Source organism: Streptomyces sp. NPDC016562 (assembly GCF_043076955.1).
Classification (GTDB): Bacteria; Actinomycetota; Actinomycetes; order Streptomycetales; family Streptomycetaceae; genus Streptomyces.
In genome coordinates, this window is sequence record NZ_JBIBRZ010000004.1 from 508,760 (window position 1) to 566,152 (window position 57,393).

The window sequence follows — 57,393 nt, forward strand, 5'->3', positions numbered from 1 at the left end:
TGGCGGGCTCCCGCCCCGACCTCCGGGTGCCGGTCCGCCAGGTCCACCTCACCAACGGCAAGGACGTGACGCTGTACGACACGTCCGGGCCGTACACCGACCCGCAGATCGAGACCGACGTGCGCCGCGGCCTCGCACCGCTGCGCGAGAACTGGATCATCGGCCGCGGTGACACCGAGGAGTACGCGGGCCGTCCCGTGCGCCCCGAGGACGACGGCATCAAGCACACCTCGCCGCGCGGCGGGCTGAAGAACCTCGACGCGGTCTTCCCGGGCCGCCCGCGCCAGCCCCGCCGCGGCCGTGGCGGCGCCGCCGTCACGCAGCTCGCGTACGCCCGCCGGGGTGAGATCACCCCGGAGATGGAGTACGTCGCGATCCGCGAGAACGTCTCCCCCGAGGTCGTGCGCGAGGAGATCGCCGCGGGCCGGGCCGTGCTTCCGGCGAACGTGAACCACCCCGAGATCGAGCCGATGATCATCGGCAAGCGGTTCCTGGTGAAGGTCAACGCCAACATCGGCAACTCGGCCGTCACCTCCTCCATCGAGGAGGAGGTCGACAAGATGACCTGGGCGACCAAGTGGGGCGCCGACACGGTCATGGACCTCTCGACGGGCCGCAACATCCACACCACCCGCGAGTGGGTCCTGCGCAACTCGCCCGTCCCCATCGGCACCGTGCCGCTGTACCAGGCGCTGGAGAAGGTCGACGGCCGCGCCGAGGACCTGACCTGGGATATCTACAAGGACACGGTCATCGAGCAGGCCGAGCAGGGCGTCGACTACATGACGGTCCACGCCGGCGTGCTGCTGCCCTACGTGCCGCTGACCGCCCGCCGCAAGACCGGCATCGTCTCGCGCGGTGGCTCGATCATGGCCGCCTGGTGCCTGGCGCACCACAAGGAGAACTTCCTTTACACGAACTTCGAGGAGCTCTGCGAGATCCTGGCGTCCTACGACGTCACGTACTCGCTCGGCGACGGCCTGCGCCCCGGCTCCATCGCGGACGCCAACGACGCGGCGCAGTTCGCGGAGCTCAAGACGCTCGGCGAGCTGAACACGATCGCCAAGCGCCACAACGTCCAGACCATGATCGAGGGCCCGGGCCACGTCCCGATGCACAAGATCAAGGAGAACATCGACCTCCAGCAGGAGATCTGCGAGGAGGCGCCGTTCTACACGCTCGGCCCGCTCACCACGGACGTCGCGCCCGCGTACGACCACATCACCTCGGGCATCGGCGCCGCGATGATCGCCTGGTGGGGCACCGCGATGCTCTGCTACGTCACGCCCAAGGAGCACCTGGGCCTGCCCAACCGGGACGACGTGAAGACCGGCGTGATCACCTACAAGATCGCCGCGCACGCCGCGGACCTGGCCAAGGGGCACCCCGGTGCCCAGGAGTGGGACGACGCGCTGTCGGACGCGCGGTTCGAGTTCCGCTGGGAGGACCAGTTCAACCTGGCCCTGGACCCGGACACGGCCCGCGAGTTCCACGACGAGACCCTGCCCGCCGAGCCGGCCAAGACCGCGCACTTCTGCTCCATGTGCGGTCCGAAGTTCTGCTCGATGAAGATCTCGCAGGACATCCGCCGTGAGCACGGCGGGGACCTGAGGGCCGACGAGATCCAGGCGGGCATGGCGGAGAAGTCCGCCGAGTTCGCGGCCTCCGGCAACCGGGTCTACCTGCCGCTGGCCGACTGAGCCACACGCGAACAGGACCGGCCCGCACCCGAGGGGGGAGGAGCGGGCCGGTCCGGCGTGGGCCGGCGGTCTGGTTCGCAGTACGCCGGCCGTCTGGTCTCCGTACGCCGGCGGTCGGGCTTTCGTACGCCGGTCAGGCGACGACCCGGTAGTCCGGGCCCAGCTTGGCCCGCGAGAACGCGAGGTTCTCGGCGATCCGTTCGCGCTGGGTCTCAGGAAGCGCGTCCGACTGGAGGAGGCGCTCGCAGCAGTCCAGGGACTCCTGGTAGGCGCCGACCCAGTAGGCGGCGACCGCGAGTTCGTCGAGCGCCCGCCACTCGTACCAGTCGAACTCGACGAACAGGATGTCGTCGGGGCGCGGGATCCGCACCGCCTGCCGGGCGAACATGTACGCGAGCGGCCAGCGGCCCTCGTTGCGGCAGAGGCGGGCGAGATCGCCCAGCGCCTCGGCGCGTGAGGGTCGGCTCTCGTGCGCGCGCAGGTAGCGGTCCATCACCTCGGCCGGCGGCCTCTTGAGACGGGCCGCGAGCCGTGCCGCGTAGAGCCGGGCGCAGAAGGCCTCCTCGGCGAAGCCGCCCATGCCGGCCCGGAGGTCGTAGGCGGTGAGGGACTTCTCCGGCTCTCCCGCGTCGCGCCAGCTCTGCGCCAGGTAGAACGCGTAACGGGCATTGTCGGGTTCCTTGATCAGCCCCTGCCGGAGGATCTCCGCGTCCCGCAGGTATTTCTCCCGCTCACCGCCTTCCCCGAGGCGCGATCCGCCGCCGACGACGAGGATATGGGCGCCTTCGAGGGTTCCCTGGCTGAACCGCTCCTCGCAGTCGAGGTACTCGTGGAGTACGCCGACGTATTTCCACGGCAATCGGGTGGAGACCAGAGCGGGCCGCCAATGGATGACGGGCCGGTGGTGCACGGCGACGCCATAGGCGTCGAGCGTCAGCTCCGGCATCTGAAAGCCGGGCGGTGCCTCCATCATGTCGTCGGCGTCGAGGAACAGCAGGTAGTCGGCGGTGGGGCGGGCGAGTTCGATCGCCTCGTTGCGGCTGCCGTCGAATCCCTTCCACGGCCGCTCGTGCAGAACACCGGGAAGATCGCTGAAGAATTCCCGGATGATCTCCTGGGTTCCGTCCGTCGAACCGGTGTCCACGATCACCCAGGTGTCGATCAATGGGCGTACCGATTCGAGGCAGCGCCGGATGACCGGGGCCTCATTCTTGACGATCATGTTCAGGCAGACCGTTGATTTCAAGGTTCCCATCCACTGTAGTGATGAAAATGACCTTGGGGCGACCGTAGGCATCCGGGTAATGCCGTGCAAGGAAGCTCGACCGCGGGGGCGGGGGACGGGCGGAGTCCGGCACGGTACGAGGGCCATTGGCGTGGCGCTACTCGTCCGATAAGTGGACTTATGAGTGAGGCCTTCCGTCACACGCGGCGGTGATCCACACGATGACCGAGGTGGTCCGGGAGGACCCGGACATCGTGCGATCCCGTTTCGAGAAGGAGTGGTATGAGCCCCGACAACAGGTCCAGGTCAACCCTCGGTCCGCTGCCACGGCGCAGCGGCTGGCTGGCCGGTGGCACGCTCGCCTCACTTGCCCTGGTGATGGTGGGCGTCGCCAGCCCGGTCTTCGCCACGGCTGAGTCGATCCAGTCGGCCGCGAGGGTCAACGCGGCGAGCCCCACCGGGGTGAACCACTGCCCCCCGCACCAGCACCACCACAACCCGGATGAGGATCCGGCCTACAACCCGGACGAGGATCCGGAGAACAACCCGGACTACAACCCGGACGAAGACCCGAGGGGCGAGGACATGCAGGCCGGCGCGCCGGTCGGGGACGACAGGTGCGAGCAGGGCGGCCCTGGCGCCACGGGTGCCACGGGTGCGACGGGTCCCAGGGGTGCGACGGGTGCCACGGGTGCCACGGGTGCGACGGGTGCGACGGGCGCTGACGGCGCCACGGGCGCCACGGGCGCGACAGGTGCCACGGGTGCGACCGGTGCGACCGGTGCGACCGGCGCCACGGGGGCCACGGGTACGGACGGTCTGCCCGGTGCGACCGGTGCGACCGGTGCGACCGGCGCGACCGGCGCGACCGGAGCCACGGGTGCCACCGGCGCTACGGGCGCCACCGGCGCGGACGGTCTGAACGGCCTGGACGGCGCCATCGGCGCGACGGGTGCCACGGGCGCCACCGGCGCCACCGGCCCGGGCTGCAACTCCGTCGACAGCATCGCCCGTTCGGCCACCGTGACGTTCAGCGCCGCCCTCACGAACGGCATCGCCTACGCCGGCCGCACGAGCACGGCCGGAGGTGCGCCCGTATGGCAGGACCTCACCGACGCGGACAATCCGGGATACCCCACTGGCACCGCCTGTGGCATCGCGATCGTCGACCAGGGGACCAACTCCTACATCCGGGTGCTGACCACCGACGGCCGCGTCTACCAGACGCACGGTGACACCAACGGCACCAGCTTCACCTGGGACGAGGGGTGGGTCGAGCTCCTTCCGCCCCCCACTCCCGCCACCCTGCGCGGCAAGGGCTTCAAGGAAGACCTGATGCGCGGAGCCGGCCGCAACCGCCTCCCCTAGAGGCAGGCACTGCAGCTCACGTGCGGGCCGGGCGTGTCTCCCACGGGGATGCGGCCGGCCCCCGGCGTGTGGGCCTGTCCTCACGCGCGGCCGTGGGGGCCGGACGGGCCGCCCCGTTGGTCCGATAAGTGGACTTCTCCGCGAGGCGTCGCGTCACGCGCGACAGCGATCCCCACGATGACCGAGGTGGCCCCCATGGCCCCATCACGCATCGTTCGATCCGGTTTCGAGAAGGAGCGGCGTTTATGAGCCCCGAGAACAACACCAGGTCAACCCTTGGTCCGCTGCCCCGGCGCAGCGGCTGGCTGGCTGGTGGCACCCTCGCATCGCTTGCCCTGGTCATGACGGGCATCTCCGGCCCCGCCTTCGCCAGCCCGCAGGGTGCGCAGGCGGCGCAGACGGTCACCACGGTGAGCACCGTGAACGGAGGCAAGTGCTCGGACGAGCGCGACGACTACGACCCGCGGAAGGCCGACCAGGCCGGTCCCCGCGGTGGTGGCGGCGACGAGGGCTGCCAGGGCCCGACGGGTCCGACCGGCCCGCGGGGTCCGAAGGGTGACCCCGGCCCGTGCAGCGACGTCGACGCCTACCGGCCGAACGCCGCCACGGACCTCAAGGCCGTCCTCAGCAACGGTGTCGCGTACGCCGGCATCCGGGACCTCACGGGTGCGAACGCCCCGACGCCCTTCCTCTGGTACGACCTGACGGACACCGAGACCGACTTCCCGAGGGACGCCTGCGCGATCTCCATCGCCGCGCAGACCAACGCCGCGGGGGGTGTCTCCATCCAGACGCTGACCCGCCGCGGCGAAGTCTGGGAGCTGACCTGCGACGTGGAGCAGGACCCGTCCCCCACCGTCGGCTTCGTCCTCGACTGCGCGACGGAGTGGAACGAGCTCACCACCCCGGTCCGCGGCGCGGACGGTCCGCCGCCGGTGCGCAACCGGAAGTAGTCACTCAGGCCCGCGTTCCGGGCCGCCGAAGTCCGGACTCGTGAAGTCCGGAGGTGTGTAGCCGGGTCGGGGTCCCTCGGAGGGGGATCCCGGACTGGTGAAATCGGGCCGGGAGTATCCCAGACTGGGGATGCGCCCGGCCCCCGGCGTGCGGGGGGTCGGATACGCCGTCCCCGCACTGGGATCGGCTAGCGCGTCCCGGAGGAACGGCATGATGCCGCGCTCCAGCAGTGCGTGCCGCCAGGCCTCGCGGGCCCGCGCCACGTCGTCGGGTATCGCCTCGGTCTCGTCCGCCGCCACCTCGGTCGCGCTGTTGCGCACCGCCGTCACCAGCAGCCCGATCACGGCGAAGATCAGGGCGGCCACCGTGAGACCGCCGAACAGCCAACCCGCCGTCAGCATCGTCTCGGCGAAAGCCGGTTCGGGCTCGATCATCTTCAGGCTGTAGCCCACGAGCAGGAAGATCAGCATGGCGGTGCCCGCCAGGACCGGCGCGAGGACCGCGACCACGGCGCTGACGCCCGCGCCACCGCCGCCGCCCTGCTCCCCGTACTCGTCCCCCGTCGCACCGGGTGCGGACAAGGCCCCGTCGCGCCGTTCCTCGCGGACCTTCACGTAGTGGTCGTACTCGGCCGCGGCGGCGGCCGCCAGCAGGGCGCTGGCGCCCTGGGCCATCGTGCGCAACTGTTCGGCGTTCAGCCGTTCGCCCAGGGTGGCGAGTTCGGGCCGGTCCTGCGCGGTGCGCAGCGCCTCGTCGAGGAGCCGGTCGAACTCCGGCCGGTCTTCGGTCAGCAGGTGCGGAGCGCTGGTCATGTGCATCCCCCGATGCTCCGTACAAGCCGGTATGCCCGCGTAGACCCGGGCGCCGGCACAAACGGAGGAGAGCCTGCTACGGATAGAGCGATGGTAGAGCGCCCACACCACGCCGTGACAGGGGCTTTCTGGAAATACCCCTCTGCGTAAGCTCTCAGTCGCTCAACGGCAGTTGTACGACAAGCAGTTTGCCGGCCATCGTCACTCCGCCGTCCATCGCGATGGCGAGCCCCTCCGCGTAGACGTGCGGGCCGTCCACGGCCGGGCCGCGCGTCTCGTCGCCGTCCTCGGTGCCCACTTCGCCGAGCAGGTACGGGATGGGGCTGTGGCCGTGTACGACACGGGTGCCGCCGTACGTGTCGAGCAGCTCGCGCACGGCCTGCGGGCCGCTGTCCTCGTCGCGGAAGGCGAACCGCTTGGTGAACTTGCGGAAGAGGTCCCAGGTGATGTCGGCGTCGCCCCGGTTGAGGAGCTCGTGGATGGTGTCGTTGACGTCCTCGATGGAGTCGCCGTAGTCGAGGTAGGCCGTGGTGTCGGAGTGCAGCAGCAGGTGGCCTTCCTCCAGGACGGCCGCGTCCAGGCGGGACATCCACTGGAGGTGGACGTCCTGCAGGCGCTCCATGTCGGTGCGCTGGCCGCCGTTCAGCAGCCAGGCGGCCTGGAAGGTGGCGGTGCCGGCGCCGGAGACGACCGGGGTGTCGCCGAACCGCTTCGCTCCGATCAGCAGCAGTTCGTGGTTGCCCATCAGGGCCTTGCAGTAGCCGCCTGCGGCGGCGGCCTCGGCGGACAGCCGCATGACGAGGTCGATGACGCCGATGCCGTCGGGGCCGCGGTCGGTGAAGTCGCCGAGGAACCAGAGCCGGGCGTTGCCGGCCGACCAGCGGCGTTCCGCGTCGATCAGGCCCTGGGCCTGGAGCTCGGCGACGAGCTCGTCCAGGTAGCCGTGGACGTCGCCGACGACGTAGAGCGGACCGGGACCGGCCGTCGCCGGGGCCTCCTGGGGGACGTACTGGACCTGCACGGTGTCGCCCGGGCCGCCGGCCGCGCCGCGTCCGATGACGGGCAGGTCGCGGTAGGTCGGGGTGTAGCCGTCGAGGCCGTCGTCCTCCGGGGCCTGGGCGGTGGCGGGCGCCGGCGGCGCGCCGTCGCCGTAGTACGCCGGGTACTCGCCGTACACGGGGACTTCGCCGGGATGTCCGGTGGATACGGCGTACGGGGCGGGTTCGGTGACTGGAACCCGGAAGTCCCGCAGCGTCTCCGTCCGCATCGCGGGTCCCTGACCGGCCCCCTGAGTCATCGACCCCTCCACCACCGTCGCGCTGCCGTACATCTGCGGACCCTCCTGACCTCTGGAGAGGAGGGCCTGTGATGTCGTGCGCCCATCATAGGAATGCGGCTCGCGCTCTGTGACGCACCAGGGGTGGTGAATCGTAGGCGGAGCCGATCGTTCCTACCGCTTTCTACCGATATCGGTGCTGCTGAAATCCTCGGCCGGGCCGTCGGCCAAGCCGACCGGACGGTCTGGCGGTCAGTCCTGGGCCGGTGAACGGGGGGGACTGACGGTCGTACGGGGCTGCCTGCGCTGGGACGAGGTGCGGATGATGAGCTCGGTCGGGACGACCTGTTCGACGGGGCGCCCGGTGTCCACTCCCTCGATCGCGTCGATCAGCAGCTGCACGACGGCGGTGCCGATGCGGCGCGGTTTGAGGGACAGGGTGGTGATCGGCGGTTCGGTGTTGGCGTAGACGGTGGACTCGCTGCAGCACACGAGCAGCAGGTCCTCGGGGACGCGCAGGCCGTAGCGCCGGGCGGCGGCGAGCAGGTCGGTGCCGTTGGGGTCGAAGAGCCCGTAGACGGCGTCGGGACGGTCGGGGCGGGCGAGGAGCCGGTCGGCGGCGACGGCGCCGGCGCACGGATCGTGGGCGGGGTAGGACTCGTAGACGGGGTCCTGGCCGACGCGCGCGCACCAGTCGAGGTAGGCGGTCGTGGAGAGGCGGGTGTAGGTGTCGGTGGTGGTGCCGGTGAGCAGCCCGATCCGGCGGGCGCCCGCGGCGGCGAGGTGGTCGAGCAGGCCCAGTACGGCGGCCTCGTGATCGTTGTCGACCCAGGCGGTGACGGGGAGGGTGCCTGCCGGGCGGCCGTCGGAGACCACGGGCAGGCCCTGGCGGACCAGTTCGGTGACGACGGGATCGTGGTCGGAGGGGTCGATGACGACGGTGCCGTCGAGGGCGACGTTGGACCACACGTCGTGTCGGGAGGTGGCGGGGAGGATGACGAGGGCGTAGCCGCGGGCGAGCGCGGCGGAGGTGGCCGCTCTGGCCATCTCGGCGAAGTAGGCGAATTCGGTGAAGGTGAAAGGTTCATCCCCGTACGTCGTCACGGTCAGGCCGATGAGGCCGGACTTGCCGGTACGGAGGGTGCGGGCGGCGGCCGACGGGCGGTAGCCCAGACGGTCGGCCACCTCGCGGACGTGGCGGCGGGTGGCGTCGGGCAGCCGTCCCTTGCCATTGAGCGCGTCGGAGACGGTTGTGATGGAGACGCCCGCCGCAGCGGCCACGTCCCTGATGCCTGCCCGGCTCTGTCGGCCGGCGGCCCGCCGGGTGGTCTCGGTCCGGCTCACCTGATGCTTCCCTGCTGCTGTCATGGCGAGCCGATAGTAGGGCTCGGGGGGCGGGGTGGTCCGGGTGCATATGCACCCGTTGACAGGCACGGTTCTGCATGGTCCGCCACCCCCAATGACCTTGGAAATAAAGGAATTTGGTCGCTTGAGGGGGTGGTGGAGCTTGTCGGCGGGTCCGGGCATGCCAAAACGGTGTGGTCTCGGACTGGTCTCAACTCACCTGCACGGGGGATGCGCGCCACGGCGCAGGCCACCGGCGCGCGCATATATGCGCGCGCTCCCCCGCATTCCAGGCGCCCCCATTCTCGGGAGAGCGGAATCCTCATAAGGTGAGCAGTATTGAGTCGACGGCGACGTCGTACGGGACGGTCGAGGAGGACCTGCGGTGAGCGAGAAGAGCCCGAAGCTGCGCGCCGAGCTGGACGGCATTCCGACATACAAGCCCGGCAAGCCGGCTGCCGCGGGAGGTCCCGTCGCGTACAAGCTGTCTTCGAACGAGAACCCGTACCCGCCCCTGCACGGGGTGCTGGAGAGCGCCGTCGCGGCCGCCGGCAGCTTCAACCGGTACCCCGACATGGCCTGCACCGGTCTCGTGAACGAGCTCGCGGAGCGGTTCGGCGTGCCGGCGGACCACGTGGCCACCGGCACCGGCTCGGTGGGTGTGGCCCAGTCGCTGATCCAGTCGACGGCCGGCCCGGGCGACGAGGTCATCTACGCCTGGCGGTCCTTCGAGGCGTACCCGATCATCGTGCAGATCTCGGGCGCCACGTCCGTGCAGGTGCCGCTGACCGAGGGGGACGTGCACGACCTGGACGCCATGCTCGCGGCGATCACCGAGCGGACCCGGCTGATCTTCGTCTGCAACCCGAACAACCCCACCGGCACCGCCGTGCGCCGCGCGGAGCTGGAGCGCTTCCTGGACCAGGTGCCCTCGGACATCCTGGTGGTCCTGGACGAGGCGTACCGCGAGTTCGTGCGCGACACGGACGTGCCGGACGGCATCGAGCTCTACCGCACCCGCCCCAACGTGGCGGTGCTGCGTACGTTCTCCAAGGCGTACGGGCTCGCGGGCCTGCGGGTCGGCTTCGCGGTGGCGCACGAGCCGGTGGCCGCGGCGCTGCGCAAGACGGCGGTTCCCTTCGGCGTCAGCCAGCTCGCGCAGGACGCGGCCGTGGCCTCGCTGCGTGCCGAGGACGAGCTGATGGGCCGGGTGGGGGCGCTGGTGTGCGAGCGCACGCGGGTCCACGAGACGCTGCTCGCGCAGGGCTGGAACGTGCCGGACACGCAGGCGAACTTCGTGTGGATGCGGCTGGGGGAGCGCACGGCCGACTTCGCGGCGGCCTGCGAGAAGGCCGGTGTGGTGGTCCGGCCCTTCGCGGGCGAGGGCCTGCGGGTCACGATCGGTGAGACCGAGGCGAACGACCTCTTCCTGCACACGGCGGAGGCGTTCTTCAAGGAGCTGTAGCTCTTCAAGGAGCTGTAGGCGAGCTGGAGCCGGGGCGCGGGGCCGCCCGCGGTGAGGGCGTTACAGGTGTTACGCCCGCTCCACGCGGACGGGGTCGCCGTCGCGGACGGTGGACAGCAGGCGGGGGTCGCCGTCGAGCGAGCCGAGCACGTTGCACGGGCTCGCCAGGCGGCTCTCGCCCCCGCGTGAGATGGGCGTGGGGCCGTAGGGCAGCGCGAGGGCGTCGCCCTCGGTCCAGAAGGCGACCGTGCCGGGCTCGACGACCTGCCGGGCGTCGTGTTCGAGGGCCACGCTGACGCCGGTGTCGAAGTAGACCTCCTCGCCCCAGGTGTGGGCGGAGGCGGAGATCGGCAGGGCCTCGGCCAGGGCCTTGCTGGTCGGGGTCTCGTCGAGGGTCGCGGTGAGGTGGCCCGCAGGCCAGGAGATTCGAATCTTCATGAGCCGTATTCAACAATCTGTTGAATTAATTGGCTAGAGGGGTACCCCGCCTGAAGGGCGGCGGAAGCGGTGCGCCATAATGCTTGTGAATGTGAACGCGTTCACAAGCGTGTCCTGCTTTCTCCCGGATTGAGTGGGACACACCAGGCACTTGCCGCTGTGACCACGGCGACGCGAAGGAGACGAGGACGTGGATCTAGCTTTGGCGCCGGAGACTCTGGCGCGCTGGCAGTTCGGCATCACCACCGTCTATCACTTCCTCTTCGTACCCCTGACGATCTCGCTCGCCGCCCTCACCGCGGGCCTCCAGACCGCATGGGTGCGCACCGGGAAGGAGAAGTACCTCGGAGCCACGAAGTTCTGGGGAAAGCTCTTCTTGATCAATATCGCGATGGGCGTCGTCACCGGCATCGTCCAGGAGTTCCAGTTCGGAATGAACTGGTCCGACTACTCGCGATTCGTCGGTGACATCTTCGGAGCCCCCCTGGCCTTCGAAGCGTTGATCGCGTTCTTCTTCGAGTCCACCTTCATCGGGCTGTGGATCTTCGGCTGGGACAAGCTGCCGAAGAGGATCCACCTGGCCTGCATATGGATGGTGTCGATCGGCACCATCCTGTCCGCGTACTTCATCCTGGCGGCCAATTCCTGGATGCAGCACCCGGTCGGATACCGCATCAACGAGGAGCGGGGCCGGGCCGAGCTCACCGACTTCTGGCTCGTGCTCACCCAGAACACCGCGCTCACCCAGTTCTTCCACACCATCACGGCCGCCTTCCTGGTCGGCGGCGCGTTCATGGTCGGCATCGCCGCCTTCCACCTCGCGCGCAAGAGGCACGTCCCCGTGATGCGCAGCTCCCTGCGGCTCGGCCTGGTCGTCATGATCATCGCCGGCATGGGCACCGCCATCAGCGGCGACCTGCTCGGCAAGGTCATGTTCAAGCAGCAGCCGATGAAGATGGCCGCCGCCGAGGCGCTCTGGGACGGCGAGGCGCCGGCCCCCTTCTCCGTCTTCGCCTACGGCGACGTCGAGAAGGGCCACAACAAGGTCGCCATCGAAATCCCGGGCGTTCTGTCCTTCCTGGCGAACGACGACTTCACCTCGTTCGTCCCGGGGATCAACGACGTCAACAAGGCCGAGCAGGAGAAGTTCGGGCCCGGGGACTACCGGCCCAACATCCCGGTCGCCTACTGGGGCTTCCGCTGGATGATCGGCTTCGGCATGGCCTCGCTCGGCATCGGCGTCCTGGGCCTCTGGCTGACCCGCAAGAAGTTCATGCTGCCGCCCGGCCTGCGCACCGGGGAGAGCGAGGTGCCGAACCTGGTCCTCTTCAAGAAGGCGCTGAGCCCGAAGTTCGCCACCCTGTACTGGATCGTCGCCCTGTGGACCATGGGCTTCCCGCTCATCGCCAACTCCTGGGGCTGGATCTTCACCGAGATGGGCCGCCAGCCGTGGGTGGTCTACGGAGTCCTGCGGACCCGGGACGCGGTCTCGCCGCACGTCTCTCAGGGCGAGGTGCTCACCTCGATGATCGGTTTCACCCTGCTCTACGCCGTACTCGCGGTCATCGAGGTCAAGCTCCTCGTCACGTACGTCAAGGCCGGACCGCCCGAGCTCACCGAGGCCGACCTCAACCCGCCCACCAAGATCGGCGGGGACGACAAGAATTCCGACCGGCCGATGGCCTTCTCGTACTGAGGCTGAGGAGACCACACCATGCAACTCCACGACGTCTGGTTCGTACTCATCGCCGTCCTGTGGACCGGCTACTTCTTCCTGGAGGGCTTCGACTTCGGGGTCGGCGTCCTGACCAAGCTGCTCGCCCGCGACCGCAAGGAGAAGCGGGTCCTGATCAACACGATCGGGCCCGTGTGGGACGGCAACGAGGTCTGGCTGCTCACCGCGGGCGGTGCCACCTTCGCCGCCTTCCCCGACTGGTACGCCACCCTCTTCTCCGGCTTCTACCTGCCGCTGCTGCTCATCCTGGTCTGCCTGATCATCCGCGGTGTCGCCTTCGAGTACCGGCACAAGCGGCCCGAGGACCGCTGGCAGACCAACTGGGAACACGCGATCTTCTGGACCTCGCTGATCCCCGCGTTCCTGTGGGGCGTGGCCTTCGGCAACATCGTGCGCGGCGTGAAGATCGACCAGAACAAGGAGTACGTCGGCTCCGTGCTCGACCTGCTCAACCCCTACGCGCTCCTCGGCGGCCTGGTCACCCTCACGCTGTTCACCTTCCACGGCGCGGTCTTCGTCTCGCTCAAGACCGTGGGTGACATCCGGGAGCGCTCGCGGAAGCTGGCCACCCGGCTGGGTGCGGCCGCCGCCGTGCTGGCCCTGGTCTTCCTGACCTGGACCCAGTTCACCCGCGGCGACGCCAAGAGCCTGGTCGCCATGGGCGTCGCCGTGCTCGCGCTGGTGGGGGCCCTCGGCTTCAACCTGGCGGGCCGCGAGGGCTGGTCGTTCGCCCTGTCCGGGGTCACCATCGCGGCGGCCGTCGCGATGCTCTTCCTGACGCTCTTCCCGAACGTCATGCCGTCCTCGCTGGACGACGCCTGGAACCTCACGGTCACCAACGCCTCGTCCAGCCCGTACACCCTGAAGATCATGACCTGGCTCGCGGCCGTGGCCACCCCGCTCGTCCTGCTCTACCAGGGCTGGACGTACTGGGTGTTCCGCAAGCGGATCGGTACGCAGCACATCGCGGACGCGCACTGAACCGGGCTCCCGGGCTCCGCTGTCCGGCCCCGCCGGATGCTGCCCGCCTGACCTGACCCGCCCGACCCCGCCTTGCCTGACCTGACTGACCCTGCCGAGGGGATGTTTCACGTGAAACCGATCGACCCGCGCCTGCTCCGATACGCCCGTTCCACCCGCCTCTTCCTGGCGGCGGTGGTGGCCCTGGGGCTGGCCGGGGCGGGGCTGGTCGTCGGTCAGGCGATGCTGATCGCCGAGATCGTGGTCGGTGCCTTCGAGGAGGGGCTGGGCGCCGAAGGGCTGCGGACGCCGCTGCTGCTGCTCGCGGCGGTGGCGCTGGGGCGCGGCCTGATCGCCTGGCTGACGGAACTGGCCGCGCACCGCGCCAGCGCGGCGGTCAAGTCGCAGCTGCGGAGCCGGCTGCTGGACCGGGCCGCGGACCTCGGGCCCGGGCGGCTCGACCGTCGGGGAACGGGCTCGCTGGTGGCACTGGCCACTCGGGGCGTGGACGCGCTCGACGACTACTTCTCCCGCTACCTGCCCCAGCTGGGGCTCGCGGTGGTCGTGCCGGTGGCGGTGCTCGCCCGTATCGTCACCGAGGACTGGGTGTCGGCGGCCATCATCGTGGTCACGCTGCCCCTCATCCCGGTGTTCATGATCCTGATCGGCATGGCCACCCAGTCCCGTATGGACCGCCAGTGGCGGCTGCTGTCGCGGCTGTCGGGGCACTTCCTCGACGTGGTGGCGGGGCTTCCCACCCTGAAGGTCTTCGGCCGGGCCAAGGCGCAGGCCGAATCGATCCGCAAGATCACCGACGACTACCGGCGCGCGACGATGCGGACCCTGCGCATCGCCTTCCTCTCCTCCTTCGCGCTGGAGCTGCTGGCGACCCTGTCGGTGGCGCTGGTGGCCGTGACCATCGGCATGCGACTGGTCCACGGCGAACTGGACCTCTACACCGGACTGGTCATCCTGATCCTGGCGCCCGAGGCCTACCTGCCGCTGCGGCAGGTGGGGGCGCAGTACCACGCGGCCGCGGAAGGACTGTCCGCCGCGGAGGAGATCTTCGAGGTCCTGGAGACCCCGGTCGCGGGGCCGGTCGGCGCCACCCGGCTGCCGGCGGGCGCTCCCCTGCGGATCGAGATCGACGGGGTCGCGGTCCGCCACGAGGGCCGCGGCGCGGAATCGCCGCGGCCCGTCTCCCTGACGGTCGGTCCGGGGGAGTGCGTGGCCCTCACCGGCCCGAGCGGGGCGGGCAAGTCCACCCTGCTCCAGGTCCTGCTGGGGTTCGTGACGCCCACCGCCGGCCGCGTACGGATCGCGGGGGTGGACCTGGCGGAGCTGTCGCCGGAGCAGTGGCGCGAGCAGATCGCGTGGGTGCCGCAGCGGCCGCACCTGTTCGCCGGGACCATCGCGGAGAACGTACGGCTGGCCCGCCCGGCGGCGTCCGACGCCGAGGTGGCCACGGCGTTGCAGGACGCCGGGGCGGGGGACTTCGTGGCGGCCCTGCCGCGCGGGGCGGACACCCTGCTGGGCGAGGGCGGCGCGGGACTGTCCGCCGGCCAGCGCCAGCGCCTGGCCTTGGCGCGGGCTTTCCTGGCGGACCGGCCCGTCCTGCTGCTGGACGAGCCGACGGCGGCCCTGGACGGCGAGACCGAGGCGGGCGTCGTGGACGCGGTCCGCCGGCTGGCCGTCGGGCGCACCGTGCTGCTGGTCGTGCACCGGCCGGCGCTGCTCGCCGTCGCCAGCCGGGTGGTCCCGCTGGCGGCGGGGGACGGCGCGGCGCAGACTCGCGCCGACCGCCCCCTCCCCGGCCCCGCGGCCACCCCCGGCCCGACGCGCACCGCCGGTGCCCCGGCCCACGGCGCCGGGGAGTGGATCCTCGGTACCGCACCGGAGCCGCTGCGGCCCGGTGGCGGGAGCGATGCGGGCGGCGCCGATCCGCTGCGGCGGGTGCGCGCCGTGGCCCGCGCGTGGCAGGGACGGTTCCGGCTCGGGCTGCTGCTCGGCGCGCTGGCCGTCGGGTGCAGCGTCGGCCTGATGGCCGTATCGGGCTGGCTGATCTCCAGGGCCTCCGAACAGCCGCCCGTGCTCTATCTGATGGTGGCCGTCACCGCCACCCGCGCCTTCGGGCTGGGCCGCGCCGTCTTCCGCTACGCCGAGCGGATCGTCTCGCACGACGCCGTGCTCCGGATGCTCGCCGACCTGCGGGTGTCCGTGTACCGGCGGCTGGAGCGCATCGCGCCCGCCGGGCTGCGCGAGCACCGGTGCGGGGACCTGCTGACCCGTCTGGTGGCCGACGCCGACGCGTTGCAGGACTACTGGCTGCGCTGGCTGCTGCCCGTCGCCACCGCGGTGCTCGTGGGCGCCGGCTCGGTCGCCTTCACCACCTGGCTGCTGCCCGGCGCCGGAGCCGTACTCGCCGTCGGGCTGCTCGCCGCCGGTGTCGGGGTGCCGCTGGTCAGCGGGGCCTGCGCCCGACGTGCCGAGCGAAGGCTGGCCCCCGCGCGGGGTGAACTCGCCACCCGGGTGGCCGATCTGCTCACCGGAACCGCGGAGCTGACCGTGGCCGGCGCCCTGGAGGACCGCAAGGGCCGGGCACGGGAGAGCGACGGCCTGCTGACGCGCATCGCCGCGCGGGGCGCCGCCGCGGCCGGGCTGGGCGGCGGCCTGTCCGCCCTCGTCTGCGGCCTCACCGTCGTGGCCGCCGCGGCCGTCGCCGCGACGGCCGTCCACGAGGGACGTCTGTCCGGGGTGGCCATGGCCGTCGCGGTCCTGACCCCGCTCGCAGCCTTCGAGGCGGTGAACGGACTCCCGCTCGCCGTCCAGTACCGCCAGCGGGTGCGCCGTAGCGCCGAGCGGGTCTACGAGGTCATCGACGCACCCGCCCCGGTCGACGAGCCGGAGCACCCCGCCGCGGCCCCCGCCTCGCCCTTCCCGCTGCGGCTGACGGGGCTCGCCGCCCGCCACCCCGGCCAGGAACGGGACGCCCTGCGCGGTCTCGACCTGACCCTGGAGGCCGGCCGCCGCGTCGCCGTCGTCGGCCCCTCGGGCTCCGGCAAGACCACCCTGGCCCAGGTCCTGCTCCGCTTCCTGGACCCGCGCGAAGGCGCGTACACCCTGGGTGGGACCGACGTACGCGCGCTCGACGGCGACGACGTCCGCGCGCAGGTGGGCCTGTGCGCCCAGGACGCGCACCTCTTCGACAGCTCGGTCCGGGAGAACCTGCGGCTCGCCAGGACCGGCGCGAGCGAGCAGGAGCTGCGGGAGGCACTGGCCGCGGCCCGGCTGCTGGAGTGGGCGGACGGCCTTCCCGACGGGCTGGACACCCTCGTCGGCGAACACGGGGAACGGATCTCCGGCGGCCAGCGCCAGCGGCTCGCCCTGGCCCGGGCGCTGCTCGCGGACTTCCCCGTACTGGTCCTCGACGAGCCGGCCGAGCACCTGGACCTGGCCACGGCGGACGCCCTGACGGCGGATCTGCTGGCCGCGACGGAGGGCCGTACCACCGTGCTGATCACGCACCGGCTCGCCGGGCTGGAGGCGGTGGACGAGGTGCTCGTGCTGGAGCGCGGCGAGGTCGTGCAGCGGGGCGCGTACGCGGAGCTGGCCGAGGCCGAGGGGCCGCTGCGACGGCTGCTGGAGCGGGAGCGGGAGACCGACGGTGCGGTGGCCGGCGTACCCGCCTAGAGGGTGGCCGGCTTTCCCGCCTGGACGGGGGCCGGCGCACCTCGCCTGGACGGTGGCCGGCTTTCCCGTCCAAAGGGGACTAACTAGGCTCAAGGCCATGTCAGCGCAGCGGTCTCAGCAAGTGCCGGATCCCGTCTCGGATCCCGTCTCGGGTCCCTCGACGGGGACGCCGGACCCCCTGGTGGCCGCCGCCCAGGCCACCAGGAGCCTGCAGGGACTGTCCACCGAGCTGACGGCCAGGGTGCCGCAGCTGCTGGAAGCCATGCGGTCGGTCGGTACCGGCCTCGAACTCCACTCCACCCTGGACCGCATCTGCGAGACCGCGGCCGAGCTCGCGGACGCCCGGTACGCGGCGATCGGCGTGGTCGACACCGAAGGCCGCGGGCTCACGGACTTCGTCACGTACGGGATGAGCACGGAGCTGGCCCACAAGATCGGGAGCCGTCCGGACGGGAAGCGCGGCCTGCTCGGCGCACTGATCTCGCACCCCGACACGGTCCGGCTCGCCGACCTGACGAAGGACCCGCGCGCGGAGGGCTTCCCGGCGCACCACCCGCCCATGAAGACCTTCCTCGGCGTCCCCATCCGGGTCCAGGGAGAGATCTTCGGCAACCTGTACCTCGCCGAGAAGAAGGGCGGCGGCGAGTTCAACGACTACGACGTCCACATGGTCCGGGTCCTGGCCACCGAAGCGGGCATCGCCATCGGCAACGCCCGGCTGTACGAGGCAGCCACCCAGCGCGAGCGCTGGATCGACGGCTCGGTGGCCGTCACCACCGCCCTCCTGTCGGGCGGTGACGCCGACGACGCCCTCGCGGTGGTGGCCGAGCAGGCCCGCCACCTCGCCGACTCCGCCGCCGGGATCGTCCTGCTGCCCGCCGAGGAGGGCGGCATGGAGATCGTCGCCGTCTCGGCCGAGAATCCGGCCACCTCGCTCGGCCTGGTGATCCCGGCCGAGAGCCCGGTGGTGGACCGCCTGCTGCGCGGCGAGCCGGTCTTCGTGGACGACGCGGCCCGCGACCCCCGCATGGCCAGCAAGCTGACCAGCCAGTACGGGCCGTGCATGATGCTGCCCCTGCACAGCGGCGGGCGGGTGCTGGGGGCGCTGGTCACCCCCCGGGCGCGCGGCGAGCGGCCGTTCAGCGAGGCCGAGCGGACCCTGGCCACGCAGTTCGCCTCGCAGGCCGCGCTCGCCCTGATGATGGCCGAGGCCCAGCGCGACCGGGAGCGGCTCGCCGTGTTCGAGGACCGTGACCGGATCGCCCGTGACCTGCACGACCTGGTCATCCAGCGGCTGTTCGCCACCGGGCTGATGCTGGAGGGAGCCCAGCGCCGCTCCATCGTCCCGGAGGTCCGCGACGGGGTGGGCAAGGCCGTGGAGGAGCTGGACGTGACCATCCAGGAGATCCGCACCGCGATCTTCGCCCTCCAGCAGGGCCCGGCGGAAGCCCCGTCGGGGCTGCGGACCCGGGTGCTGCGGGAGATCAACATGGCTGCCGTGCCGCTCGGCTTCAAGCCCGCGCACCGCTTCCTCGGCCCGATCGACGCGGCCGTCGGCGACCTCGTGGGCAAGAACCTGATCGCCGCGCTGCGGGAGGCCCTGTCCAATGCCTTCCGGCACGCCGACGCGTCCCGGATCGAGGTGGTCGTGGACTGCACCGTCACCCTCGCCGACGGCCGGCCGGGGGTGCGCCTGGAGGTCGCCGACGACGGGGTCGGCATCCCGGAGGGCGGCCGGCGCAGCGGGCTGCGGAACCTGCGCCGACGGGCCGAGGCACTGGGCGGCGCGAGCTCGTACGGCCCGGGCCTCGGCGAGGACGGCAGCGGGACCACCCTGGTGTGGGAGGCCCCGCTCTAGTCCCGGTCCCCGTGTCGCGTCGGGTGTGGCTCAGGCCTGCCGCTGGGCGATGCGTTCGGCCAGGATGCGCTCGATGACCAGGGCGACGCCGTCCTCGTTGTTGGCGACCGTGCAGCCGGACGCGGCCGCCAGCACATCGGGGTGCGCGTTGCCCATCGCGTACGAGGTGCCCGCCCAGGTCAGCATTTCCAGGTCGTTCGGCATGTCGCCGAAGGCGACGACCTCTTCGGGGGAGATGCCGCGCTCGGCGCAGCACAGTGCCAGGGTGCTGGCCTTGGAGACGCCCGGCCCGCTGATCTCCAGCAGGGCCGTCGGACTGGAGCGGGTGATCGACGCGTAGGCGCCGGCGGCGGAGCGGGCCAGGGCCAGGAACGCGTCCGGGGTGAGCTCGGCGTGGTGTGCCAGCAGCTTGAGTACCGGCGCTGCGTTGTCGTCCGTGTCCTCGGCGAGCAGCTTCTCGGCGGTGGCGACCCTGGCGCCCGGATCCTTGAAGAACGGCGGGTAGGCGGGCTCGTAGTTGATGCCGGTGGTCATCTCGACCGCGAAGGACGTCCCGGGCGCCGCAGCCCGCAGAGCCTCGACGACCGTGAGTGCGATGCCCCGCTGGAGGGCCCTGACCTGCACGAACTCCCGTCCGGCATGCAAGTCGACGACCGCCGCGCCGTTGGCGCAGATCGCGAGCCCGTGGCCGTGGACGTGGTCGCTGACCACGTCCATCCAGCGGGCCGGCCGGCCGGTGACGAAGAAGACCTCGATCCCGGCCTCCTCGGCGGCGGCGAGCGCGGCGATGGTGCGCGGCGAGACGGTCTTGTCGTCGCGCAGCAGGGTGCCGTCGAGATCGGTGGCGATGAGCCGGGTCGTGGGGATTGGCCCGTCCGGGCACTGGGGAGCCGAGGTCACTGCTCCATCTTCGCCCATGGCCGGGGAGGGCCCGACCAGGGGCGACGCTCCCTGGCCGCTCTTCGGCCGCTCCCCTGCTTCCCAGGGCTTGCTCCGCCCCCTGGGGAGACGATGTTTCACGTGAAACATCGCCTCCCCGTACGCTCGACGCATGAGTCTGCGTCTGAGCACGGTGATCCTCCCGGTCCGTCGATGGCACGAGGGAGGTCGCGACCAGTGGCTCCGCGCCGAGCAGCTGGGCTTCCACACCGCCTACACCTACGACCACCTGTCCTGGCGGTCCTTCCGTGACGGGCCCTGGTTCGGGGCGGTCCCCACGCTGACGGCGGCGGCCGCCGCCACCGAGCGACTGCGGCTGGGCACGCTCGTCACCTCGCCGAACTTCCGCCACCCGGTGACCCTGGCCAAGGACCTGATGAGCCTGGACGACATCTCCGGCGGGCGGTTCACGCTGGGCATCGGCGCGGGCGGCAACGGCTTCGACGCGACCGCGCTGGGCCAGGAGGCCTGGTCCCCCCGGGAGCGCGCCGACCGCTTCGCCGAATTCGTGCCGCTGCTGGACCGGTTGCTGACCGAGGGCTCGGTGAGCCACGAGGGCACCTTCTACTCCGCCGAGGAAGCCCGCAACATCCCCGGCTGTGTGCAGCGGCCGCGGCTGCCGTTCGCGATCGCGGCGACCGGCCCGCGGGGTCTGCGGCTCGCCGCCCGGCACGGCCAGGCCTGGGTGACCACCGGGGATCCGAAGCTCTTCGCCGAGGGCACGCCCGAGCAGTCGCGTGAGGCCCTGCGCGGACAGCTGGCACGGCTCGACAAGGCGTTCGAGGAGATCGGGCGCGAGCCCGGGCCCATGGAGAAGATCCTTCTGACGGGCTTCACGCCCGAGGCCAACTCCGTGCTGGAGTCGCTGGACGCGTTCGTCGACTTCGCCGGCCGCCACCGCGAGCTGGGCTTCACCGAGATCGTCATCCACGCGCCCATCCCGGACTCGGACTTCGCCGCCGACGAGGCCGTCTTCGAGAAGATCGCCACCGACGCCCTGGCCCAGCTCGACGGCTGAGCCCGCGGGCGGGCGTCAGGGGAAGCGCAGGAACTCCGGCGGTACGGCGTCCACCAGCCACACCCCGTTGGCGCTGATGCGAAAGACGTGCCCGGCCGCGCGCATCGCCCCGGCGTCCACGCTGAGCACCACCGGCCGGCCGCGTCGCGCACCGACCCGGGTCGCCGTCTCCCGGTCGGGGGACAGGTGCACATGGTGGCGGGCCATCGGACGCAGGCCCTCGGCGCGGATCGCGTCGAGGGCCGCGGCGACGGTGCCGTGGTAGAGGTACGAGGGCGGTTCGGCCTCGGGAAGGCCCAGATCCACGGCGACCGTGTGCCCCTGGCTGGCCCGGATCCGCGTTCCCTCGACGGCGAAGCGCTGCTTGTCGTTGGCGGCGACGACGTGGTCGAGATCGGCGCGGCTGAAGGGGAAGCCGTGCGCGGCGGCGGCGCGCAGAAGGTCGTCGATCTCCACCCAGCCCTGTGGATCGAGCACCAGTCCGATGCGTTCCGGCTGGTGCCGCAGGTGTTTCGAGACGTACTTCGACACCTTGACGGTGCGTCTTTCATCCATGACCCCCAGCGTGCCCGGTCGCGCGCTCCTCCGGCACGGATTTTCCGCCCGCCGACGGCGTGGACACCCCCTATCGCGCTTCCAAGATGCGGAATATATTTTCCGCTGCCACTTCTGTTCAGGGGGAGAAACCATGACAGCCCATACCTCTCTGCCGCGCCGTGCCGCTGCCGAGCTGATCGGTACCGCCGGCCTGCTCGCGGTCGTGATCGGCTCGGGCATCAAGGCCGCCGAGCTCAGCCCTGACACCGGTGTCGCGCTCCTGGCCAACTCGCTCGCCTCGGCCGTCGGCCTCGGGCTGGTCATCACCCTGTTCGGCCCGCTGTCGGGCGCCCACCTCAACCCGGTGGTCACCCTCACCTCCTGGTGGGCCCGCCGGACCGGCGGTGAGGGACTCCGCGGCCGGGAGGCTCTCGTCTACAGCGCCGCCCAGACCGCGGGAGCCGTCGTCGGCGCGCTCCTGGCGGACGCCATGTTCGGCCGCGCCCCGGGCACCTTCTCCACCCAGGTGCGCGAGGGCGGGCACCTGCTCGTCGGTGAAGTCGTCGCCACCACCGGTCTCGTCCTCCTGATCCAGGGCCTGCAGCGGATCGGGCGGCCGAAGCTCATCCCGGCGGCGGTGGCCGCGTACATCGCCGCCGCGATCTGGTTCACGTCCTCCGGCTCCTTCGCCAACCCGGCCGGCACCATCGGGCGCAGCTTCAGCGATTCCTTCACCGGCATCGCCCCGCAGTCGCTGCCGGGCTTCGTCGCCGCCCAGCTGCTCGGCGCGATCCTCGGCCTGGCCCTCGCCGCCTTCCTGTACGGGAACGGGGCGAGCGGGAGCGGGGCGTCCGGCACTCCCCGCGCGGAGGCGGCCCTGGCCGACGCCGGTCCGGTGGACGGCGCGACCCCCGCCAAGGAGGCGTACGAGGCGGTGGGCTGAGACCTCACGGGGACCCAACGTCGTCCCGCTGGCTGAGACCCCGCCCCTGTTACCCACAGGCGAACCGGACTTGTCCACAGCCGTTTGGGCGGGTTTTGACGGCAAACGCGTGATCCGCCCTGTGGACGCTGTGGACTACCGACCGCCCGGCGCTACCGCTCGCCCCGGCGCGCCAGATCGTTCATCGTCCGGGCCTGCAGCTCCCGCTCCGTCGCGGCCCGCACGAACTCCGCGACGTGTTCGGAGCCCACCAGCTCCTGCACCGCCCGTACCGTGCCGGCCGGCAGCGCCACCGGAGAGGGGCCCGACGGCTGCGGGGCCCCGGGCGCCCCCAGGTGCCGCTGCAAGTGCCGGGTCGCGAAGAGCCGCATCGCCCGCGCCAGCTCGGCGTCCACGGTCTGCTGGGCCAGCGGCCGCAGCCGCCGCACCATCGTCGCCGCCTCGGCCGCGTCCGCGTCCGTGGGCGGCACCTGCTCCAGGTAGCGCGCGAAGACGTGCTCGGTGGTGAACTCCAGGAACCGCGAGGCGATGTGCTCCACCTGACCGCGCAGTTCGCGCAGATGTCCCGTGATGGCCGCCAGCGGGACCCCGGCGGCGTACAGCTCGGCGGCCACCGCCAGCTCCTGCGGCGACGGCACGAGGAACTGGTCCGGGCTGCCCGGGATCCGCTCCAGCACCCCGAGCTCGCAGGCCTCGCCGACCGCGTCGTCGTCCGGCCGGCCGCCGAAGCGTTCGTTGAGCTCGTCCCGGCTGATCCGGGCCGCCTCCTCGTCGGTCCACGGCCCGTGCACCTCGGCGACCAGGCCCAGGACGCCGCCCAGCCCGCGCCCGGCGTCCCAGGCCTCCAGCAGCTCCTTGATGGAGGCCAGGGTGTAGCCGCGGTCCAGCAGGTCCGCGATCTGGCGCAGCCGCGCCAGATGCGTGTCCCGGTAGACGTTGGAGCGGCCGCGCCGCTCCGGTTTCGGCAGCAGCCCGCGGTCCTGGTACGCCCGGATCGTGCGCACCGTCGCCCCGCTGTGGTGCGCCAGATCCTCGATCCGGTATTCGGCTACCGCCTGATCGGACAATCCCGGCTCCCTACGACATCGCGGCCCGGCCGGCCGCGCCACGGGCCGCGGCCCGGGCGGCCGGTGCGGCCGCGAGGCACTCGACCGCCCTGCGCAGTGAGTCCTCCTGCGTGGGATGGTACGACCGCCGCGAGGAGCGGGGTATGGCCGCGGCGAGCCCTCTGTCGTACGGGGCCGCGGTCACAGCCTGGGCTCCACCTTCGCCAGGCGCCGCAGGGTGCGCGGGGCGAAGCGGGACATCCACAGGGCGCCCTTGGACTCCGGGGTCACGGGGACGAGCGCCTCGTTGCGCACCACGGCCCGCAGGATCGCGTCGGCGACCTTCTCCGGCGGGAAGTTGCGCAGCCCGTACAGCCGCGAGGAGCGTTCCTGACGGCGCTTCTCCTCGGCCGCGTCCACCCCGGCGAAACGGGAGGTGGCGGTGATGTTGGTGTTGACGATGCCGGGGCAGATCGCGGAGACGCCGATCGACTTCGAGGCCAGTTCCGCGCGCAGGCACTCCGACAGCATCAGCACCGCGGCCTTCGAGGTGCTGTAGGCGGGCAGGGTCCTGGACGGCAGGTAGGCCGCGGCGGAGGCGGTGTTGACGATGTGTCCGCCCTGGCCGCGCTCGGCCATCTGCTTGCCGAATATCCGGCAGCCGTGGATGACGCCCCACAGATTGACGTCCAGGACCTTCTTCCAGTCCTCGGCGCTCGTGTCGAGGAAGGCCCCGGACAGGCCGATCCCGGCGTTGTTGACCAGGACGTCCACGATCCCGTACTCGGCGGCGACCTTCACCGCGAGCTTCTCCATCGCCTGCTCGTCGCTGACGTCCACGCACTCGCCCCAGGCCTCGGGGGCGCCGACGAGGCGTGCCATGTCGGCCGTGCGCGCCGCGCCCTCGCCGTCCCGGTCCACGGCCACCACGCGCGCCCCGGCCTCGGCGAAGGCGAAGGCGGTGGCCCGGCCGATGCCGCTCGCCGCGCCGGTCACCAGGACCAGCTGGCCGTGGAAGCGGTCGGCGTACTTGCCCGGCGCCTTGCGCTCCGGCGCCCGTGTGGCCGGCTCCTCCCGGGAGGTGACGAAGTCGGTGATCCAGGCGACCAGTTGGTCGGGCCGGGTCCGGGGCACCCAGTGCTTGGCGGGCAGGCTCCGCCGCAGCAGGTCCGGGGCCCACCGCTCCAGTCCGTCGTAGAGCCGCTCGGAGAGGAAGGCGTCCTCGGTCGGGGTGATCAGCTGGACCGGTACGTGCGCGTACGCGTCCGGCCGCGGCCGGCGCAGCCGCGCACGCACGTTGTCGCGGTAGAGCCAGGCTCCGTGCGCCGCGTCCGAAGGCAGCGAGGCGGTGGGGTAGTCGCCGGCCGGGATCTTCTCGGCGCGCTGGAGGATCGCGGGCCACCGCTTGCCGAGCGGTCCGCGCCAGGCGAGCTCCGGCAGGACGGGGGTGTGCAGCAGGTAGATGTACCAGGACTTGGCGCCCTGGCCCAGGAGCTGCGCCACCGCGCGCGGGGTGGGCCGCGACCTGCGCTTCTTGAGCCAGTGCCCGAAGTGGTCGAGGCAGGGCCCCGACACCGAGGTGAAGGAGGCGATCCGCCCCTCGGTACGGGCGACCGTCGCGAACTCCCAGCCCTGTACGGATCCCCAGTCGTGGCCGACCAGGTGCACCGGCCGGTCCGGGCTGACCGCCTCCGCCACCGCCAGGAAGTCGTCGGTCAGCTTCTCCAGGGTGAAACCCCCGCGCAGCGGCTGCGGAGCGGTGGAGCGCCCGTGGCCGCGTACGTCGTAGAGCACGACGTGGAAGCGGGCCGCCAGCCGCTCGGCGACCTCGGACCACACCTCTTTGCTGTCGGGGTAGCCGTGCACGAGCACGACGGTCGGGCGGTCCTCCTCGCCGAGCTCGACGACGCACAGGTCCACCCCGCCGGTGCTCACCCGGCGCTCGCGCGCCCCGGCCGGTCCGGCCGTTCCCGCTCCGTTGATGCCGTTCTTGCCGCTCATGCCGCTCATGCTGCCCTCTCCTCGGCCCAGCGCCGCACGTGCGGCAGATCGTCGTCCAGCCAGAACGCGCTCTCCTGGGGATCCAGGGAGTCGGTGACCACCAGGATCTCCTCGAACTTCGCGCCGGTGCCCCGGAATCCCAGATGCGGCTCCACCGCCCACAGTCCGGGCTGCGGCGGGTGGTCGGAGAAGTGGTACGGGCTCCACAGCGGGGACCAGCCCTCCCGGTGCCCGTGCAGCATGTCCCCGGCCAGCCCCTTGAGGGACTGCGTGCCGAAGCCGAACGCGGTCGGCGACCAGCGGCGCTCCTTGATCCGGTCGATCTTGTGGGCGATCACACCGAACGGATAGGCGCGGTGCCGGTTGGCGTACCCCTGCCGGTTCATGAGCTGCTCGACGTTCTCGTATATCTCGCGCAGCGAGAGGCGCTCCCGCACCTGCTCCAGGATCAGCATCCGGTGGGCCTGGAGGTCGGCCATGAGCCGGTCCTGGACCGGATTGAGCCCGAGGCTGCCCGAATAGCCGATGTCGGCCGCGCACCCGTTGAGGACCGGCGCCATGTCGAGGATGAAGGGCATCCCCGGCTCCAGCTTCCGGTCCGTGGGGAAGAACTGCAGCGGGATCCTGAAGTTCGTGAAGGCGGTGCGGTCGCCGAACCAGGCGAAGGGCAGGTGCAGCCAGTCCCGCACCCCGCGCTCGCGCAGCCACGCGCGCTGCATCCGCGCCGCCTCGCGCTCGGTCACGCCCGGCCGCAGCTGGGCCGCGACCTCCTCGGCGCACTCGTACGCGAGGCGCTGCACCTCCCTGAACCCGCTCAGGTCGACCGCGGGTTTCCCGGAGAGCCGTCCGGAGAGTCGCGTGGTGCGTTGCCTGGTGTCCCCAGCCATGTCAGCCCGCCCATCCATGCAGCCGTACGCGCCCGTAACTTGACACTGATGAATGTGACAATGACCGGAGGTCACGTCAAGGGCCGTGCACAGACCTGTGGATAAAGTTCTCGCGGCGGCATCAGCCTCCAGTACGGGTATGTACGCCGTAAGGCTGAGACGCGATCCAGCTCCAGGTCTGACGTTTCACGAGGGCTCCACCACTAACGTCGGAGCCGTGACTGTCATCGCGACTGAAAGCCTGAGCAAGCGGTATCCCCGAGTGACCGCCCTCGACCGGCTCTCCCTGGACATCGGGCCCGGTGTGACCGGCCTCGTGGGCGCCAACGGAGCCGGCAAGTCCACGCTGATCAAAATTCTGCTGGGACTGTCCCCCGCCACCGAGGGCAGCGCCGCCGTGCTCGGCCTCGACGTCGCCACGCATGGCAGCGCCATCCGTGAACGCGTCGGCTACATGCCCGAGCACGACTGCCTGCCACCCGACGTCTCGGCCACCGAGTTCGTCGTCCACATGGCGCGCATGTCCGGGCTGCCGCCCACCGCGGCCCGCGAGCGCACCGCCGACACCCTGCGCCACGTCGGGCTGTACGAGGAGCGCTACCGCCCCATCGGCGGCTACTCCACGGGTATGAAACAGCGCGTCAAACTCGCCCAGGCGCTGGTCCACGACCCGCAGCTGGTCCTCCTCGACGAGCCGACCAACGGCCTGGACCCGGTGGGCCGCGACGAGATGCTCGGCCTGATCCGCCGCGTCTACACGGACTTCGGCATCTCCGTCCTGGTCACCTCCCACCTCCTGGGTGAGCTGGAGCGGACCTGCGACCACGTGGTGGTCGTCGACGGCGGCAAGCTGCTGCGCTCCAGTTCCACCAGCGACTTCACCCAGACGACGACGACCCTCGCGGTCGAGGTCACCGACTCCGACCTCCACCCGGACGGCACCGCCGCCCTGCGGGGGGCGCTCACGGCGGCTGGCATCACCCTGCACGTGGGCACGGAGCAGGGCCTGCCCGGCGCCGGCCACATCCTGCTGGTCGAGGCCACCGGCGAGGAGACGTACGACACCGTCCGCGACACCGTCGCCGACCTCGGTCTCGGCCTGGTCCGCATGGAACAGCGCCGCCACCACATCGCGGAGGTCTTCCGCGACAACGACCCGTCCTCGTACCCCGTCCAGCAGAAGGGAGCCGGTTCCGATGGCGCCTGACACCTCGACCCAGATCCACAACATCGGCTACCGGTCCTACGACGGCCCCCGGCTCGGCCGCGCCTACGGCCGCCGGTCGCTGTTCTCGCAATCCCTGCGCGGCGCCTACGGACTCGGCCGCTCCGCCAAGTCCAAGATCCTGCCGATGATCCTCTTCGCGGTGATGTGCGTGCCCGCGCTGATCCTCGTCGCGGTCGCCATCAACATCCCCGGCTCCACCACACTGCCGATCAAGTACACGACGTACGCCGTGACCACGCAGGTGATCGTCTACCTCTTCCTCGCCTCCCAGGCCCCGCAGTCCGTCTCGCGGGACCTGCGCTTCAAGACGGTGCCGCTCTACTTCTCGCGGCCCATCGAACGCGTCGACTACGTGGTGGCCAAGTACGCGGCCATGGCCTCGGCCCTGTTCGTCCTCACCGCGACTCCGCTGCTGATCATGTGGATCGGCGCGCTCCTGGCGAAGTTCGACTTCGCCGACCAGACCAAGGGATTCGGACAGGGACTGGTGTCGGTTCTGCTGCTGTCGCTGCTCTTCTCCGGCCTCGGCCTCGTCATGGCCGCGCTCACCCCGCGCCGCGGGTTCGGCGTCGCCGCCGTCATCGCCCTGCTGCTGATCCCCTACGGCGCGGTCACCGCGGTGCAGGGCGTCGCCTACTCCACCGGGAACACCGGGCCCATCGAGTGGATGGGCCTGTTCTCCCCGATCACGCTCATCGACGGCCTGCAGACCGCCTTCCTCGGCGCCGAGTCCACCTTCCCCGGCGGCGAGGGTCCCTCGGGCGGCGTCGGCATCGTCTACCTGCTCGTCATCCTCGGCCTCATCGTCGGCTCGTACGCCGCCCTGATGGCCCGCTACCGGAAGGCCGGGCTGTGACCACCATCGACATCGACCACACCTCCCGCTGGTTCGGGAACGTCGTCGCCGTCAACGACGTGACCATGCGCATCGGCCCCGGCGTCACCGGACTGCTGGGCCCCAACGGTGCGGGCAAGTCCACGCTCATCAACATGATGGGCGGCTTCCTCTCCCCCTCCACGGGCACCGTCACCCTCGACGGCGCCGCGATCTGGGGCAACGAGCAGGTGTACAAGCAGATCGGCGTCGTGCCCGAGCGCGAGGCCATGTACGACTTCCTCACCGGCCGGGAGTTCGTCGTCGCCAACGCCGAGCTCCACGGCCTCGACGACGCGGCCGCCCAGCGGGCGCTCGCCACCGTCGAGATGGAGTACGCCCAGGACCGCAAGATCTCCACCTACTCCAAGGGCATGCGCCAGCGCGTGAAGATGGCCTCCGCCCTGGTCCACGACCCGTCCGTGCTGCTCCTCGACGAGCCCTTCAACGGCATGGACCCGCGCCAGCGCATGCAGCTGATGGACCTGCTGCGGCGGATGGGAGACGAGGGACGCACCGTCCTGTTCTCCTCCCACATCCTGGAGGAGGTCGAACAGCTGGCCTCGCACATCGAGGTGGTCGTCGCCGGCCGGCACGCCGCCTCCGGCGACTTCCGCAAGATCCGCCGCCTGATGACGGACCGCCCGCACCGCTACTTCATCCGCTCCTCCGACGACAGGGCCCTCGCCGCGGCCCTGATCGCCGACCCCTCCACCGCCGGCATCGAGGTCGACCACAAGGAGGGCGCACTGCGCATCCAGGCCGTCGACTTCGGCCGGTTCACCGAGCTGCTCCCCCGTGTGGCCCGTGCCCACGGCATCCGGCTGCTGACGGTCTCGCCTTCCGACGAGTCCCTCGAATCGGTCTTCTCCTACCTCGTCGCGGCCTGAAAGGAGCTGGCACCCATGTATGACCCCACCGTTGCCCGGCTCACCTACCGGGCCCTGCTCGGCCGGCGCCGTGCGCTGATCCTCTTCGCGCTGCCCGCCCTGCTGATCCTCATCGCCCTCGCCGTCCGCGGCTTCGCCGGCGTGGACGACAAGGTCGCCGCGGACCTGCTGGGGGGCTTCGCCCTCGCCACCATGGTTCCGCTGATCGGCGTCATCGCCGGCACCGGCGCCATCGGCCCGGAGATCGACGACGGCTCCATCGTCTACCTGCTCGCCAAGCCGGTGAAGCGCCCGACGATCATCATGACCAAGCTGATCGTCGCGATCGCCGTCACCATGGCCTTCTCCGCGATCCCCACCCTGATCGCCGGGTTCATCCTCAACGGCAACGGCCAGCAGATCGCCGTCGCCTACACGGTCGCGGCCCTCGTCGCCTCGATCGCCTACAGCGCGCTGTTCCTGCTGCTGGGCACCGTCAGCCGGCACGCGGTCGTCTTCGGCTTGGTCTACGCACTGATCTGGGAGTCGCTCTTCGGCAGCCTGGTCTCCGGCGCCAAGACCCTCAGCGTCCAGCAGTGGGCCCTTTCCCTCGCCGAGCGCGTCGCCGGACCGGGCTACGTCGACGCCAGCGTCGGCCTGCCCACCGCCGCGATCCTGCTCGCCACGGTCACCGTGGGCGCCACCGTCTACGCGGGCCAGAAGCTGCGCCGCCTCACCCTGGCGGGCGACGAGTAGACCCGGTGGTGCCCGCACCCCCTCCGAAGCTGTGCCCCGCCCGGCCCGTCGGCCAGGCGGGGCACAGCTTTGCGGGTCATCATCGGTGCATGATCGAGCACACCGCGCCGGAGCCGGCCAGGCCTCTCAGGTCCTGGATACGCTCCTCGCCTGGGACGCACATCTGGCTGCTGATCATCGCCCTCACCAGCATCGTCGTCGTCATCGCGCCCGACCGGGTCGAGCACGTCCTACTCCACCGCAACAGCAGCAACATCCATCAGCTCGACAGGTACCCCGTCCGGGCCCTGCTCAGCAGCGCCTTCTGGATCGAGAACCCGGCCTCGCTCGCCCTGTACGCCGTGCTGTTCGAGCTGTTCCACGCCCCCGTGGAACGCTGGCTCGGCACCCTGCGGTGGCTCACGATCGTCGCGAGCGCCCACGTCGTCGCCACCCTGGTCAGCCAGAAGCTCCTGCTGATGGCCATCCAGGACCACCGCGCCCCGCGCAGCATGACCCATGTCGTCGACATCGGAGTCAGCTACGGGCTCGCCGCCGCCGTGGGTGTCCTCACCTACCGGCTTCCCGGCCCCTGGAAGTGGATCTACCTGGCCGGAGCGGTCACGTTCTTCGGCGTCCCCCTCGCCACCGGCGGCACCTTCACCGACCTCGGCCATGCCATCGCGCTCGCCGTCGGCCTGCTCGCCTGGCCGCTCACGCGCCGCGTTGTTTCACGTGAAACATGACCCCGTGACCCCGTGACGCCGTGACGGCGTGACGCCGTGACGCCGTGAACCTGTTCCGCGAACCGTGTTTCACGTGAAACACGCCTACTCGGCTTCCGTCTCCGGTTGTGCCACACCGTGCTCCCAGGCCCACGCGGCGATCCCCACCCGGTTGCGAGCGCCCAGCTTCGCCTGAACGTTCGCGATGTGGGTCTTGGCCGTCCCGACGCTGATGAACAGCTCCGCGCCGATCTCGGCGTTGGTGAGTCCCCGCGCCACCAGCCGTACGATCTCCAGCTCCCGGCCCGTCAGCGGATGCGCGGCGGGCCGGGCGACCGGACCCGCTTGCGTCAGCCGGCTCAGCAGCCGCACCGTGATCTGCGGACTGATCAGGGTGTCCCCGGCCATCGCCGCCCGCACGCCCTCGATCAGCAGCGTCGGTCCCGATCGCTTCAGCAGGAAACCGCAGGCGCCGTTGCGCAGCGCGGTGTGCACGTACTCGTCGAGGTCGAAGGTGGTCACGACTACCACCCGAGTCTGCGGCGTCAGGAGCCGGGTGACCTCCAGCCCGTCCAGCCGCGGCATCCGGATGTCCGCCAGCACCACGTCCGGCCGCAGCTCACGGGCCAGCGCCACCGCGCTCTCCCCGTCCGCCGCCTCACCCACCACGGTCATGTCCGGCTGCGAATCGAGTATCAACCGGAAGCCGCTGCGGATGTCCTCTTGGTCGTCGGCTATCAGGATGCGTGTGGTCACGCAGCCATGATCACCCCTCTGGGCCGGCCGCCACCGGGAACACCGCTGAAACCAGCCAGCCGCCGTCCCCGCTCGCCCCGGCCCGCAAGGTGCCGCCCGCCGCCTCCACCCGTCCGCGCAGACCGGCAAGCCCCGTTCCGCCGCGCCGCTTGCGCCCCCGCAGGCCGCTCGCGCCCCGGGTCGGCGCGGAGTTGGCCACGCTGATCTCCGTACCCGCCCCCACCCGGCGTACGGCGACCTGCACCACGGCCGCCCCCGGCGCGTGCCGGCGTACGTTCGTCAGCGCTTCGACCGCCACGCGGTACGCCGTCGTGTCGGCCTCGCGCGACAGTTCCCGTACCGCCGCCGCGTCCGCCTCCAGCTTCCCGCCCTCGAACCGCCCCACCAGCTCCGGCAGTTGAGCGAGGCCCGGCACCGGTGCCGTCGGCCCGCCCGCCGCCTCCTGCAGCGCGTGCACCGTCCGGTCCATCGAAGCCAGGGCGCTCAGCCCAGCCGCCTCGATCCGCTCCAGCGCGCGCACCGCCTGCCCGGGGTCCTGCGCGGCCACGAACCGGGCCGCCTGCGCCTGCACCACGATGGCGCTCACGTCGTGCGCCACGAAGTCATGCAGGTCCCGGGCCAGCTCCAACTGCTGCTCGCGGCGCGCGTCCACAACGGCCCGCCCCACCCGGCCGGCCTGGCGACGCAGATAGCCGCCGGCCAGCGCGGCCCCCAGGGCGGGCAGCAGCCAGAACGCCGCCGCCCCGCAGGCCTCCAGCCATGATCCCGTCTCCCGCACCAGCGGAACAGGCCACAGCGCGACGCCCGCCACGCCCAAGACACCCGCTACGGCCCCCGACCGCACGGGAGACCAGCGGGCCACGAAACCGATCAGCGGCAGCAGGAGACAGACCCAGAGCAGCGTCCATGACGCGGGCGCGTGCAGGAACGACGCGGCGATACCGACGACGGCAGCCGAGGCGAGCAACGGGGCCTGCGCGGCACGGAGGTTGACGTTCATGAGGCCGACCCTACGAGTGCCTGCCCGGGTGGGCCATCTGCCGTTCGGCAGAGGCGGGCGGTCGCGTACCCGCGCGGACCTGCTGATCAGCGGATGGTTCCGCAGGACCCCGCCGACGAGGCTGGAGACATCACCGACCCCTCCGGAACAGGACGTGACCATGTCTGCAGCCGTCACCACCAGCGCCACCGACGACGTCCGCGCCACCGCCACCGTCGCCACGGTCTCCCCCTGGCTCCGGCGGGCGGCCCACGCTGCCGCGCTCACGGTGCTCCCGAGCTGCCTGTGGCGGCTGGTCATGGCCACGGGCGTCCCGCTCGGCTTCGGCGTGGGCAGCCCGCACCACCACTCCCAGTTCCCGGGCTGGGGATCCCTCTACCTGGTCGCCCTCTGCGTCTTCCAGGAGTTGCTGGGACTGGCGGCCCTCGGGCTGGTCCAGCGCTGGGGCGAAGAGGTCCCCCACTGGATCCCCCGGCTCGGGGGGGCGCCGGATCCACCGCCTGCTGGTCGTGATTCCCTACGCCCTCGCGGCGATCGCCGTCACCGCCATCACGTTCGCCACGGCCTGGTTCTGGAACGGCGTCAACGCGGCCGATCCGACCTGGCCGCGCGGGATCGGTTACTGGGCCATGACCCTGCCCTACGCCCCCATGCTCCTGTGGGGCCCGCTGCTCGCGGTGCTCACCGGCGCCTACTGGCGCCGTCGGCGGGTCCACGGCTGACGCTCGGAAAATCGCTGGTACGCGGCGTGGCCGAGGGGCAGAGTGAGTGCTGCGGGGAGCAACAAAAGGTCCGGGACAGCCACTTCGAGCGCGCCGTACGGCGCGGGCTGTCCCGGACCTCTCCTACGTCCTGCGTGTTACGCGGCGCCCAGCAGACGCTCCAGCACCACCGCGATGCCGTCCTCCTCGTTGGAGGTCGTCACCTCGTCGGCCACCGCCGTGAGCTCGGCGTGGGCGTTGGCCATCGCCACGCCGTGTGCGGCCCAGCCGAACATCGGGATGTCGTTGGGCATGTCGCCGAACGCGATCGTCTCCGCCGCCTTCACGCCCAGCCGGCGCGCGGCCAGCGACAGGCCGGTGGCCTTGGTCAGGCCGAGCGGCAGTATCTCGACGATGCCGGGACCCGCCATGACGATGTCGACCAGGCTGCCCACGGTCTCCCGGGCCACCTTGACGAGCGCGTCCTCGTCCAGCCCGGGGTGCTGGATGTAGAGCTTGTTCAGCGGAGCCGTCCACACCGCGGTGGTGTCCTCCAGGTGGACGGCCGGGAGGCCCTCCTGTACCTGGTAACCGGGCCCGATCAGGACCTCGCCGTCCACCCCGTCCCGGCTGGCCGCCAGGGCCAGCGGTCCGATCTCGGCCTCCAGCTTCGACAGCGCCAGACCGGCCAGCTGCCGGTCCAGCGTCACCGAGGTCAGCAGCCGGTGCGCACCCGCGTCGTAGACCTGCGCGCCCTGCCCACAGACCGCGATCCCCTGGTAGCCGAGATCGTCCAGGATGTGCCGGGTCCAGGGCACGGAGCGGCCGGTGACGACGATGTGCGCCGCGCCCGCCGCGGTGGCCGCGACGAGCGCTTCACGGGTGCGTTCCGAGACGGTGTCGTCACCACGCAGCAGCGTGCCGTCGAGATCGGTCGCGACGAGCTTGTACGGGAACGGGGCCGGGGTCACTTGGTGATCGGCTCCAGGACCTCGCGGCCGCCGAGGTACGGACGGAGCACCTGGGGCACCCGTACCGAACCGTCGGCCTGCTGGTGGTTCTCGAGGATCGCGACGATCGTGCGCGGTACGGCGCACAGCGTGCCGTTCAGCGTGGACAGCGGCTGGGTCTTCTTGCCGTCGCGGTAGCGGATCGACAGCCGGCGGGCCTGGAAGCCGTCGCAGTTCGAGGCGGAGGTCAGCTCGCGGTACTTGCCCTGGGTGGGGATCCACGCCTCGCAGTCGAACTTGCGCGAGGCGGAGGCGCCCAGGTCACCGGTGGCGACGTCGATCACCTGGAACGGCAGCTCCAGGCTCGTCAGCCACTGCTTCTCCCATTCCAGGAGCCGCTGGTGCTCGGCCTCGGCCTCCTCCGGCGCGACGTACGAGAACATCTCGACCTTGTCGAACTGGTGGACGCGGAAGATGCCGCGGGTGTCCTTGCCGTACGTGCCGGCCTCGCGGCGGAAGCACGGGGAGAAGCCGGCGTAGCGCAGCGGCAGCTTCTCGGCGTCGATGATCTCGTCCATGTGGTACGCGGCGAGCGGGACCTCGGAGGTGCCGACCAGGTAGAAGTCGTCCTTCTCCAGGTGGTAGACGTTCTCCGCGGCCTGGCCGAGGAAGCCGGTGCCCTCCATGGCGCGCGGGCGGACCAGCGCCGGAGTCAGCATCGGGATGAAGCCGGCCTCGGTGGCCTGCGCGATGGCCGCGTTGACCAGGGCCAGCTCCAGCAGGGCGCCGACACCGGTGAGGTAGTAGAAGCGCGAGCCGGAGACCTTGGCGCCGCGCTCGACGTCGATGGCGCCGAGCGACTCGCCGAGCTCCAGGTGGTCCTTGGGCTCGAAGCCCTCCGCGGCGAAGTCGCGGATGGTGCCGTGCGTCTCCAGGACGGTGAAGTCCTCCTCGCCGCCGACCGGAACGTCCTCGTGGACGATGTTGCCGAGCTGGAGGAGGAGCCGCTTGGCGGCCTCGTCGGCCTCGTTCTGCTCGGCCTCGGCGGCCTTGACGTCCTGCTTGAGCCGCTCGGCCTTCTTCAGCAGCTCGGCCCGCTCCTCTGGGGAGGCCTTGGGGATGAGCTTGCCGAGGGACCTCTGCTCATTGCGCAGTTCGTCGAAGCGCATGCCTGAGGACCTGCGGCGCTCGTCGGCGGAGAGCAGTGCGTCGACGAGTTCGACGTCCTCTCCACGAGCGCGCTGCGAGGCGCGGACACGGTCAGGGTCTTCACGGAGCAGCCGGAGGTCAATCACCCCTCCAGGCTACCGGGCTGGGGTTCCTGGGATCACACCGATATTACGCTGCGTGTCGCTATGTCCGAATTGCAACGTATGGATAAATCTTGACGCTCGGCCGGAAGTGACCCTTCTCAGGGCGCCGATAAAAGCGGCCCGATTCGCCGAAAAGGTGCAAAGGCTGGCGCGCGGGGAGGCTCTGAGCAGGAGCGGAGGCGGTTCCTTGTCCACAGGAATTCCCGGGGGCCGCATCTTATCCACAGGCTGTGCGCCGCATCTGTGGACACAGGAATAGATCATTCCTGGGCGCCACGCGGTCGAGAGGAATCAGAGCCCAAACCCCCCTCACACACTCATTCGGGTGGGAATGACTCGCCCCAAAGAGTTGATCTGCGATACAGGGGTGACGCCGTTCACCTTCCGCTCCCCAGCGCGAAACCTGGTACCCCCTACCGATATGTCGACCCGGCGACGCCGTTCTGTCGACTTGTCCCCAGGTCTGCACCGAGCCCTGTGGATAACTCTGTGGACAGTGGATCCGTCCTACGCCCGGCCGTCGAGGCAGCGTGCCAGCCAGTCGGAGGCGGCCGTGAAGTCGCCGTCGGAGGTTCCCGCCCGAGGCGCTCGGACATCACTCTGAGCGACACCCGCACGCGGGTAGGAACCGAGGAAGCGGACCTGAGGACACGTCCGCTTCAGGCCCATGAGCGCCTCGCTGACCCGCCGGTCGCTGATGTGGCCCTCGGCGTCCACGGCGAAGCAGTAGTTGCCGATGCCCTGTCCGGTCGGACGGGACTGGATGAGCATGAGGTTGACCCCGCGGACCGCGAACTCCTGGAGGAGCTCCAGCAGCGCACCGGGGCGGTCGTCGCCGAGCCACAGCACCACGGAGGTCTTGTCGGCGCCGGTCGGCGCGGCGGGCCGGGCCGGGCGCCCCACCAGGACGAACCGGGTCTCGGCGTTCTCCGCGTCGTGGATCTCCGTAACCAGGGGGACGAGCCCGTACGTCGCGGCGGCGAACTCGCCCGCGAAGGCGGCGTCGAAGCGGCCCTCCTGGACCAGCCGGGCGCCGTCGGCGTTCGAGGCGGCCGACTCCCACGCCGCGTCGGGCAGGTTCGCGCGCAGCCAGTTGCGCACCTGCGGCTGGGCGACCGGGTGCCCGGTGACCGTCTTGACGTCCGACAGGGCGGTACCGGGCCGCACGAGCAGCGCGAACGCGATGGGCAGCAGCACCTCGCGGTAGATCATCAGCGGCTCGCCCGAGGCCAGCTCGTCGAGGGTGGCGGTGACGCCGCCCTCCACCGAGTTCTCGATCGGGACGAGGGCGGCAGCCGCCTCTCCGTTGCGTACGGCGTCCAGGGCCGCGGGGACGGACACCATCGGGACGAGCTCCCGGGTGGCGGCTTCCGGGAGCGTGCGCAGGGCGGCTTCGGTGAAGGTGCCCTCGGGACCGAGATACGTGAAGCGGGTGGCCGACATGCGGTCAGCCTAATGCCGGGCCGCCCGCCCCCGGGGAGCCGTTCATCCTTCGAGCAGCCGCTGTCCCACGTACTCCCCGCCGCGGGGGCCGGGCGGTACGGCGTACAGGCCGCTGGACTCGTGCCGGATGAACTCCGACAGCGCGTCGCCGCGGTCGAGCTTGCGCTGTACGGGGACGAACCCGCGCAGCGGATCGGCCTGCCAGCAGACGAAGAGGAGTCCGGCGTCCGGAGCGCCGTCGGGGCCGATCCCGTCGTGGAAGGAGAAGGGGCGCCGCAGCATGGCGGCCCCGCCGTTCTGTTCGGGGGCGGAGATCCGGGCGTGGGCGTTGGCCGGGATGACGGGCCTGCCGTCCTCGCCGATCTTGTCGAGCGCCATCTCGGTGGTCTCCCCGCCTCCGGTCAGCGGGGCGCCGGTGGCCTTGGTCCGGCCGATGACCTGCTCCTGCTGCGCGAGGGACTGCTTGTCCCAGTCGTCGAGGAGCATGCGGATGCGGCGGACGACCGCGTACGAGCCCCCGCCCATCCAGGCGTGCTCGGCGGGCCCCGGGCCCGCGGCGGGGACGAAGATCCGCTTGTCGAAGTCGGGCTCGGAGGGCTTCGGGTTGCCGGTGCCGTCGATCTGGCCCATGAGGTTGCGGGCGGTCATCGGGGAGGCGGTGGCGCCGGGGGACCGGTTGAAGCCGTTCATCTGCCAGCGGACGCGGGCGGCGTCCCCGGCGTCCTTCTGCAGGGCGCGCAGGGCGTGGAAGGCGACGAGCCCGTCGTTCGCGCCGATCTGTATCCACAGGTCGCCGTTGCTGCGCTGGGCGTCGAGCCGGTCGGAGGAGAAGTCCGGCAGCGGGTCGAGGGCGGCGGGACGGCGGGCCGTGAGCCCCGTGCGTCCGAAGAAGGAGTGCCCGAAGCCGAATGTCACGGTCAGGGAGGACGGTCCCGCGTCGAGGGCGATCCCGCTGTCGGCGGTCGGGGCGGGCTCGCCGGCCATGAGCCGGCGGGCGGTGTCGGACCAGCGCCGCAGCAGCGCGGCGGCCTCCGTACGGCCCGCCCCGGGGGCGAGGTCGAAGGCGACGAGGTGCCCCTTGGCCTGCAGGGGTGTGGTGATGCCGGCCTGGTGGTCCCCGTCGAAGGCCACCTGGGTGGCCCCGAGGGAGGACAGGCTTCCGGCGGCGCCCGCAGCGGGGCCGTTCCCGGTGCCGGAGAATGCGGAGTGCGCCAGGGCGCCGCCTGCGCCGCCGAGCGCGAGCCCGGCGGCGCCCGCGGCGCCGACCGTGCCCAGCAGCCGTCGCCGGGAGATCTCGATGTCGGGGTGGGTCTCGGTCACGCTGTTCAGCCGATCTTCACGGTCTTCTGGACGGTGGTCTGGTCGATGTCGGAGGTGCGGACGGTCACGTCGATGCGCCACTCGCCCGCGAGGGGCAGTTGGACGCCGGACGCGGTCCAGTGCCCGGGGGCGGCCTGGTCGGGTACCACCGGCAGCGGGCCGATGTCCTTGGCCGGGAGGGTGAAGGCGACCTTGACCTCGGGGAGGTCGAAGGGCCGGCCGTCGCCGGAGTCGGCCCACAGGTGCAGTGTGTTGGCGCCGACCCGGCCCGGGTCGAGTTCGAGCCGGAGGGAGCCCTTGCCGTTCTGGCCGCCGGTGTCGAACGGCAGGGTGATCTTCACGGCGCGGTCGGGGACGGCCGTGGCGGTGGCACCGCGGGCCGCCTCGCGCTCCACCGTGCGCCCGGGCTCGGTGCTGGTGAGGATCGTGGCGACGGCGAGCAGGACCACCGCGACACCGGCCTCCGCGAGGACGGAGCGGCGCAGCCCGGTGCGGTCCGGATCGGCGTCGCGGACCTGCTTCTTGCGGGCGCTCTCGCGGGCGGCGTGCTGCCGGGCGAGCTGGGCGGCGCGCTCGGGATCGGGATCGGGTTCGGGACCGCCTCCGGCCGGCACGGAGACCGGCTCCGTTTCACGTGAAACATCCGAGCTTGTTTCACGTGAAACGTCGGGGCCTGTTTCACGTGAAACATCCTCGGACGCGTCGGTCTTCGTCAGGCCTGCCGGGGCGTCGGCGAGACGGGCGGTCCACTTCCGGGACACGTAGCCGAGGCCGATCAGGACGGCGACCAGGCCGACCTTCAGGAGCAGCAGCCGCCCGTAGTCGGTACCGGTGAGGGCGGACCAGCTGCCCACCTGGCGCCAGGACTGGTAGACGCCGGTGACGGCGAGCACGAGGACGCTGCCGAAGGCGACCCGGGAGAAGCGCCGCACGGCCTCGCGCTCGATCCCGGGCACCTTGTGGAGACAGACGAGCAGGGCGGTCAGACCGCCGAGCCAGGTGGCGACGGCCAGCAGGTGCAGGATGTCCGCGGGCATGGCCAGGCCGGGCTGGATGCCGGTGGACGCGTGCTCGGACAGGGCCCAGGTGGCGGCGATGCCCCCGGAGACCACGGCGCCGCCGATGGCCAGGCCGAAGGTCAGGTCGTTGACGTCCTTGACCTCCTCGGCGCTTCGGGGCCCCGAGGCTTCGGCTTCGTGCAGGCGGCGGGCGAACACGCCGAAGAGGACTGCCATGAAGAGGGCGGCGGCGCCCAGCAGCAGCAGGCGCGAGATCAGTGAGGCGCCGGTCTTGGTCTCCAGGACCGCCCTGAGCCCGTCGAGGTCGAACGCGTCGGTGAACTTCCCCGAGCCCGTGTACGGCGTACGGAGCACCAGCATCGCGAGCGTGGCGGCGGTGAGAGTGACCCAGGCGCGCACGACGAGCTTTTGCAGCGGCCGTTCGGCGGCGCCCCGGCGCCAGCACAGCAGGATGAAGGCGGAGCCGCCCACGAGGACGGTGAAGCCGGCGTAGGCGGCGTAGCGGGCGATCCCGTACGCGATGCCGACCGGTCCGCCGCCCACCTGTGCGGTGGGAAGGGTGACATCGGTGGCGGAGGGCTCGCCGATGGAGAAGGTGAAGGCACCGGCGATCGGATGGCTGTCGGCCGAGATCGCCTGCCAGGCGACGGTGTAGGTGCCGTTGGGCAGGCCGGCGTGCAGGGCGGTGCCGTAGCGGACGGTGTGGCCGCTGCACATGTCGCGCAGCTCGCCGGTGTCCACGCGCTTGCCGCGTGGGTCCAGGACGCGGATGGAGTCGTCGCCCAGGGCGACCTGCTCCGAGAAGGAGAGCGTGACCTGGGCGGGCGCCGTGGCGACCACCGCCCCGTCCTTGGGGTCGCTCGCGGTGAGGGCGGCGTGCGCCGTGGCCGGTGCGGCCGCGGCGAACAGGGTTGCCAGCAGGGCTGCGAGGACCAGCGCGAGCCGTGGCAGGACTGCCGTGGCACGGGCGCGGGCCGTGGAGGGAGCGGGGGCGGTGGCCGTCATGGCGTGTCAGTTCCTCGGTCCGTCAGTGGCCGTTGCCGGCCGTGGATGCCGGAGCCTGGCCGGTGTACGTCCGTTCCTTGACGTCCAGCTCGACCTTGACGGTGCCGGCCTTCTCGAAGCGGAGCTCGACGGTGACCTTGTCGCCGACCTTCGGCGTGCTCTTGAGGCCCATGAACATGATGTGGTTGCCGCCGCGCTCCAGCTTGAGTTCGCCGTTGGCGGGCACGTCCATCGACTGGACCTGCTGCATCTTCTGGTCCTTGGTCTCGTGGATCTGGAGATCGTCCGAGAGCGGGGAGGTGGCACCGGTGAGCTTGTCGGCGGCCGCCGAGTCGTTCTTGATGACCATGAAGGCGCCGGCCATCTTGTCGTTCACCGGCTGCGGCATGAAGGCGCCGCTGACGGACATCTCCGGCTTGCTGTCGCCGGAGCAGCCGGATATCGCGAGCGCTGCCGCGAGGGAGAGGGTGGCGGCGAGGGTGCGGGTGGTGCGGGTGGTCACGGGTTCTCCCCCTTGATGAGCTTCGGCAGGTCCTTGGTGTAGTCGTCGACGGTGGTGCTCTCGCCGTAAAGGACGTAGCCCTCGTCGGTCTTGGGCGAGAACGCGATGACCTGGGCGCCGTGCATGGAGACGACCTTGCCGTCGGCCCCCGTCTTGGCGGCCTCGATACCGATGCCGAGCGTGCGCGCGGCGGCCTGGATGGTGGCGAAGTCCCCGGTGAGTCCGGTGAAGGACGGGTCCTGGCCCTTGAGCCACGCGGCGAGGACCTCGGGAGTGTCCCGGTCGGGGTCGGTGGTGACGAAGACGACCCGGAGGTTGTCCTGGTCGGCCTGGGGCAGTGCCTTCTTGGCCACGGCGATGTTGCTCATCGTCAGCGGGCACACGTCGGGGCAGCTGGTGTATCCGAAGTAGATGAGCGTCGGCTTGCCCTTGGTCTGCTCCCGCAGGTTCCACGGCTTGCCGGTGGTGTCCGTCAGGACGAGCTCCGGCTTGCCGAAGGGGCGGTCCAGCACGGTCGCGGCCTTGTCGTGGTTCTGGCCGCCGGAGATCTGGGTGACCGAGCCGGTCTTGGCAGGCTCGTTACCGCAGGCGGTGAGGGTGAGGGCAGCCGCGGCGAGGAGCGCGGCGACCGTCACACGTGTGGTGCGCATGAAGAGATGTCCCTGGGATCGGGGATGTGCGGAAGGTGCTCGTACGGGACGACGCCACGCCGCCCGCAGGTGCGGGCGGCGCGTGCGGCGCGTGCGGCGCGGGCGAGCGGGGTCAGGCGGACCGACGACGCGAGGCGAAGCCGAAGGCGACCCCGCCGAGCCCGATGACGATGCCGGCGATGCCGAGGGCGCGCGCCGTGGTGTCGGTGCCGTGCTCGGAGGCGGCCTCGTCGTGACCGGACGCGGCGTCCTTGTCGGCGTTCTTGGCCTCGTCCGGCGTGGCTCCGGTGCCGTGCTGGTCAGCGCCCTTCGCGGCCGTCAGCTTCAGGACGGGCGCCGGGTTCTGCGGCTCCGCGGCGCCTTCCTTGGTCTCCTCGATCCATCGGACGACCTCGCCGTTGTCGTAGGTCTGGATCGACTTGAAGACCATCTGGTCGGCGTTCTCGGGCAGCTTGCCGACGGAGAGCGGGAACTGCTGGAACTTGCCGGGCTCGATCTTCCCGCCGGTCCACGTGACCTTGGTGACGGCCTCGTTGACCTGCTTGCCGTGCACCGTGAGCGGCTTGTCGAGCTTGCTCTTCTCGACCGTCACGGTCCAGCCGGGGACGTCCTGCGGCATGACGGACGAGAGCGGCTGGTCGATCGGGAAGTTGACCTCCAGCTGGGTGGTCGACGCGTTGTCGCGCTCGTTGGGGACCTTGAAGTTGATCGTCGTGTAGCCGCCCTTGGTGGCTTCGCCGGGCTGGACGCCGACGTGGGCGAAGGCGGTGCCGGAGAGGACGAGGACGGATCCGGCGGCGAGGGCGGCGGCGAAGGAGACGCGAGAGGACTTCATGGCAGGAACACTCCACGGAAGCAGGGATGGCGGTGGCTCCGCGCGGCGGCGCGCGGAGTTCACGGCACCGGCGCTCCCGCTGGGTGTCCGGGGGAGGAGGGTGCCGCGTCAGGCTGCGAGGGCAAGGGCCGTGGGCGGCCCGCGCCTGATCACCGTGTGCTGGAGTGTGTCCCGGCCCGTGCTGGCCGCGGGCTCGGACCCGGTCCGCAGGGCCCGCGAGGTACGGGCGGGCGCGGCGCGAAGACCGGCCCCGAGGGCGCGCACGAAGGCCAGTGCGGCGCGCAGCGGACGCATCGGGGCGGCTTCGGCGGCGGAGAGCCGGGACAGTTCGACGAGGCGGAAGAGGGCGGCGTCCCCGCGGCCCAGCAGCCAGCCGGCGGCGAGCGCGGCCAGCAGGTGACCGAGCAGCATGGCCGGGCTGAACAGGCTGGTCGCGGGCGCCGCGGCGGCGCTCTGAGCCAGGTGCGCGTGCACGCCGTGGCCCTGTACGGCGATCTGCCCGGCCTCGGCGGCCTGTCCGGCCTGCTGGGCCAGCGCGGCCGGATCCAGGCCGGCGGCCTCCAGGATCCGCCGGGAGTCGGCCGCACTGAGCGGTACGGAGTTGCCCCCGCACACCAGCTGGGCGGCGAGCGCGGCGAGCGAGCTGTCGGAGGCGCCGGCGGGGGCCTGCGCGGCCGCGGCGCCGTGCTGGCCGAGGCCGAACAGCGCGTGCAGGGCCAGCTGTCCGGTGGTGAGCCCGACGGCGATGCCCGGCAGCGTGCGCTGTCGTCCGGCCAGCGGCGCCGCGACGGCGAAGACGGCGAGGAAGCCGATGCACAGGGACCACCAGGGCACGGTGGCGCAGGACGCCAGCGCGTGCCCGGCCGCGGACAGCACGACACAGACCGCGGTGAACACCGCGGCCCGGATCAGCCGGAGGCCGGCTCCGGCGTGCGTCGCATGGGGGTCAGACATGGCCGGGCCATCATCGCACTGCGGGTGGGGCGTTCATGCGGCAGGTCCGGAACGTCCCCTGGAGTCCCCTCTGCGCCGCCGGCCCGCCCGCAGCCGGTCCCGACGCGCCGCATACACCGGCCTCCAGGAGAGCCACATCGGCTGAACGGGGGCAATCGGCTCCCGGACGGCCGCAGAGCGCTTACGGTCGGTCGCGGACGGCAATACGTAACCCTATGAGCATCTGGTGGTCTCTCCACTTGAGGCGCGACGCCGCGAGCGTGCCGCTCGCCAGGCGACTGCTGCTGGGGACGATGGAGACCGTGGGGGTGGACCCGGACATCTCTTTCGATCTCTCGGTGGCACTGAGCGAGGCGTGCGCGAACGCCGTGGAGCACGGCGGGGGCGGTGGGATCCCGGACGGGGCCGAGGAGTACCGCGTGACGGCCTATCTGGACGGGGACCGCTGCCGCATCGAGGTGACCGATTCCGGGCCGGGCTTCCCGCCCTCGACGGTGGCCCGTCGCAGACCCGCCCTGGCCGAGCACGGCCGGGGCCTGGACCTGATCGCGGAGCTCTCCGACCACGTCCGTCTGCGCAACCGGCCGGGGCGCGGTGCGGTGGTCAGCTTCGACAAGATGCTGAAGTGGCGCGACGACGCGCTCCTGAAGGTGTCCTAGCCGGGCGCGTCCGGCCGCTCGTGGAGGCGCTCCCGCACGGTGGCGACACAACGGTGGGCGGGACCCCGGAAGGGTCCCGCCCACCGCACACCACCCGCCGGGGCGTCAGCCCTTGAGGCGCGCCATCCAGGCCTCGACCTCGGTCGCGGCGCGCGGCAGCCCGGCCGACATGTTCCGGTTGCCGTCCTCCGTGACCAGGATGTCGTCCTCGATCCGGACGCCGATGCCCCGGTACTCCTCGGGCACGGTCAGGTCGTCGGCCTGGAAGTACAGACCCGGCTCGACGGTGAGGCACATGCCCGGCTCCAGCGTGCCGTCCACGTACGCCTCGGTGCGCGCGGCGGCGCAGTCGTGGACGTCCATGCCGAGCATGTGGCCGGTGCCGTGCAGGGTCCAGCGGCGCTGGAGGCCGAGCTCCAGGACGCGCTCGACGGGGCCTTCCAGCAGGCCCCACTCGACGAGCTTCTCGGCCAGCACGTGCTGCGAGGCGTCGTGGAAGTCGCGGAACTTCGCGCCCGGCTTGACGGCGGCGATGCCGGCTTCCTGGGACTCGTAGACCGCGTCGTAGATCTTGCGCTGGATGTCGCTGTACGTGCCGTTGATCGGCAGCGTGCGCGTGACGTCGGCGGTGTAGAGGCTGTGGGTCTCCACACCGGCGTCGAGCAGCAGCAGGTCGCCGGAGCGGACGTCGCCGTCGTTGCGGACCCAGTGCAGGGTGCAGGCGTGCGGGCCGGCGGCGCAGATGGAGCCGTAGCCGACGTCGTTGCCCTCGACGCGGGCGCGCAGGAAGAAGGTGCCCTCGATGTAGCGCTCGGAGGTGGCCTCGGCCTTGTCGAGGACCTTCACGACGTCCTCGAAGCCGCGGACGGTGGAGTCGACGGCCTTCTGCAGCTCGCCGATCTCGAAGGCGTCCTTCACCGCGCGGGCCTCGGAGAGATAGACGCGCAGCTCCTCGTCGCGCTCCTTGGTCACCTTGTCGGTGAGGGCGGACTCGATGACGGAGTCGTGGCCGCGGACGACGCGCACGGGGCCCTCGGCCTCGGTGAGGGCCTCGGCGAGCTCGCGCACGTCCTGGGCGGGGATGCCCAGGAGCTGCTCGGCTTCGGCGAGGGAGTGGCGGCGGCCGACCCACAGCTCGCCCTGGCCGGACAGCCAGAACTCGCCGTTCTCCCGGTTGGAGCGCGGCAGCAGGTAGACGGTGGCCTGGTGGCCGGTCGGCCCGGTGGGCTCCAGGACCAGGACGCCGTTCTCGGTCTGGTCGCCGGTGAGGTACGCGTACTCCGTGGAGGCGCGGAAGGGGTACTCGGTGTCGTTCGAGCGGGTCTTCAGACGGCCCGCGGGGACGACGAGGCGGTCGCCGGGGAAGCGCGCGGACAGCGCGGCGCGGCGGGCGGCGGTGTGCTCGGCCTGGGCGATGGGCTCCAGCCCGTGCAGCTCGGTGTCGGCCCAGCCGGTGCGCATGCTCTCGGCGAGCTCGTCGCTGACGCCCGGGTACAGACCGTTCTTGCGCTGCTTGTGCGTCTTCTTGGGCTGCTCTTCTTCCGGGGTCTCCGGGGTGAGCTCGTCAGCCACGTCTTCTCCTCAGCTACGACCGTACGGACCTGGGTGTGGACCGCATCCATCGTAGGCGTGTGCGGATGGGCGCGTTTCGTATCGTGCGATTTGTCACGACCTGCCCCTTCACGTCCCGCTTTCCCGCCCTCGCCCGCCCTCTCCCCGCCCTCGTCTCCCCGTCCTCGTTTCCCCGCCTCTCCGTGCCGCGGGCTCACTCGAACCGGGCGGCGAGGAGCACGATGTCCTCGGGGGCGTCGGTCGGCTCCCCGCCGGGCAGCACGGTCCGCAGGATGTGGTCGCACAGGGCGGCCGGGTCGTCGCGGACGCTCCGGGGCGCTCCCACGGCCGCCGCGTGCAGCCGGGCGTAGGCCCGGTCCATCGGGTCGCCGGTGTGGTGCAGCAGCCCGTCGGTGTAGAGCAGCACCGTTTCTCCAGGTGCCGGTTCGATCTCCACGCTCGGCGCCTCCCAGCAGGACAGCATGCCGAGCGGGGCGGAGAGGGAGGTCTCCAGGTACTCGGTGCCGCGCTCGCCGATGAGGAGCGGCGGGGCGTGCCCGGCACCCGCAAGGATGATCTTGGGGCCTTGGCCCCCGGTGGGAGAGCTCCCGGCCGGTTCGCAGTAGGCGAAGAGCGCGGTGGCCGAGCGCGCCGGCTCGGTCAGGCGCAGCAGCAGCTCCAGGTCGGACAGGACCGCTACGGGGTCCTCGCCCTCCATGACGGCATAGGCGCGCAGCGATGCGCGCAGCCGCCCCATCGCGGCGACGGCGCTCGGCCCCGACCCGGTGACGGACCCGACGGCCAGCCCCAGCGCGCCCTCGGGCAGCGGCAGGGCGTCGTACCAGTCGCCGCCGCCGCGCGGCCCCGTGTGGTGGCGGGCCGCGAGCTGGACTCCGGGGACCCGGGGGAGGCGGCTGGGCAGCAGTTCCTCGGCGACGGTGGCCAGGCGGGTGCGGGAGCGCTCCACCTCCAGCATCCGGGCCAGGTGCTCGGCGGCGTGCCGCACGTACAGCCCGGCCAGGTCGCGCTGGCGGTCGTTCGGCTCGGCCTGCTCGTCGTAGAGCCAGACGGCCGCGCCGAGCCGGCCGGTGGCTTCGGCGGTCAGGGGCAGCGCGTAGCTGGCGGCGTAGCCGAGGCGGGCGGCGACCTCGCGGTGGCGGGGGTCGACGGGGGCGGCGAAACCGCCGGTACCGGGGGGTGCGCCCGGTTCGGGGAGGACCTCGGAGCCGCCTTGGGCGTCGGGGAGCCCGTCGAGGATGCGTCCGTAGGAGGTGGCGCTGCGCGGCACGGTCTCGATGTGCCCGAGTTCGGCGTGGCCCAGCCCGAGGCCGATCGTGCAGCTGGGGCCGAGCCCGTCGGAGGGCTCCATGACGATCAGTCCGCGACGGGCGCCGACGAGTGCGGCTCCGGCGCGCAGGAACTCGTGGAGGGAGGCGTCGAGGTCAGGGGTGCGGGCGAGGCGCTCGGTGAGCTCGTGGAGGGTGGTGAGGTCGGAGACCATGCCCGCCAGCCGGTCCTGGATCAGGCTGGCCGGGCCGGGCGCGGGCGCCGGTGAGGGGGCAGCTCGGGCGGACGTGGGCGCCGCAGTCTGCGGCGACACGGTGACTGCTGGATCGATTCCAGCCACTTTCGGGAGATGCGAGGCGCTCATGGCGTCCGCCTTTCCACCTGGTGCGATTCGCCAAATAGCATCGCAAACCCCCAGATCGTGCTGCGCCGCCATCAAGGAATCCACATCTACACGCACACGTGGATGCATGTCCAGCATTGCCCAGGTGGGAATCCTGGTGTCCGTGGGACGGCAACTCACTGTCGAGCCAAGGCTAGAACTTGGCCGGAAAAAGCTGGAACCAGTCGGTTTTTAAGGTCGACTGGGCGGGTGCCGCAGGGGGTCGGGTACGTATCCCGTGATGCCGGGGGTCAGTTGGCGGCGCGGGGAACCGGCCCGGCGCGGGCCGTCGTCCTTAGCGCCGGCAGGGCGGTCCCGGTCGTCGGAGCGGGTCGCGCCGCGGCCCCGCCGGACGCGAGACGGACCCGTAGGGCCCGTACGACGGACCCCTAGACCGACCCGTACGACGAACCCCGCAAGAACCGCACGACCGCGTGCACCTGCTTCTGGCGGACAGTGATGCCCCACCTGTACGTGTGGTGAGACACCGGTTACATGGTGTGATGTGGCCCTCGACGTTCAACGGAAAGGAACGAGCGCTCATGCGCGAGATCCTCGGAAGGCGTCTCCAGCGGCTCCGTGATCGCTTTCGATCCCTGTGCTCCCTCCCTACCCCCCGGCGGAGCGGCGGTTCCGCCGCCCACACCCCCGCCCACCTCGAAGCGGCGCTCACCTGCGCCACCACCTGGCGGTGGCCCGTGCTGCCCGGCGTCGGCCGGTCCGCGGCGGACTCCTCGCGATGCGCCTGCCCCGACCCCGACTGCGTCGTCCCCGGCGCGCACCCCTTCGACCCGGGTCTGCTCGCCGCCACGACCGACCCCCGGATGGTGGCCTGGTGGTGGACCAACCGGCCCACCGCCCCCGTCCTGATGGCGACCGGCGGGGCCGCCCCCTGCGCGTTGAGCCTGCCGGCCACCGCGGCCGCGCGGGCCCTCGTACGACTGGAGGCACAGGGCCTGCGGCTCGGGCCCGTCGTGGCCACGCCGACCCGGTGGTCGCTGCTGGTGGCGCCGTACTCGCTGGAGCGGCTCGGCGAGCTGCTGTACGCGAAGGACCACGTGCCCTCCTCGCTGCGTTTCCACGGTGAGGGCGGGTACGTGCTGCTGCCGCCCTCCGTCGCGTCGAGCGGCGGCCAGGTGCGCTGGGAACGGGAGCCGCGGGCACGGGGGGACTCGCAGCCGCCGACGCAGTGGATGCCATCGGCCCAGCGGATGCGGCGGGGCCGGCGGACGCCGCAGCCGAGGCCGGCCTCCCCGGAGACGGGGACCCCGCAGGGCGCCGGTGCGCTCTGGCTGCCCGAGGTCGAGGCGGTCGTGGACGCGCTCGTCGAGGCGAGCAGCGGTGCGCCCGGCGGCGGCAGCCGGCTCGCGTACTGACCCGCCGCGCGTCGGCGGATCACTCGTACGGGTGCCAGCGCGACGAGTTTCCCAGGGAATTGGGCGCGGGGATCTCCGCGCCCCTTTCCCACATCGCTATCTTCGGCGAATGAATCTCCGCCTGATCGGTATCGGCGCCGGTGTGCTGATCATCTTGTCGCTCCCGCTCGCTGGAGCGATCGCCGGGCCGGATTTTGCCGGTCAGGATGACGGAAAGGGCGGCGGCCTGTTCTCGACGCTCGGGCTTTCGGACTCTTCTCGCACATCTCCCTCGCCTCGGCCGCCGGCCCCGCCCGCCGAGGCCGCGGCATCCGGACCGGAGCGGCCCGGCCAGGCCGAGCAGCCCCGTACGGATTCCCGCTGCGGCCCCGAACTGTCCTCGCCGCACGGCGTGGAGGCGCAGACCTGCGTGCTGGTCTCCGAAGGCCGGACGTGGGGCAGGAGTTACTACCGCAACACCAGTGGTCACGCGCTGGATGCGGTGCTGACGCTGATGGGGCCGGCGGGGCGCACGGTACAGATCCGGTGCGCGGTCGGGCCGGGTGACGAGCCGGGCCTGTGCGAGACGCCCAAGGACGCTTCGGCAGGGGATCCCGAGAGTTACTCCGCTGTTGCGGAATTCGCAGTTCCGGATGATGAAGGCGACTTGCTCTTGCGGTCCGGGAGCAACTCTCCGGCGCCGGGTGACGGTTGAGAACCGCCGGAAATGGAAGGGCCCGGCCGCTGGCGACGGGGGATGCACCAGCGACCGGGCTACAAGAACGGTAACAAGAGATCGCCTGTACGCAAATTCGATCTCTGATATTCAGACACCGATTTGCCGACGATTAGCGGGAGTTGTGACTCCGGTCACCGGCTCCGCGGCGGGCGCGCGGTCAGCTGAGGGTCACCTGACGGTTGGTGAGTCCGCCGCGTGCCCGGCGCTCCTCCGTGGTGAGCGGGGCGTCCGAGGCCAGGGCGCCGGCGAGGCGCTCCGCGAACTCCGCCGCGGGCTTCTCCACGTCGTCGGCCGTGACCCCGGTGGGCAGGTCCCAGACCGGGACCATCAGGCCGTGCGCACGGAAGGAGCCGACGAGCTTCGTGCCCTCGCCGAGCGAGGACGTGCCGGCCGCGTGCAGCCGGGCGAGGGCGTCGAGCAGCTTCTCCTCGGGGTGCGGCATCACCCAGCGCAGGTGGTTCTTCTCCGGGGTCTCGCACCAGTACGCGGCGTCCACGCCGGTCAGCTTGACGGTGGGAATGGCGGCCTCGTTGGCGCGTTCCAGCGAGGCGGCGATCTCCGGGGAGGCGTTCTGCGCGCCGTCGGATTCCGGAATCCAGAATTCGAACCCGCTGTGGACAACCGGCTCGAAACCGCCGTCGGCGTCCAGGAGATCCTGAAGTCGCGGACCCTCGGCCGGAACCCGGCGGGCGGCGACGGGCGTACCCGGTTCGGCCGCGAGCGCACGCTCCAGGGTGTCGGCCATGTCGCGGCTCAGGTCCCCGGTGGAGGAGTCGTTCTGCAGGCCGAGCAGGACGGACCCGTCCTCGCGGCGCAGCGCCGGCCAGGCCATCGGAAGGACGGTCACCAGCGTGACGGAGGGGACGCCCTCGGGCAGGCCGCCCTTGAGGGAGAGCGGGACGGTGGCCGCGGGGACGAGCTCGCGCAGCGCGACCCAGTCGCACTCGCCCGGCAGGCCCTCGAAGGGGCGCTGGACGTGCTCGGTGACGGCGTGCGCGGCGGCTGCGCCGTGGCAGGCCTTGTAGCGGCGCCCGGATCCGCAGGGGCAGGGCTCACGGGCACCCACGACGGGGATCTCACCGTTGTTGAGCTGCGGCTTTGCGGTCTTGGCTGCGGGGCGCTTCTTGGCCATCGTGGGTGTCTCCCGGTTGCGGCGGTACGGCGTCGTGTCTGGGCGCGAGCCTAGCCGTTCGTACCGCCGGAACCGGTGGGGTGCGGCCGGGAGCACGGTCGGCGTGCGCTCCCGGACGGCCGCTCGTACGGATGACCGGTACTGCTGTGCGGTGCTGTTCTGTTGTGCGGTGGGGGCTGTTTCGTTGTCCTTGCAGGGATCGGGATCTCCTCAGAGGTCCAGATCGTCGAACGCCGTGCTGAAGTCGATCGCCGGGGGCGCAACGCGCGTAGCGAAATCCTCGTGCCGGGGCCCACAGGCGACGATCACCCACACGGTGACCTCACCCGCCGCTCCGTCCCGGACACCCCAGTCCTGGGCCAGGGTGCTGATGATGTTCAGCCCCCGGCCGCCGTGCGCGGTGACCGAGGGCTTGGCCGGGACCGGGCGGGTGGGACCGCCTCCGTCCGTGACCTCGACCGTCAGCCGCCCCGCTCCGTCGATGCGCCAAGCGGCGCGTACCTCCCCGTCCCCGGCCTCCCGCGTGCTCAGGGGCCTGCCATGTCGGCAGGCATTGCTGAGCAGTTCGGAAAGGATCAGTACGGCATCGTCCACGACCGATTCGGACACTCCGCTGATGCGCAGCTGATCGCGCATCCGGTGTCGTGCCTCGCCCACGCCCGCAGGACCATGGCGTACGTCCATGCACGACGACGTGGGCACTTCTTGTGCCACCACCAACGCCACCCCCGGAACCTCCTTAGCCCCACGCATGGTCTGGATGCCCCAATGGCCTGGACCGGAAACCGCCGTGGCGGGCCCCCGTGACGCATTCACGCCGAACGAATGCGAAGCGGATGCGCCGGTGCACACCCTGTTACGGCTGGGTGGGAAGTGACGGGTGCGCAAAAGGGGACGTCAGCGCCCCAGTTGGGACAGAACTTGACGTGGTCTGTTCGTGATGATCGCTTCTACGCCCAGATCAGCGCAGAGCTGAACGTCCCGGGGATCGTCCACTGTCCACACGTGTACGGAGTGCCCCGCGTCCTGGAGCTTGCGGATGAAGCCGGGGTGGCTGCGCACGATCCGCATGCCCGGGCCGGCGATCGTCACGCCGGCCGGCAGCCGCCCGTCCCGCATCCGGGGCGAGATGAACTGCATCAGGTACACGGTGGGGATCGTCGGGGCCGCCGCCCGCACCCGGTGCAGGGAACGCGCCGAGAAGCTCATGACCCGCACCGGGTGCGGACCCTCGGCGGGCGGGGCGTCCAGGCCGAAGCGCTTGAGGAGGAAGAGGAGGCGCTCCTCCACCTGTCCGGCCCAGCGGGTCGGATGCTTCGTCTCGATCGCGAGCTGTACCGGACGGCCGGCGTCGGAGATCAGCTCCAGCAGCCGCTCCAGGGTGAGGACGGAGGTGCGCTCGGGGTCCGCGACCCAGTCGGGGGACTCCTCGCGGTCCTTCCAGGAGCCGAAGTCGAGGGCGGCGAGGTCGGCCAGCTCCAGGGCGGAGACGGCGCCGCGGCCGTTGGACGTGCGGTTCACCCGGCGGTCGTGGACGAGGACCAGGTGGCCGTCGGCGGTGAGCCGCACATCGCATTCGAGGGCGTCGGCGCCGTCCGCGATGGCCTTGCGGTAGGCGGCCAGGGTGTGCTCGGGAGCGTCCTGTGAAGCGCCGCGGTGGGCGACGACCTGGATGGTGCGAGGCATTGCGTGAGTCACCCGGTCATGGTGCCACCGACGGGCCGCCGGGCGTCGAGGCCGAGTACTGCGGGTGCGTCCTAAATGCCGGATATAAAGAATGGCAGGAGATGCACAGGTCCGGCTTACAGTGCTCTGACGGGTCATGGGAAAGGCTTTGCCCAGGAACTTGTGCGGCACGTCGAACGTTCACTCGGACCGATTGCCAGCGATGTGACAGAGATTTCTGAAGCCGTGTGTGACGAGGAGAGAGCGCTGTGAGCACCGAGAACGAGGGCACCGCGGCCCCGACACCCCCCGCGGCCCCGTCCGTACCCCCTGCTCCGGCCCCCGCGACGAAGGCGGACGCGCCGCAGGACGCGCCCCAGCAGGCACCGGCCGCGTCGGCGGCGCCGCCGGCCGCGGTGACGCCGGCCGCGGGGCCCGCCGCCGCCGAACCGGTGACCCAGGAGCTCCCGCCGTCGCCCGCGCCCGGTGGCGAGCCGACGCAGCAGATCCCGCCCACCCCTTCCACGCCGGCGCCCCCGGCCTCCGCCCCGGCCTACGGTCACGCCCCGGCCCCGGCTGCCGCCCCGGCCGGGTACGGAGCCGAGGGCTGGCCGCCCCCGCCGCCCGCCGTGCCGGCGTACGGCGCGGGCGGTGGCCAGGCCGGCGGCGGATGGGGCGTGCCCCTGACCGCCGACGGCTCCCCGGCGCCCAAGGCGAAGGGCAGGGGCGGCCTGATCGCGGCGGTGCTGGTGGCGGCCCTCCTCGCGGGCGGCATCGGCGGCGGCGTGGGGTACTGGGCGGCCGAGCGCGGCGACAACGGCACCGGCTCGACCACGATCAGCGCAGGGAACACCCCCAAGGACCTCAAGCGCGAGGCCGGCTCCATCGCCGGCCTGGCGGCGGGCGCCCTGCCCAGCGTCGTCACCATCGAGGCCTCGGCCGGTGACGGCGAGGGCGGCACGGGCACCGGCTTCGTCTACGACCAGCAGGGCCACATCCTCACGAACAACCACGTGGTGGCCTCCGCCGCGAACGGCGGAAAGCTCTTCGCGACCTTCTCCGACGGCAAGAAGTACGACGCTGAGGTAGTGGGCCGCGCCCAGGGCTACGACGTCGCCGTCCTCAAGCTGAAGAACCCGCCGGCCGGCCTGCGGCCGCTGGCGCTGGGCGACTCCGATAAGGTCGCGGTCGGCGACCCGACCATCGCGATCGGCGCCCCCTTCGGCCTGTCCAACACGGTCACGACCGGCATCGTCAGCGCCAAGAACCGCCCGGTCGCCTCCGGCGACGGCTCGGGCAGCAAGAACTCGTACATGAGCGCCCTCCAGACGGACGCCTCGATCAACCCGGGCAACTCCGGCGGTCCGCTGCTCGACGGACGCGGCGCGGTCATCGGCATCAACTCCGCGATCCAGTCCGCCGGCAACGGCGGCTTCGGCGGCGGCCAGGCCGGTTCCATCGGCCTGGGCTTCGCCATCCCGATCAACCAGGCCAAGAACGTCGCCGAGTCGCTGATCAAGACCGGCAAGCCCGTCTACCCGGTGATCTCGGTCTCCGTGGACCTCCAGGCCAAGACCGAGGGCGCCAAGATCTCCGAGCAGGGCGCGGCCGCCAACGAGCTGGTCGACCCCAACGGTCCGGCCGGCAAGGCGGGCCTCAAGCCCGGCGACGTCATCACGGAGTTCGGCGGCAAGCCGGTCGACAGCGGCCCGACCCTGATCAGCCTGATCTGGACGCACAAGCCCGGTGACACCGTGAAGCTGACCTACCTGCGGGACGGCAAGCCGACCACCGTCGACATCACGCTCGGCTCGCGGGTCGGCGACAAGTAGGGCCGGCACAGGTGGCCTGATGGACAGGGGCCGTAGGCGGGATTCCGCCTACGGCCCCTCCCAATGTCCGCTTATGCTTCATTGGTGTTCGACTCCCGGCACATACGGACATTCCACGAGGTGGTCGCCTCCGGGTCGTACTCGGCTGCCGCCCGCATGCTGGGGTACACCCAGCCCGCGATCACCCAGCAGATGAAAGCGCTCGAACGCGCCGTCGGGACCCCGCTGTTCACCCGCGTGGGCCGCAAGGTGCAGCTCACCGAGGCCGGGGAGTCCCTCTCCCGGCACGCCGAGACCATCCTCGGCAGCCTCTGCGCCGCCGAGGCCCAGCTCAAGGCGTACGCGCGCCTGCGCACCGGCCGGGTCCGGCTGTGCGGCTTCCCCAGTGCCAACGCCAGCCTCGTGCCGGAGGCCCTGAGCAGCCTGGCCAAGGAACACCCGGGCGTACAGGTCGAGCTGCTGGAGGGGGAACCCCCCGACTCGCTGCGCCGGCTGGAGCGGGGGGAGTGCGACATCACCCTGGCCTTCACCTATCCCGGGCTGCACGAGGAGATCCCGGAGGAGGTGGCCGAGGTCAGGCTGCTGGAGGACCAGCTCACGGTGCTGCTGCCCACCGGGCATCCGCTGGCCCGGCGCCGCGCCGTGCACCTGGCCGACCTCGCCGAGGAGCAGTGGATCGCGGGCTGCCCGCGCTGCCGGGCGAACCTCCTGCACGAGTGCGCGGAGCTGGGCTTCGTCCCCGACATCCGCTTCGCCACCGACGACAACCTGGTGGTGCAGAGCCTGGTCGCGCAGGGGCTGGGCGTGGCCATGATGCCCGCCCTGGTACTGCCCTCCCTCTCGCTCAACAAGGTCTGCGGCCGGGCGCTTCAGCCCGCCGCCCGCCGGCACATCGCCGCCTACGTCTACCGGGACCATCTGCGGGTCCCGGCGACGGGCGTGGTGCTCAACGCCCTGAAGCAGGCGGCGGCGAACCGGGTCGGCTGCTGACTCATCCATAAGCCCTGCTTGGGAATTCAGGTCATAACTGTCGTTGGACGTGATCGAACGTCCGCAGCACGCTGCGCATATGACCACCACCATTCCGGCCCGCCTCACCACGAGGATGGCCTCCCTCGTCAGTGAGATCCGTACGGTCGTGGAGCGGGGACTGGCTCCCGACCTCACCGCGTACCTGGTGGGCGAACGGCTCGCCCCGCATCTGGGGGCGCCCGACCTCCTGACGCCCGCGCAGCGGGAGGGTGATCCGGAGCGCTACCGCCAGCACGTCCTGCACGCCGAGTCCGACGGCAGCTTCTCCGTGGTGGCGCTGGTGTGGCTGCCCGGACAGGAGACCTGCATCCACGACCACGTGTCGTGGTGTGTGGCCGGGGTGCACGAGGGCGAGGAGAGCGAACGCCGCTTCCGGCTCGCCCCCGGTGCGGGCCCCGCCCGGCTGGTGGCCACCGAGGACGTGGTCAACGCGCAGGGCGAGGTCTGCGGGTTCGCCCCGCCCGGTGACATTCACAAGGTCCGCAACTCCTGTGGCACCACGGCGATATCCGTGCACGTGTACGGCGCCGACGTGTCCCGGCTGGGCACCAGCATCCGCCGCGTCTACACGCTCCCCGTCGACTGATGGCCCTCCTCCACCGTCCGCAAGCGGCGGCGGTCCGCCATGTTTCACGTGAAACATCCACCCCCTGGCCCGGCTTGGCGATGGCCGCCGGTGGAGCGCTGGCGGCCTGGTCCCTCCACCGCCTGGTGCCCGCCGTGCCGATGCTGACCGCGTCGGTGGTCTTGGGCATCGCGGTGGCGCATCTCCCGGGCGTACGGACCTTCGTCCGCGCCACCGCCCGCCCGGGCCTGTCCCTGGCAGGCCGCCGCCTGATGCGGATCGGCATCGTGCTGCTGGGTCTGGGGCTCGGCCTGGACCAGGTGCTCCGGCTGGGCTGGGCCACGGTGGCCATGGTGGCCGGGGTGGTGGCGGCCACCTTCTTCGGCACGATCTGGCTGGGCCGCCGCCTCGGACTCCCCGGGGACCAGCCGCTGTTGATCGCCACGGGGTATTCGATCTGCGGGGCCTCGGCGATCGGTGCGGTGAGCGAGGTGTCGGGCAGCGACGAGGAGGACGTGGCCGCCTCGGTCGCCCTGGTCACCCTCTGCGGCACCCTCGCCATCGCGGTGCTCCCCCTCCTCCAGGGGCCGCTGGGCCTCTCCGACCCGGCCTTCGGGCGGTGGGTCGGTGCGAGCGTCCACGATGTCGGCCAGGTGGTGGCGACCGCGCAGACCGCGGGCCCGGGCGCCCTGGGCGAGGCGGTGCTGGTCAAGCTGATGCGCGTGGCGCTGCTCGCCCCGCTGGTGGCTGCCGTGGCCTTCTCCGTCCGGGCCCGGCGGCGCGGGGTGCGCACGGCCTCGGGGCGCCGGCCGGCTCCGGTGCCGCTGTTCGTCGCCGGGTTCCTGGCCGCGGCCGCACTGCGTGCCACCGGCGCGCTGCCCGACGTAGCGCTGGAGTGGGCGCACACCGCGCAGGAGGCGCTGCTGGCCGCGGCCCTGTTCGGCCTGGGGAGCGCGGTGCACCTGCCGACGCTGGCCCGGACCGGCGGGCGGGCGGCGGTGCTGGGTCTGGGGGCGTGGGTCGTGGTGGCGGGGGCCTCGTACGCGGGCGTGGTGCTGACCGTATGACGGTGCAACGGCCAGGAGTTGGCCATTTCATGGCCGGAACCGACCGAACGTTCTGACTGCCCGCTGACATTGACGCACAGCCGTGCCACTCTGCCCCGGCAAGCAACGCACAGCCGATCCGCACCGACCGTTCTTCACCCCCACCCTGCCCTGGTCCGACCCACAGGACCGGACCGGGCACGGCAGAAGGAGTCCTGCGTGAATCGTCATCGCACGGCCTTGTCCGTCCTCCTGTCGGCGGGAGCCCTGGTCGCGGGAGCCCTGACGGCGGCCACCCCCTCGACCGCCGCGCCGGCCCCCGCGTCGTTCAGCCAGCAGCACACCCAGGGCTTCTGGACCGCGGAGCGGATGCGGGGAGCCACCCCGCTCGACGTGACGGCGCTCCCGGGCACGGCCCGCACCCCGGTCACCACGTCGGCGGCCCCCACGAGCATCGCCCCGACCGCGGCCGCGTCCCCCCTGGCGTCCTCCGCGGCATCCCCCACCGCGTTCCCGCAGGCGGGCGGTGCCTGGACGGGAGGCGGCGCGGTCGTGAGGACCTCGGGCCGGGTCTTCTTCACCATGGGCGACCGGACGGCCTCCTGCTCCGGCGACTCGGTCACCAGCGCCAACGGCAGCACGGTCATCACGGCCGGCCACTGCGTGAAGTACCAGGGCGCCTGGCACACCAACTGGGTGTTCGTGCCCGCCTACAACAACGGGTCGGCCCCCTACGGCCAGTGGCCGGCCACCAAGACCTTCGCCACCGACCAGTGGGCCGCGAGCGAGGACATGAACATGGACGTCGGCCTCGCCGTCGTCGCCCCGCTGAACGGGCAGACCCTCAGCCAGGCCGTCGGCGCCCAGGGCATCCTCTTCAACGGCGGCTACAACAAGAAGATGTACTCCTTCGGCTTCCCGGCGGCCTCCCCGTACGACGGCACGAAGCTGGTCTACTGCAGCGGCAACAGCGGCAAGGACTTCCTGCTGACCAAGGACCACAGCCTGGCCTGCAACATGACCGGCGGCTCCAGCGGCGGCCCCTGGTTCCAGGACTTCAACGAGGCCACGGG

Annotated in this window: 49 protein-coding genes and 1 pseudogene (2 of these 50 only partly in view); 24 read left to right on the plus strand and 26 right to left on the minus strand. The window is 71.6% G+C overall.

The genetic code is table 11. The features are described 5' to 3' along the window. On the plus strand, positions 1-1,700 hold the 3' portion of the coding sequence (gene thiC, locus ACF059_RS20860) for a phosphomethylpyrimidine synthase ThiC (protein WP_392059208.1). It extends 91 nt beyond the left edge of the window; the window shows 1,700 of its 1,791 coding nt (coding positions 92-1,791); its start codon lies off the left edge, out of view; the stop codon is at positions 1,698-1,700. Between the two features lie 133 nt (positions 1,701-1,833). Here thiC and ACF059_RS20865 read toward each other — a convergent pair whose 3' ends face one another. Continuing rightward, positions 1,834-2,922, minus strand: a complete 1,089-nt coding sequence (locus tag ACF059_RS20865; RefSeq protein WP_392059211.1) for a glycosyltransferase — start codon at positions 2,920-2,922, stop codon at positions 1,834-1,836. A 285-nt stretch (positions 2,923-3,207) separates the two neighbouring features. On the opposite strand from ACF059_RS20865, the gene ACF059_RS20870 reads away from it, so the two are divergent. Further along, the gene (locus ACF059_RS20870) at positions 3,208-4,293 is read left to right on the plus strand and encodes a hypothetical protein (protein WP_392059214.1); all 1,086 of its coding nucleotides are present in this window, start codon (positions 3,208-3,210) and stop codon (positions 4,291-4,293) included. 245 nt (positions 4,294-4,538) lie between these two features. Next, the gene (locus ACF059_RS20875) at positions 4,539-5,246 is read left to right on the plus strand and encodes a hypothetical protein (RefSeq protein WP_392059216.1); all 708 of its coding nucleotides are present in this window, start codon (positions 4,539-4,541) and stop codon (positions 5,244-5,246) included. Here the strand turns inward: ACF059_RS20875 and ACF059_RS20880 are convergent, their stop codons facing one another. The 3 genes from ACF059_RS20880 to ACF059_RS20890 all read right to left on the minus strand — a co-directional run bounded on the left by ACF059_RS20880 (position 5,247) and on the right by ACF059_RS20890 (position 8,703). Further along, a complete protein-coding gene (locus ACF059_RS20880) occupies positions 5,247-6,065 on the minus strand; it encodes a hypothetical protein (RefSeq protein ID WP_392059219.1) in 819 nt (272 codons plus the stop codon). It lies immediately after the preceding gene. Between the two features lie 148 nt (positions 6,066-6,213). After that, the gene (locus ACF059_RS20885; RefSeq protein ID WP_392059558.1) at positions 6,214-7,371 is read right to left on the minus strand and encodes a metallophosphoesterase; all 1,158 of its coding nucleotides are present in this window, start codon (positions 7,369-7,371) and stop codon (positions 6,214-6,216) included. A gap of 216 nt (positions 7,372-7,587) precedes the next feature. Further along, positions 7,588-8,703 (minus strand): LacI family DNA-binding transcriptional regulator, encoded by a 1,116-nt coding sequence (locus tag ACF059_RS20890; protein WP_360900262.1) that lies wholly within the window; start codon positions 8,701-8,703, stop codon positions 7,588-7,590. A 361-nt stretch (positions 8,704-9,064) separates the two neighbouring features. Here ACF059_RS20890 and hisC point away from each other — a divergent pair, with 361 nt between their 5' ends. Further along, on the plus strand, positions 9,065-10,144 hold the full coding sequence (gene hisC / locus ACF059_RS20895) for a histidinol-phosphate transaminase (RefSeq protein ID WP_360900259.1): 1,080 nt from the start codon (positions 9,065-9,067) through the stop codon (positions 10,142-10,144). Positions 10,145-10,213: 69 nt separating this feature from the next. On the opposite strand, the gene ACF059_RS20900 is transcribed toward hisC, so the two are convergent. Next, positions 10,214-10,582: a cyclophilin-like fold protein gene (locus ACF059_RS20900; RefSeq protein ID WP_392059223.1), complete on the minus strand. Its 369-nt coding sequence runs from the start codon at positions 10,580-10,582 to the stop codon at positions 10,214-10,216. Positions 10,583-10,772: 190 nt separating this feature from the next. On the opposite strand from ACF059_RS20900, the gene ACF059_RS20905 reads away from it, so the two are divergent. From ACF059_RS20905 to ACF059_RS20920, 4 genes are all read left to right on the plus strand, one after another. Further along, positions 10,773-12,278, plus strand: coding sequence for a cytochrome ubiquinol oxidase subunit I (locus ACF059_RS20905; RefSeq protein ID WP_392059226.1), 1,506 nt, complete (start codon positions 10,773-10,775; stop codon positions 12,276-12,278). An 18-nt stretch (positions 12,279-12,296) separates the two neighbouring features. After that, positions 12,297-13,298, plus strand: a complete 1,002-nt coding sequence (gene cydB / locus ACF059_RS20910; protein ID WP_392059228.1) for a cytochrome d ubiquinol oxidase subunit II — start codon at positions 12,297-12,299, stop codon at positions 13,296-13,298. Positions 13,299-13,409: 111 nt separating this feature from the next. Then, entirely contained in the window at positions 13,410-16,967 is a 3,558-nt protein-coding gene (gene cydD / locus ACF059_RS20915; protein ID WP_392059231.1) for a thiol reductant ABC exporter subunit CydD, read from the plus strand. Between the two features lie 97 nt (positions 16,968-17,064). Beyond that, positions 17,065-18,825, plus strand: a complete 1,761-nt coding sequence (locus tag ACF059_RS20920) for a GAF domain-containing sensor histidine kinase (protein ID WP_392059234.1) — start codon at positions 17,065-17,067, stop codon at positions 18,823-18,825. 30 nt (positions 18,826-18,855) lie between these two features. Here ACF059_RS20920 and ACF059_RS20925 read toward each other — a convergent pair whose 3' ends face one another. Further along, a complete protein-coding gene (locus tag ACF059_RS20925) occupies positions 18,856-19,743 on the minus strand; it encodes a Cof-type HAD-IIB family hydrolase (RefSeq protein ID WP_392059237.1) in 888 nt (295 codons plus the stop codon). 133 nt (positions 19,744-19,876) lie between these two features. On the opposite strand from ACF059_RS20925, the gene ACF059_RS20930 reads away from it, so the two are divergent. Next, a complete protein-coding gene (locus tag ACF059_RS20930; protein ID WP_366866139.1) occupies positions 19,877-20,782 on the plus strand; it encodes an LLM class flavin-dependent oxidoreductase in 906 nt (301 codons plus the stop codon). Positions 20,783-20,797: 15 nt separating this feature from the next. On the opposite strand, the gene ACF059_RS20935 is transcribed toward ACF059_RS20930, so the two are convergent. Further along, the gene (locus tag ACF059_RS20935) at positions 20,798-21,337 is read right to left on the minus strand and encodes an RNA 2'-phosphotransferase (RefSeq protein WP_392059240.1); all 540 of its coding nucleotides are present in this window, start codon (positions 21,335-21,337) and stop codon (positions 20,798-20,800) included. A 133-nt stretch (positions 21,338-21,470) separates the two neighbouring features. Between ACF059_RS20935 and ACF059_RS20940 the strand changes: the two genes are divergently transcribed. Next, positions 21,471-22,262, plus strand: a complete 792-nt coding sequence (locus tag ACF059_RS20940; RefSeq protein ID WP_392059243.1) for an aquaporin — start codon at positions 21,471-21,473, stop codon at positions 22,260-22,262. Between the two features lie 152 nt (positions 22,263-22,414). Here the strand turns inward: ACF059_RS20940 and ACF059_RS20945 are convergent, their stop codons facing one another. From ACF059_RS20945 to ACF059_RS20955, 3 genes are all read right to left on the minus strand, one after another. Then, positions 22,415-23,329 (minus strand): MerR family transcriptional regulator, encoded by a 915-nt coding sequence (locus ACF059_RS20945; protein WP_361940022.1) that lies wholly within the window; start codon positions 23,327-23,329, stop codon positions 22,415-22,417. A gap of 180 nt (positions 23,330-23,509) precedes the next feature. Further along, entirely contained in the window at positions 23,510-25,309 is a 1,800-nt protein-coding gene (locus ACF059_RS20950; RefSeq protein WP_392059561.1) for an SDR family oxidoreductase, read from the minus strand. A gap of 5 nt (positions 25,310-25,314) precedes the next feature. After that, positions 25,315-26,196, minus strand: coding sequence for a M24 family metallopeptidase (locus ACF059_RS20955; protein ID WP_392059246.1), 882 nt, complete (start codon positions 26,194-26,196; stop codon positions 25,315-25,317). 217 nt (positions 26,197-26,413) lie between these two features. Here ACF059_RS20955 and ACF059_RS20960 point away from each other — a divergent pair, with 217 nt between their 5' ends. The 5 genes from ACF059_RS20960 to ACF059_RS20980 all read left to right on the plus strand — a co-directional run bounded on the left by ACF059_RS20960 (position 26,414) and on the right by ACF059_RS20980 (position 30,648). Further along, complete coding sequence (locus ACF059_RS20960; protein ID WP_366866144.1) at positions 26,414-27,403, plus strand: ABC transporter ATP-binding protein; 990 nt, start codon at positions 26,414-26,416, stop codon at positions 27,401-27,403. Then, entirely contained in the window at positions 27,393-28,280 is an 888-nt protein-coding gene (locus ACF059_RS20965) for an ABC transporter permease (RefSeq protein ID WP_392059249.1), read from the plus strand. The genes ACF059_RS20960 and ACF059_RS20965 overlap by 11 nt, the downstream gene beginning before the upstream one ends. Next, a complete protein-coding gene (locus ACF059_RS20970) occupies positions 28,277-29,188 on the plus strand; it encodes an ABC transporter ATP-binding protein (protein ID WP_392059252.1) in 912 nt (303 codons plus the stop codon). Before ACF059_RS20965 ends, ACF059_RS20970 begins: the two co-directional genes overlap by 4 nt. Before the next feature lie 15 nt (positions 29,189-29,203). Next, the gene (locus ACF059_RS20975) at positions 29,204-29,923 is read left to right on the plus strand and encodes an ABC transporter permease (protein ID WP_361940010.1); all 720 of its coding nucleotides are present in this window, start codon (positions 29,204-29,206) and stop codon (positions 29,921-29,923) included. An 89-nt stretch (positions 29,924-30,012) separates the two neighbouring features. After that, entirely contained in the window at positions 30,013-30,648 is a 636-nt protein-coding gene (locus tag ACF059_RS20980; RefSeq protein ID WP_392059256.1) for a rhomboid-like protein, read from the plus strand. 84 nt (positions 30,649-30,732) lie between these two features. On the opposite strand, the gene ACF059_RS20985 is transcribed toward ACF059_RS20980, so the two are convergent. Together ACF059_RS20985 and ACF059_RS20990 are read right to left on the minus strand one after the other, a co-directional pair. Further along, complete coding sequence (locus ACF059_RS20985; RefSeq protein WP_392059259.1) at positions 30,733-31,383, minus strand: response regulator; 651 nt, start codon at positions 31,381-31,383, stop codon at positions 30,733-30,735. Positions 31,384-31,393: 10 nt separating this feature from the next. Beyond that, a complete protein-coding gene (locus ACF059_RS20990) occupies positions 31,394-32,383 on the minus strand; it encodes a sensor histidine kinase (protein WP_392059262.1) in 990 nt (329 codons plus the stop codon). A gap of 509 nt (positions 32,384-32,892) precedes the next feature. Between ACF059_RS20990 and ACF059_RS20995 the strand changes: the two genes are divergently transcribed. Then, positions 32,893-33,105 (plus strand): hypothetical protein, encoded by a 213-nt coding sequence (locus ACF059_RS20995; RefSeq protein WP_392059265.1) that lies wholly within the window; start codon positions 32,893-32,895, stop codon positions 33,103-33,105. A gap of 137 nt (positions 33,106-33,242) precedes the next feature. On the opposite strand, the gene ACF059_RS21000 is transcribed toward ACF059_RS20995, so the two are convergent. From ACF059_RS21000 to ACF059_RS21040, 9 genes are all read right to left on the minus strand, one after another. Then, positions 33,243-34,055 carry an HAD family hydrolase gene (locus tag ACF059_RS21000; RefSeq protein ID WP_366866148.1) on the minus strand — a complete coding sequence of 271 codons (813 nt, stop codon included), beginning with the start codon at positions 34,053-34,055 and terminating at the stop codon, positions 33,243-33,245. Continuing rightward, positions 34,052-35,329: a serine--tRNA ligase gene (gene serS / locus ACF059_RS21005; RefSeq protein WP_392059268.1), complete on the minus strand. Its 1,278-nt coding sequence runs from the start codon at positions 35,327-35,329 to the stop codon at positions 34,052-34,054. Before serS ends, ACF059_RS21000 begins: the two co-directional genes overlap by 4 nt. Before the next feature lie 525 nt (positions 35,330-35,854). Further along, positions 35,855-36,790 (minus strand): prephenate dehydratase, encoded by a 936-nt coding sequence (gene pheA / locus ACF059_RS21010; protein ID WP_360900195.1) that lies wholly within the window; start codon positions 36,788-36,790, stop codon positions 35,855-35,857. Between the two features lie 42 nt (positions 36,791-36,832). Continuing rightward, the gene (gene efeB / locus ACF059_RS21015; protein WP_392059272.1) at positions 36,833-38,110 is read right to left on the minus strand and encodes an iron uptake transporter deferrochelatase/peroxidase subunit; all 1,278 of its coding nucleotides are present in this window, start codon (positions 38,108-38,110) and stop codon (positions 36,833-36,835) included. Between the two features lie 5 nt (positions 38,111-38,115). Next, the gene (locus ACF059_RS21020) at positions 38,116-40,134 is read right to left on the minus strand and encodes a copper resistance CopC/CopD family protein (protein ID WP_392059275.1); all 2,019 of its coding nucleotides are present in this window, start codon (positions 40,132-40,134) and stop codon (positions 38,116-38,118) included. A 22-nt stretch (positions 40,135-40,156) separates the two neighbouring features. Next, on the minus strand, positions 40,157-40,636 hold the full coding sequence (locus ACF059_RS21025) for a copper chaperone PCu(A)C (protein ID WP_392059278.1): 480 nt from the start codon (positions 40,634-40,636) through the stop codon (positions 40,157-40,159). Next, the gene (locus ACF059_RS21030; protein WP_366866153.1) at positions 40,633-41,286 is read right to left on the minus strand and encodes an SCO family protein; all 654 of its coding nucleotides are present in this window, start codon (positions 41,284-41,286) and stop codon (positions 40,633-40,635) included. The genes ACF059_RS21025 and ACF059_RS21030 overlap by 4 nt, the downstream gene beginning before the upstream one ends. 112 nt (positions 41,287-41,398) lie before the next feature. Beyond that, positions 41,399-42,121 carry a YcnI family protein gene (locus ACF059_RS21035; protein WP_392059280.1) on the minus strand — a complete coding sequence of 241 codons (723 nt, stop codon included), beginning with the start codon at positions 42,119-42,121 and terminating at the stop codon, positions 41,399-41,401. Between the two features lie 108 nt (positions 42,122-42,229). Then, on the minus strand, positions 42,230-43,075 hold the full coding sequence (locus tag ACF059_RS21040; RefSeq protein WP_392059282.1) for a hypothetical protein: 846 nt from the start codon (positions 43,073-43,075) through the stop codon (positions 42,230-42,232). A 215-nt stretch (positions 43,076-43,290) separates the two neighbouring features. Here ACF059_RS21040 and ACF059_RS21045 point away from each other — a divergent pair, with 215 nt between their 5' ends. Then, the gene (locus tag ACF059_RS21045; protein WP_392059285.1) at positions 43,291-43,734 is read left to right on the plus strand and encodes an ATP-binding protein; all 444 of its coding nucleotides are present in this window, start codon (positions 43,291-43,293) and stop codon (positions 43,732-43,734) included. A gap of 105 nt (positions 43,735-43,839) precedes the next feature. Here the strand turns inward: ACF059_RS21045 and ACF059_RS21050 are convergent, their stop codons facing one another. Next, positions 43,840-45,306, minus strand: a complete 1,467-nt coding sequence (locus ACF059_RS21050; protein ID WP_366866157.1) for an aminopeptidase P family protein — start codon at positions 45,304-45,306, stop codon at positions 43,840-43,842. A gap of 193 nt (positions 45,307-45,499) precedes the next feature. After that, entirely contained in the window at positions 45,500-47,053 is a 1,554-nt protein-coding gene (locus tag ACF059_RS21055) for a PP2C family protein-serine/threonine phosphatase (protein WP_392059287.1), read from the minus strand. A 443-nt stretch (positions 47,054-47,496) separates the two neighbouring features. Between ACF059_RS21055 and ACF059_RS21060 the strand changes: the two genes are divergently transcribed. Together ACF059_RS21060 and ACF059_RS21065 are read left to right on the plus strand one after the other, a co-directional pair. Then, a complete protein-coding gene (locus tag ACF059_RS21060) occupies positions 47,497-48,330 on the plus strand; it encodes a bifunctional DNA primase/polymerase (RefSeq protein WP_392059290.1) in 834 nt (277 codons plus the stop codon). A gap of 109 nt (positions 48,331-48,439) precedes the next feature. Next, positions 48,440-49,024, plus strand: a complete 585-nt coding sequence (locus tag ACF059_RS21065; RefSeq protein ID WP_392059293.1) for a hypothetical protein — start codon at positions 48,440-48,442, stop codon at positions 49,022-49,024. A gap of 181 nt (positions 49,025-49,205) precedes the next feature. Here ACF059_RS21065 and ACF059_RS21070 read toward each other — a convergent pair whose 3' ends face one another. From ACF059_RS21070 to ACF059_RS21080, 3 genes and pseudogenes are all read right to left on the minus strand, one after another. Further along, positions 49,206-50,180, minus strand: coding sequence for a DUF5926 family protein (locus ACF059_RS21070; RefSeq protein ID WP_392059295.1), 975 nt, complete (start codon positions 50,178-50,180; stop codon positions 49,206-49,208). A 210-nt stretch (positions 50,181-50,390) separates the two neighbouring features. Continuing rightward, a pseudogene (locus ACF059_RS21075) lies at positions 50,391-50,992 on the minus strand (ATP-binding protein). A gap of 85 nt (positions 50,993-51,077) precedes the next feature. Next, entirely contained in the window at positions 51,078-51,866 is a 789-nt protein-coding gene (locus tag ACF059_RS21080) for a glycerophosphodiester phosphodiesterase (RefSeq protein ID WP_360900155.1), read from the minus strand. 248 nt (positions 51,867-52,114) lie between these two features. Between ACF059_RS21080 and ACF059_RS21085 the strand changes: the two genes are divergently transcribed. From ACF059_RS21085 to ACF059_RS21105, 5 genes are all read left to right on the plus strand, one after another. Continuing rightward, positions 52,115-53,677, plus strand: a complete 1,563-nt coding sequence (locus ACF059_RS21085) for a S1C family serine protease (protein WP_392059297.1) — start codon at positions 52,115-52,117, stop codon at positions 53,675-53,677. 84 nt (positions 53,678-53,761) lie between these two features. Beyond that, positions 53,762-54,667: a LysR family transcriptional regulator gene (locus ACF059_RS21090; RefSeq protein ID WP_392059299.1), complete on the plus strand. Its 906-nt coding sequence runs from the start codon at positions 53,762-53,764 to the stop codon at positions 54,665-54,667. A 79-nt stretch (positions 54,668-54,746) separates the two neighbouring features. Next, on the plus strand, positions 54,747-55,295 hold the full coding sequence (locus tag ACF059_RS21095) for a cysteine dioxygenase family protein (RefSeq protein WP_361939959.1): 549 nt from the start codon (positions 54,747-54,749) through the stop codon (positions 55,293-55,295). Then, positions 55,295-56,341 carry a YeiH family protein gene (locus tag ACF059_RS21100; RefSeq protein WP_392059301.1) on the plus strand — a complete coding sequence of 349 codons (1,047 nt, stop codon included), beginning with the start codon at positions 55,295-55,297 and terminating at the stop codon, positions 56,339-56,341. The genes ACF059_RS21095 and ACF059_RS21100 overlap by 1 nt, the downstream gene beginning before the upstream one ends. Positions 56,342-56,539: 198 nt before the next feature. Further along, positions 56,540-57,393: the 5' portion of a trypsin-like serine peptidase gene (locus tag ACF059_RS21105; RefSeq protein ID WP_392059304.1), read on the plus strand. The gene runs 118 nt beyond the window's last position; only the first 854 of its 972 coding nucleotides appear in the window; its start codon is at positions 56,540-56,542; its stop codon lies off the right edge, out of view.

What these genes read in the sequence shown, in the direction of transcription:
- ACF059_RS20865 (WP_392059211.1), bottom strand. Translation starts at nt 2,922, where the DNA reads ATGATCGTCAAGAATGAGGCCCCGGTCATCCGGCGCTGCCTCGAATCG.
- ACF059_RS20870 (WP_392059214.1), top strand. Translation starts at nt 3,208, where the DNA reads ATGAGCCCCGACAACAGGTCCAGGTCAACCCTCGGTCCGCTGCCACGG.
- ACF059_RS20875 (WP_392059216.1), top strand. Translation starts at nt 4,539, where the DNA reads ATGAGCCCCGAGAACAACACCAGGTCAACCCTTGGTCCGCTGCCCCGG.
- ACF059_RS20880 (WP_392059219.1), bottom strand. Translation starts at nt 6,065, where the DNA reads ATGCACATGACCAGCGCTCCGCACCTGCTGACCGAAGACCGGCCGGAG.
- ACF059_RS20890 (WP_360900262.1), bottom strand. Translation starts at nt 8,703, where the DNA reads ATGACAGCAGCAGGGAAGCATCAGGTGAGCCGGACCGAGACCACCCGG.
- ACF059_RS20900 (WP_392059223.1), bottom strand. Translation starts at nt 10,582, where the DNA reads ATGAAGATTCGAATCTCCTGGCCTGCGGGCCACCTCACCGCGACCCTC.
- cydB (WP_392059228.1), top strand. Translation starts at nt 12,297, where the DNA reads ATGCAACTCCACGACGTCTGGTTCGTACTCATCGCCGTCCTGTGGACC.
- ACF059_RS20920 (WP_392059234.1), top strand. Translation starts at nt 17,065, where the DNA reads ATGTCAGCGCAGCGGTCTCAGCAAGTGCCGGATCCCGTCTCGGATCCC.
- ACF059_RS20925 (WP_392059237.1), bottom strand. Translation starts at nt 19,743, where the DNA reads ATGGGCGAAGATGGAGCAGTGACCTCGGCTCCCCAGTGCCCGGACGGG.
- ACF059_RS20930 (WP_366866139.1), top strand. Translation starts at nt 19,877, where the DNA reads ATGAGTCTGCGTCTGAGCACGGTGATCCTCCCGGTCCGTCGATGGCAC.
- ACF059_RS20935 (WP_392059240.1), bottom strand. Translation starts at nt 21,337, where the DNA reads ATGGATGAAAGACGCACCGTCAAGGTGTCGAAGTACGTCTCGAAACAC.
- ACF059_RS20940 (WP_392059243.1), top strand. Translation starts at nt 21,471, where the DNA reads ATGACAGCCCATACCTCTCTGCCGCGCCGTGCCGCTGCCGAGCTGATC.
- ACF059_RS20950 (WP_392059561.1), bottom strand. Translation starts at nt 25,309, where the DNA reads ATGAGCGGCAAGAACGGCATCAACGGAGCGGGAACGGCCGGACCGGCC.
- ACF059_RS20955 (WP_392059246.1), bottom strand. Translation starts at nt 26,196, where the DNA reads ATGGCTGGGGACACCAGGCAACGCACCACGCGACTCTCCGGACGGCTC.
- ACF059_RS20965 (WP_392059249.1), top strand. Translation starts at nt 27,393, where the DNA reads ATGGCGCCTGACACCTCGACCCAGATCCACAACATCGGCTACCGGTCC.
- ACF059_RS20975 (WP_361940010.1), top strand. Translation starts at nt 29,204, where the DNA reads ATGTATGACCCCACCGTTGCCCGGCTCACCTACCGGGCCCTGCTCGGC.
- ACF059_RS20980 (WP_392059256.1), top strand. Translation starts at nt 30,013, where the DNA reads ATGATCGAGCACACCGCGCCGGAGCCGGCCAGGCCTCTCAGGTCCTGG.
- ACF059_RS20990 (WP_392059262.1), bottom strand. Translation starts at nt 32,383, where the DNA reads ATGAACGTCAACCTCCGTGCCGCGCAGGCCCCGTTGCTCGCCTCGGCT.
- pheA (WP_360900195.1), bottom strand. Translation starts at nt 36,790, where the DNA reads ATGTCGGCCACCCGCTTCACGTATCTCGGTCCCGAGGGCACCTTCACC.
- ACF059_RS21020 (WP_392059275.1), bottom strand. Translation starts at nt 40,134, where the DNA reads ATGACGGCCACCGCCCCCGCTCCCTCCACGGCCCGCGCCCGTGCCACG.
- ACF059_RS21030 (WP_366866153.1), bottom strand. Translation starts at nt 41,286, where the DNA reads ATGCGCACCACACGTGTGACGGTCGCCGCGCTCCTCGCCGCGGCTGCC.
- ACF059_RS21035 (WP_392059280.1), bottom strand. Translation starts at nt 42,121, where the DNA reads ATGAAGTCCTCTCGCGTCTCCTTCGCCGCCGCCCTCGCCGCCGGATCC.
- ACF059_RS21040 (WP_392059282.1), bottom strand. Translation starts at nt 43,075, where the DNA reads ATGTCTGACCCCCATGCGACGCACGCCGGAGCCGGCCTCCGGCTGATC.
- ACF059_RS21045 (WP_392059285.1), top strand. Translation starts at nt 43,291, where the DNA reads ATGAGCATCTGGTGGTCTCTCCACTTGAGGCGCGACGCCGCGAGCGTG.
- ACF059_RS21055 (WP_392059287.1), bottom strand. Translation starts at nt 47,053, where the DNA reads ATGCTGGACATGCATCCACGTGTGCGTGTAGATGTGGATTCCTTGATG.
- ACF059_RS21060 (WP_392059290.1), top strand. Translation starts at nt 47,497, where the DNA reads ATGCGCGAGATCCTCGGAAGGCGTCTCCAGCGGCTCCGTGATCGCTTT.
- ACF059_RS21065 (WP_392059293.1), top strand. Translation starts at nt 48,440, where the DNA reads ATGAATCTCCGCCTGATCGGTATCGGCGCCGGTGTGCTGATCATCTTG.
- ACF059_RS21070 (WP_392059295.1), bottom strand. Translation starts at nt 50,180, where the DNA reads ATGGCCAAGAAGCGCCCCGCAGCCAAGACCGCAAAGCCGCAGCTCAAC.
- ACF059_RS21080 (WP_360900155.1), bottom strand. Translation starts at nt 51,866, where the DNA reads ATGCCTCGCACCATCCAGGTCGTCGCCCACCGCGGCGCTTCACAGGAC.
- ACF059_RS21095 (WP_361939959.1), top strand. Translation starts at nt 54,747, where the DNA reads ATGACCACCACCATTCCGGCCCGCCTCACCACGAGGATGGCCTCCCTC.
- ACF059_RS21100 (WP_392059301.1), top strand. Translation starts at nt 55,295, where the DNA reads ATGGCCCTCCTCCACCGTCCGCAAGCGGCGGCGGTCCGCCATGTTTCA.